This window comes from Pseudomonas sp. URMO17WK12:I12, from assembly GCF_000514395.1.
Classification (GTDB): domain Bacteria; phylum Pseudomonadota; class Gammaproteobacteria; order Pseudomonadales; family Pseudomonadaceae; genus Aquipseudomonas; species Aquipseudomonas mucoides.
Genome location: NZ_KI911392.1, coordinates 1 through 54,938 on the forward strand (window position 1 = coordinate 1; position 54,938 = coordinate 54,938).

Consider the following 54,938-nt stretch of genomic DNA (forward strand, 5'->3'; position numbering starts at 1 on the left):
CTTTCGTCTCAACCGAGGCGCGCATTCTACAGCAGCCTCTGTTGCTGTCAAGCGGTTATTTTCAGAAGTTTTCAAAGTTTCGCTTGGAAATCTTTAACAACTTCAACCACTTGCGCTTCCGATCACTCGGTAGCGGGAGGCGAATTCTACAGCGTTACACGCTGCTGTCAACACCTCTTTTTCAACTCCTTTCGCGCCTCGATGACCTGAAGCCGCCTGCTGCCGAAAACCGCGTAACTCTTTGTTTACCAAGGAGTTTTCCGTTTCGACTGCGCCGGAAGTGGGGCGAATTATAGACATCCAGAATCTGCCGTCAAGCAATGATTTGGCTTATCCATCAATAACTTGCCGAACGGTGCAAAACCACCCGATTCCTCTCTATATAGAAGGGGAAACTGCTCCCTTCTATATAGAGGAAGCCCTCAGAGCACCCCAGCCTCTTTGAAAGCAGCCACGGCATCAGCCCCGAGACCCAACACTCGCTGCAGAACCTCCTCCGTATGCTCCCCCAGCAATGGAGGAGCATTGCGGTATTCCACCGGGGTCTCGGACAGACGAATAGGGCTCGCCACCTGCGGCACCATCCCTGCCAACGCATGGGGCATTTCAATCGCCAACCCACGCGCCTTGACCTGAGGATCCGCAAACATCTGCGCCAGGTCATTGATCGGGCCGCAGGGCACCCCAGCCTGCTCGAGCTGTAAGACCCATTCAGCAGTGGTCTTAAAGACTGTCGCTTGGCGGATCAGCGGAATCAACACAGCCCTGTTCGCCACTCGCAGCTTATTAGTCGCAAAGCGTGGGTCATCCGCCCACTGCGGTTGCCCGGCCACTTCAGCAAACTTGCGGAACTGACCATCGTTCCCAACGGTAAGGATGAAGTCGCCGTCCGCCGTAGGAAAATCCTGATAAGGCACGATGTTCGGGTGCGCGTTACCCAAGCGCTTGGGCGCATTGCCCGTCGTCAGGTAGTTCATCGCCTGGTTAGCCAGACAGGCGACCTGAACATCCAGCAACGCCATGTCGATGTGCTGACCGCCGCCGTCGTGATCCCGATGCGCAAGTGCTGCCAGAATCGCCACCGTCGAATAGAGCCCGGTCAAAATGTCTGTCAGCGCCACACCGACCTTCACCGGGCCGGCGCCCTCATCCCCTTCCGGCCGCCCCGTGAGGCTCATCAGGCCGCCAAGCCCCTGGATCATGAAGTCATAACCGGCACGCTTGGCGTAAGGACCGGTCTGACCAAACCCGGTAATCGAGCAATAGATCAGATTCGGATTGATGGCTTTAAGCGACGCATAGTCCAGCCCATAAGCCGCCAACCCACCGACCTTGAAGTTCTCGATCAGGATGTCCGATTTGGCGGCCAAATCACGCACCAACTTCTGACCTTCCGGACGCGTGAAGTCGATGGTGACCGATTGCTTGTTACGATTGGCCGACAAGTAATAGGCGGCCTCGCTGGTGTTCTCGCCATAGGCGTCTTTTAGAAAAGGAGGCCCCCAAGCGCGCGTGTCATCGCCATTGCCCGGGCGCTCGACCTTGATCACCTCAGCGCCAAGGTCAGCCAGGATCTGCCCGGACCAAGGCCCAGCCAGTACCCGCGATAAATCCAGTACCCGCAGATGCGAAAGCGCGCCCATGGACGTTCTCCTATTAATAGAACGCCTGGATGCCGGTTTGCGCGCGACCGAGAATCAGTGCGTGGACGTCATGCGTACCTTCATAGGTATTCACCACTTCCAGGTTGACCAGATGGCGCGCGACACCGAACTCATCGGAGATGCCGTTGCCGCCCAGCATGTCGCGCGCCATACGAGCGATGTCCAGGGACTTGCCGCAGGAGTTGCGCTTCATCATCGAAGTGATCTCGACCGCCGCGGTGCCTTCGTCCTTCATACGCCCCAGACGCAGGCAGCCTTGCAGCGCCATGGTGATTTCGGTCTGCATGTCAGCGAGTTTCTTCTGGATCAACTGAGTGGCAGCCAATGGACGACCGAATTGCTGACGATCCAGGGTGTATTGGCGAGCGGTGTGCCAGCAGAACTCGGCAGCCCCCAGCGCGCCCCAGGAAATGCCATAGCGTGCGGAGTTGAGGCAGGTAAACGGCCCCTTCAAACCGCGGACGTCCGGGAAGATGTTCTCTTCAGGAACAAACACGTTGTCCATGACGATTTCGCCAGTGATGGACGCGCGCAAGCCAACCTTGCCGTGAATCGCTGGAGTGCTCAGGCCTTTCCAGCCCTTCTCCAGAACGAAACCACGGATGTCGCCAGCGTCATCCTTGGCCCAGACCACGAACACATCAGCGATCGGGCTGTTGGTGATCCACATCTTGCTGCCGGTCAGGCTGTATCCGCCTTCCACTTTGCGTGCACGAGTAATCATCGCGCCCGGGTCGGAGCCGTGGTTAGGCTCGGTCAGACCAAAGCAGCCAATCCATTCACCGGTAGCCAGTTTCGGCAGGTACTTCTGCTTCTGGGCTTCAGTGCCGAATTCATTGATCGGCACCATCACCAGCGAGGACTGCACGCTCATCATCGAGCGATAGCCGGAATCGACTCGCTCGACTTCACGAGCGATCAGACCGTAGCTGACATAATTGAGGCCGCTGCCGCCGTACTGCTCAGGGATGGTCGCGCCCAACAGGCCGACTTCGCCCATTTCACGGAAGATCGCCGGATCAGTCTTCTCATGACGGAAAGCTTCGAGAACGCGCGGTGCGAGCTTCTGCTGAGCGAATTGCTCGGCAGTGTCGCGAATCATGCGTTCTTCTTCAGTGAGCTGTTGATCCAGCAGCAGAGGATCGATCCAGTTGAAGCTAGCTTTACCGCCCATGAGTGTGTCCTCTCGAATCGGGTCAAATTGCGTGGACTGATCCTAGGCCGGGTTCGGCGTTACGGCAAACGAGGATTTTGCATACTGTTGTGCTAATTTCTCACTCCGTAACATCGCAAAATAGCCTTTATGCGATGGATTAGTGAGGTTGACGTACATGCGCAGGAAAATCCCCAGCACAACGGCCCTGATCAGTTTTGAAGCGGCTGCACGCCACGAAAGCTTCACCAAGGCTGCCCAGGAGCTTTCGCTGACCCAGGGTGCCATTTGCCGACAGATTGCCAGCCTGGAGGAATTCCTTGGCGTCGAACTGTTCCGACGCTCGCGGCGTGGTGTGAAGCTGACAGAAGCCGGACTTTCCTACAGCCGTCGCGTCGCCACGCAACTCGATGCGGTGGAGCGGGACACGTTGTCGGTGATGGGGCAACAGGGCGCCAACGTGATCGAACTGGCAGTGGTTCCGACCTTTGGCACCCAGTGGCTGCTGCCACGACTCAAGGACTTCCAGCAGAAGCATCCAGAAGTGACGGTTAACCTTACAAACCGTACCCGGCCCTTTCTGTTTGCCGACACTGACTTCGACGCAGCGATCTACTTCGGTGACGCCGACTGGTCCGGTACCGAATCCCACAGGTTGATGGGCGAAAATCCGATGCCAGTGTGCAGCCCTGCCCTATTGGGCAAGAAGACAAATCTGACATCCGCTGAGATCGCCGAACTCCCCCTTCTGCAGCAGACCACCCGCCCTTATGCATGGCGTCAGTGGTTCAACTCGCAGCACCTCAATATCCCACGGGACATGACAGGACCGCGCTACGAGCTATTCTCCATGCTTGCCCAAGCGGCCATGCATGACATGGGCATCGCGCTGATTCCACCGTTCCTGATTCAGCGTGAATTGGCCGAGAAGCGCCTGGTGATTGCCAACCCGCAGGCACTGTCGAGCATCAAGGCTTATTACCTGATGATTCCCGAGCGAAAGGTGGAATCGGCGTCCTTAAAGGCATTTCGCGACTGGCTGCTCAATCAGGCGCACAGCTACAACCTAGAGGGTTAAAGGGTTCAGCCAATTAGCTGACCCCGTAGTCAGCATAATAAAAGCCCTACAGATATAACTATATGTCGCATATACACAGACTGTGTGGACAAGCAGCACAAACGTCCCACAAGCGCCTGATGACGTGGCTTTGCGCCGCTATCGGCGGGCAATGACGCCTCATTCACAGTAAAGATATGTAATTTGTCAATTTTCAACAAAGTCCCTTACAAGTCACGGCCTGCAAGGGCTTGAGCCAGTTAGTTGCGACATTCGGTCACGGGGTGACTTGTAGTTAATTTTCCGTCACCCGTCATAATCCCTTGAAGGGCACAAAGTTCGCCTGCAAAATGCCGCGCCCCGCCCTGATTCGGCGGGATCGTGCTGATCGGCCGCCCCAGCCGCACCATCCGAAGTGCCTGGGTTTACTCAATAAGATCACGCAGGAGATTTGACGTGCACATTGGTGTTCCTCTCGAAACCCAGACGGGTGAAACACGGGTTGCTGCAACCCCGGAAACCATCAAGAAGCTGATCGGCCAGGGTCATAAAGTCACTGTGCAAAGCGGCGCCGGCATTAATGCCAGCGTTGTCGACAGTGCTTATGAAGCGGCAGGCGCAACGATTGGCAGCGCCAACGATGCGTTTGGTGCCGAGCTGATTCTCAAGGTGGTCGCTCCCAGCGACAGCGAACTGGCGCAGATTAAAAGCGGCACCGTTGTCGTGGGCATGCTCAATCCGTTCAGCAATGAAACCATCGCCAAGCTGGCCGACCGCGGCATCACCGCCTTCGCCCTGGAGGCCGCGCCACGCACCTCCCGTGCGCAGAGCCTGGATGTGCTGTCCTCGCAAGCGAACATCGCCGGCTATAAAGCCGTGTTGTTGGCCGCTCATCACTATCCGCGCTTCATGCCGATGCTGATGACCGCTGCGGGCACCGTGAAAGCGGCGCGCGTGCTGATTCTCGGCGCGGGCGTGGCCGGCTTGCAGGCGATTGCGACTGCCAAGCGTCTGGGCGCGGTGATCGAGGCCTCGGACGTACGTCCGGCGGTGAAGGAACAAATCGAATCCCTGGGTGCGAAGTTCGTCGACGTGCCGTACGAAACCGATGAAGAGCGCGAATGCGCCGTCGGTGTCGGCGGTTACGCGCGGCCAATGCCCGCCAGCTGGATGCAACGTCAGGCCCTGGCCGTGCATGAACGCGCCAAGCAGGCTGACATCGTCATCACCACCGCACTGATTCCCGGCCGCAAGGCCCCGACGCTGTTGAGCGCGGAAACCGTGGCGCAGATGAAGCCGGGCTCAGTGGTCATCGACCTCGCGGCGGCTCAGGGCGGCAACTGCCCACTGACCGTGGCGGATCAGGTCGTAGTCGAGAATGGCGTGACCATTTGCGGCCCGACCAATCTGGCCGGTGCAGTGGCGGCAGACGCTTCGGCGCTGTATGCACGCAACCTGCTGGACTTCCTGAAGCTGGTCTTCAACAAAGACGGTCAGTTCGAAGTGAACCTCGAAGACGATATCGTCGCCGCGTGCCTGATGTGCCGCGACGGCCAAGTCATCCGCAAAAACGCCTAAGCAGGGATTCAGACGATGGAAGAGCTTATCTCCCCCGGTATCTACAACCTGATCATCTTCGTGCTGGCGATTTATGTCGGTTATCACGTGGTCTGGAACGTTACACCTGCACTGCACACGCCATTGATGGCCGTGACCAACGCCATCTCGGCCATCGTTATCGTCGGCGCCATGCTGGCGGCGGCGCTGACCGTCACGCCCCTGGGCAAAACCATGGGGACCCTCGCGGTGGCCCTGGCGGCGGTGAACGTGTTTGGTGGCTTCCTGGTAACCCGCAGGATGCTTGAGATGTTCAAGAAAAAAGCCCCGAAAGTCGTAAAAGAAGAGGCGCCCAAGTAATGAGCATGAACCTTGTCACGACGCTCTACTTGATCGCGTCGATCTGCTTCATCCAGGCCCTTAAAGGCCTGTCGCACCCCACCACGTCCCGGCGCGGCAATGTGTACGGCATGCTCGGCATGGCGTTGGCGATCCTCACCACCGTTGGCCTCATCTACAAGCTGGGCGCCGAGCTGGCCACTGCCGGTATCGGTTACGTCATCGTCGGCCTGCTGGTCGGCGGCACCGCCGGCTCGATCATGGCCAAGCGCGTCGAGATGACCAAGATGCCGGAACTGGTCGCCTTCATGCATAGCATGATTGGTATGGCCGCCGTGTTCATCGCCATTGCTGCGGTTGTTGAGCCGCAGTCCCTGGGCATCGTCAAGCAACTGGGCGACGCGATTCCAGCGGGTAACCGTCTGGAGCTGTTCCTCGGCGCAGCCATCGGTGCAATCACCTTCTCCGGTTCGGTGATCGCTTTCGGCAAGCTGTCGGGCAAGTACAAGTTCCGCCTGTTCCAGGGCGCACCGGTACAGTTCGGCGGCCAGCACAAGCTGAACCTGCTGTTGGGCCTGGCAACGCTGGGCCTCGGCGTGACCTTCATGCTGACGGGCAATCTGAGTGCCTTCGCCTTGATGCTGGCCCTGGCCTTCGTGCTTGGCGTGCTGATCATCATCCCGATTGGCGGCGCGGACATGCCGGTCGTCGTGTCGATGCTCAACAGCTACTCCGGCTGGGCGGCGGCGGGTATCGGCTTCTCGCTGAACAACTCGATGCTGATCATCGCCGGTTCGCTGGTGGGCTCCAGCGGTGCGATCCTCTCGTACATCATGTGCAAGGCGATGAACCGTTCCTTCTTTAATGTGCTGCTTGGCGGCTTCGGCAACACAGCCGATGCGGGTCCGGCCGGCGCCAAGGAAGCCCGCCCGGTGAAATCCGGCTCGGCTGACGACGCGACGTTCCTGCTGACCAACGCCGACACCGTGATCATCGTTCCTGGCTACGGCCTGGCGGTGGCACGGGCGCAACACGCGCTGAAAGAACTGACCGAGAAGCTGACCCATCGCGGCGTGACCGTGAAGTACGCGATCCACCCGGTTGCCGGTCGGATGCCTGGCCACATGAACGTATTGCTGGCCGAGGCCGAAGTGCCTTACGACCAGGTGTTCGAGATGGAAGACATCAACTCCGAGTTCGGTCAGGCCGACGTGGTGCTGGTGCTGGGCGCCAACGACGTGGTCAACCCGGCCGCGAAGAACGATCCGAAATCGCCGATTGCCGGCATGCCGATCCTGGAAGCGTTCAAGGCCAAGACCATCATCGTCAACAAGCGCTCGATGGCCAGCGGCTATGCCGGTCTGGACAACGAACTGTTTTACCTGGACAAGACCATGATGGTTTTTGGCGACGCCAAGAAAGTCATCGAAGACATGGTCAAAGCCGTCGAGTAACCCTCATCGGCACACAGAACGCCCCGACTCGTCGGGGCGTTTTTGTTTGCGCAAATCGTCCAACAAAACTACGCTTTTGTTACCGATCCGGTAATGGTGTTTTGCTCAAAAGGCCCGAAATAGACGCCTCGTTTGCGACCTTGGTAGCGGGACAGGAGTCGGTGTAATTCACTAGACTGCGCATCCTGCTTCCCGTTGCCCGAGATAACAATCCATGTACCGTGATCGTATTCGCCTGCCTTCCTTGTTGGATAAAGTGATGAGCGCCGCCGACGCCGCTGCTCTGATTGAAGACGGCATGACCGTCGGCATGAGTGGCTTCACCCGCGCCGGCGAAGCCAAAGCCGTCCCCCAGGCATTGGCCGAGCGCGCCAAGGTCTCGCCGCTGAAAATCACCCTGATGACCGGCGCCAGCCTGGGCAACGACCTCGATAAACAGCTCACCGAAGCCGGCGTACTGTCGCGACGCATGCCGTTCCAGGTCGACAGCACCCTGCGCAAGGCTATTAATGCGGGCGAGGTGATGTTCATCGACCAGCACCTCTCGGAAACCGTGGAGCAACTGCGCAACCAGCAACTCAAGCTGCCGGACATCGCGGTGATTGAAGCGGTGGCAATCACCGAGCACGGCCATATCGTGCCGACCACGTCGGTTGGCAACTCAGCCAGCTTCGCGATTTTCGCCAAACACGTGATCGTCGAGATCAACATGGCGCACAACCCGAATCTCGAAGGCCTGCACGACATCTATATCCCGACTTATCGCCCGACCCGCACGCCGATTCCGCTGGTGAAAGTTGATGACCGTATTGGCAGCACCGCCATCCCGATCCCGCCGGAGAAAATCGTCGCGATCGTGATCACCAATCAGCCGGACTCGCCGTCCACCGTATTGCCACCCGACGCCGATACCCAAGCCATCGCGGACCACCTGATCAACTTCTTCAAGCAAGAGGTGGCCGCCGGGCGCATGACCACCAAGCTCGGCCCGCTGCAGGCCGGCATCGGCACCATTGCCAACTCGGTGATGTGCGGCCTGATTGATTCGCCGTTCGAAGACCTGACCATGTACTCCGAGGTGCTGCAGGATTCGACCTTCGACCTGATCGACGCCGGCAAACTGAGCTTCGCATCCGGCAGCTCGATTACCTTGTCGAGTCGTCGCAACGCTGACGTGTTTGGCAACCTCGAGCGCTACAAGGACAAACTGGTCCTGCGCCCACAGGAAATCTCCAACCACCCTGAAGTCGTGCGCCGACTGGGTATCATCGGCGTCAACACGGCGCTGGAGTTCGACCTGTACGGCAACGTCAACTCCACCCACGTCTGCGGCACACGGATGATGAACGGCATTGGCGGCTCGGGCGACTTCGCGCGCAATGCGCATTTGTCCGTCTTCGTCACCAAATCGATCGCCAAGGGCGGCGCGATCTCCAGTGTCGTGCCGATGGTCAGCCACGTTGACCACACGGAACATGACGTCGACATCCTCGTTACCGAGATCGGCCTCGCCGACTTGCGTGGACTGGCACCCCGGGAACGGGCGCGAGTCATCATCGACAACTGCGTGCACCCGGACTATCGCCAGGCCCTGGACGACTACTTCACCGCCGCTTGCGCGATTGGCGGGCATACGCCACATATCCTGCGTGATGCACTGAGCTGGCACATCAACCTGGAAGAAACCGGGCGCATGCTCAGGGCGTAATTGGTACAGATGGAGGCTGACGCAAACACAATTTCGTCAGCCTGCCGTTGCCAACGAAAAATCTGTTTAAAACTGTACTGCTGTACTGGTCATTTCCTACCGTAAATACCTACCTTTCAGACCAAACGAGCAAAAATGCACGATATCGGTGCGGACAGGTACAGTTGCCTCAATTTCGACCAGTACACCCACTATTAACAGTTAACTGGTCCCTCACAATACAGGTGAACTGTATCTACAGAGACTAGGCAAACGAGAGGATCATGGGCACCAGTTAAACCACTACCTAATCCCGCCACAAGCGGAAGGATGTCAATCATGGAACGTACACTCAGTTCCGACCTGTTCTTCGAAGACACTGCTGCAAAAACCCAGGCTTCCATGCCTCTGCGCGTTATCGCCAACCTGATGCTGTGGCAGCGCCGCATCTCCAGCCGCCACCAACTGGCTCGCCTGGATTCGCGTCTGCTGGCTGACGCCGGGATTAGCGAAGCACAACGCTACGAAGAGCTGAGCAAGCCGTTCTGGCGCTAACTTAGCGTCGCTGGCCCTGACCCATCGGGTCCACTGCCAGCATCCCAGATTGAAAAAACAAAGCCCGTCGTGGGAAACCACGACGGGCTTTGTCGTTTTGGGTCCGTGAAATCCGAAAAACAAAGAGAGCTCTATAAAACCAGTACAGTTAGTTAATAACTAACACTGTACAAGTACAATTTCAGCGCGGTGTGCCTGTTTCGCAAGAACAGAGGGGATCACCATGGAATCTCATTTCCAAGCACAAGGATCGCGCCATGAATAACTTACAAGATGTTTCCGCTCTTGCGCCGCAATCGAAACCTCGTTTCACCACACTTCAACATGCGTGGACAGCGCTCTCCCGTTGCCTGGAACGGGCCAGAACCCGGCGCTTGTTGGGGCGACTCGACGCGCAGCAATTGTCAGACCTGGGCATCAGCCACGCCGACCGCCTCAACGAACTGGATAAACCGTTCTGGCGCTAATGTTCTGCCAGTACAGACGGGGCTGTTTGAATGGATAAAAGCGCCTAATATTCGATCAGAACGTGGCGAGCGCTGTAGGACAGACGTCTGATCCCGCAGATACCTCGCCACCTCTCAATCGGTTTTACAAAGGAGTTACACCATGTCCCGTCTTCGCTTTCTCAGTGTCGCAGCCCTGCTTGCCGTGGCTGCCAATGCTCACGCCTCCAGCTTTATCGTGACCACTGACTCTGTCGTCAGAGCGTTAAAGGCCACATCCGATGCAACCACCGACGTCGTTTCATCTTCGTTCAAGGACAACAAGATTGTGCGTGAAGCTCGCGATGATGCCGCCAGCTTCGTCGCCAGCGAAGGCGCCATCCGTGGCGTAAAACTGGAAAGTGCACTCGATTACATTCGCCACCAGTCGCCACAGCTGAACGCATCCGATGCACAACTGGCACAAGCCATCCTGACCATCTAAGCGACACTCCTGACGCGGGACACGCCCAACGTGTCCCTATGTTTCGGCGCTGGCTCTAGCCCGGGTGTTGCGCTAGCCTTGGGACTCGCTTTCAGCTAACGAGTCTCATGCATTTTCATTCAAGGTTGCTGTTCACACCCCTATTGCTTGTGGCCTGCTGGTCGGGCTTGGCACACGCTTTCGATGCCTTCAATCTTTCTACACAAGGCACTGTCGCCAGTGGTTATGGCTCCAGTCTGGTGACCTCCGCGCCCTTCGACCGTAAACTGCTGCTCGCCGCGCACGATGATGCCGCGGCCTTCATCGCCAGTGACGGCCAATTGCGCGGAGCACAGCTGGAATCGGCCCTGATTTACCTGCGCCATTCCCGGCCAAAACTTCATGCAAGCGACCTTGAACTGGCACAAGCAATTCTCGTCCAATAGTTATCCTTGTTTCTCCGGAGTTGTTCCATGCGTAACCCGCTGATTGCCGCCACCCTTGGCCTGCTGTTGTTGGCTGACGTGGCCCAGGCCCATACCCTGGTTGCCACCAGTAACATGCTCATTCGTGCCACTCAGCGCACGCTTGATTTCACCTCGGACACCACCACCTCCATCCGTGACTCGAAGATCATTCGCGAAGCCCACGATGACGCCGCCAGTTTCGTCGCCAGCGATGGCGATATCCGCGGCGCGCACCTCGAAGCGGCCTTCAATACCCTACGCATTCGCGTGCCGGAAGCCCGGGATGCCAGTGACCAGGTACTCGCCGAAGCCATCCTCGCACTGTGAGGCCGTCAGCCGCCTGGCTGCTGGCCGGGGTCATGATGCTAATCGGCAGCACGGCCCACGCCAGCCTGCAATTACAGCTCAAGACTGAAGGCCTCAGCCCCGCACAACAGCAAGCCAGCCAGGCATTGCTCGATGAAGCCATGCAGGCGCTGCCGCCACGGTTCATCGAGCAACTGGACCGGCGTATCGATGTCGGCTGGACCGACGACATGCCGAGCAACGCCTACGGCCAGGCGACGCTGGTGTCCGAACTCGACTTGAATCGCAACCTGCTCGCCAGCCTCACCGACGGCAGCGCCGCGACCCGCAAAACCAATCGCCCCCACGGCACCGTCCGCCGCGAAATGCTCGCCACGGTGCTGCACGAACTGACTCACATCTATGACCGTTCGCGCCTTTGGCCAGATGCCGAGCGCAAACTGATTCAACACTGCACCCGACGGAGCAACAGCGCCGGACTGGTGGGAATTCCCGATCAGTGCCGTGGCCAGAATGATCGGCGCTTCACCCTCAGCGACGATCCGCGCCTGCTCGACCTCGCTGGCTGGCAACAATACGTCGGCCGTCGCGGTGAACGTGAACAGCACAACCGGCAGATAGCGCGCAGCCCGGACATTTACGAAACGGACAGCCCCAAAGAGTTCGTTGCGGTCAACATGGAGTATTTCCTCCTCGACCCGAGCTACGCCTGCCGTCGTCCGGCGCTGTACCGCTACTACCAGGAACACTTCGGCTGGGCGCCGGCGGCGAAAGACACCTGCGCCAAAACCTTCGCCTTCCTCAACGCCGGCAATGACTTTGCCAAAACACCCCTCGGGCAGGTTGATCCGGAACGGGTCTATGCCGTCGACTACTTGCTGGCCGAAGCCAATCAGAACTGGGTCAGTCGCTGGGGTCACAGCATGTTGCGGCTGGTGATCTGTGCGCCGGGACGACCACGAGGCCCCGACTGCCGTCTCGATCTGGACCAGCATCTGGTCTTGTCCTACCGCGCCTTCGTTGGTGATGTGCAGCTCTCGAGTTGGGACGGACTGGTCGGCAAATACCCGTCGCGCCTGTTTGTCCTGCCGCTCGCCCAGGTTATCGACGAGTACACCAAGACCGAACTGCGCAGCCTGGCTTCGGTGCCGCTGAACCTGTCGCGCAACGAGATCGAAGATGTGGTGGAACGTGCCGCCGAGATGCACTGGAGTTACGACGGCAACTACTTCTTCCTCTCCAACAATTGCGCGGTGGAAGAGCTGAAACTGCTGCGAGGCGGCACCAACAACCCAAAACTGGTCGGGCTCGATAACATCATGCCCAACGGCTTGCTGGCGGTGCTGAAGGGCCGAGGGCTGGCCGACACCAGCGTGCTGGACGATCCACGCGAAGCGCTACGACTGGGCTATCGCTTCGACTCCTTCCGTGACCGCTATCAAGCCATGTTTGACGTCCTGAAAAAGCGCTTGCCGATCAAGCAGGACAAAGTCGAGGACTGGCTGGCATTGAAAGCGGTCGAGCGCCGGCAATGGTTCGAGCAGGCGGACCTGCGCACCAGCGCGGCATTGCTGTTGCTGGAACAAGCTGCCTTCCGCCAACAATTGCTGCTGGCCCAGGACGAAGTGAAGCAACGCTACCTCGGCGCGCGAAATCTGGAAAACGGCGGCATGGACAAGGCCAATGCGACCTTGCAACAGCTCCTCGCCAATAGCGGCTACCTCAGTCGCCCGGCTGAACTGCTTGGCAGCGGCGGTTACGGGTTGCCCCAACCGAGTGAATGGCAACGCCTGGAATCGGAAAGCAGCCTGCGCCAAAAGCAATTACTGACGCTGACGGGCGATCTGGACAAGGAAGTGCGCGCACTGCTCGAACCGGATCGTGCAGCGGAAATGGCCGCCAATGAAGCCAACCTGAAGCAGGTTGGCGAACATCTACGCAAGCTGCACAAAGCAGCCGGCGGGTTGGAACTGCCGTAAGAAAAAAGGGCTTCGTGGAAAATCCGCGAAGCCCTTTTTTTGCACGTTAGATCAAAGCACCCCTTCCAGAACTTCGTACACAATCCCGGTGCCAACGGCGATCAGCACAATGTCGCTCCCTGCCCGGCGCCATTCGTACCCCGGGTAATACGGCAGGCGACCCAGCGCTCGATTGTCCAGACGCTCACCGTAATAGCCGTGAGGCAATGGCCGGCCGCGCTCCAGATGAATGCCTGGAGGTGGCGGCGCACCGCGCACGAAATACTCGTGGTGTTCGTGGATCGTCTGACGCACCGGACCGAAGTCGCGCGGCGGTGGGCCACCGCGATGGTTGTCCTGATGATCGCGGTGATCATCACCATGATTGTCGCCATGGTTATCGTACTGACCCTGTTGCGGGCCGCCGTGGTCGTGATTGTCGCGCTGATCGGCGTTCGCGTGCAGCAACGGGGTCGCGCTCAGCATCAGCACACCCAGGCTGGCAATCAGACGTTTCGGCATTTTCATCGGGTCTTTCCTCACGGCACCTACAGCAAAAAGGGCTTCAGAACGTAGTCCTGAAGCCCTCGGTCTTGCTGTTTAGTCTGTGCCGCGTGGCGCTAATTCCTCTGTATCAGGAACTTTACCTTCAGCTGACGCGAGCCTTACGCACGCCTTCTGCCAGCGCCGCGCAAAGGCTCAACACGCCATCAATCGCCTGATCAGGCGTTGAAGCATTGGCGATGTGATCGATTAATGCCGAGCCCACCACAACACCGTCCGCCAGACGCGCAATGGACGCGGCTTGCTCTGGAGTCCGAATGCCGAAACCGATGCTGATCGGCAAATCAGTGTGGCGACGCAGACGGGCAACCGCCTCTTCAACGTGTTCCAGCGTCGCCGCGCCCGCGCCGGTCACACCCGCCACCGACACGTAGTAAACAAAGCCGGAGCTGCCGTTCAGAACGGTCGGCAGGCGCACGTCATCGGTGGTCGGCGTGGTCAGACGAATGAAGTCCAGGCCCGCAGCCTGAGCCGGGTCGCACAACTCGCCGTTATGTTCCGGCGGCAAGTCGACCACGATCAGACCATCAACGCCGGCCTCTTTGGCGTCGGCAATGAAACGCGGCACGCCATACATGTGGATCGGGTTGAAGTAACCCATCAACACCAGCGGCGTCTCGGTGTTGCCTTCACGGAACTCGCGAACCATTTGCAGGGTTTTCGCCAGGTTCTGCTTGGCGCCCAAGGCGCGGATGTTGGCCAGCTGAATCGCCGGGCCATCGGCCATCGGATCGGTGAAGGGCATGCCCAACTCGATCACATCGGCGCCCGCCGCGGGTAAGCCTTTAAGGATCGCCAGGGAAGTGTCATAGCTCGGGTCGCCGGCGGTGACGAAGGTCACGAGGGCGGCGCGGTTCTGTTCCTTGAGTTCGGCAAAGCGCGTTTGCAGGCGGCTCATCAGTGTTTCTCCTGCGTCGATTGTTCCATATGGTGCATCACGGTTTGCATGTCTTTGTCGCCACGGCCGGACAGGTTGACCACCATCAGGTGATCTTTCGGCAGGGTCGGTGCGCGTTTGAACACTTCGGCCAAGGCGTGGGCGCTTTCCAGTGCAGGAATGATCCCTTCCAGGCGGCAGCATTTGTGGAACGCATCGAGGGCTTCGTCGTCGGTCACCGAGGTGTACTGAACGCGGCCGATGTCATGCAACCACGCATGTTCCGGGCCGATACCCGGGTAGTCGAGGCCGGCGGAAATCGAGTGGGCGTCGATGATCTGGCCATCGTCGTCCTGCAACAGGAAAGTACGGTTGCCGTGCAGCACGCCCGGTACGCCGCCATTCAGGCTGGCCGCATGCTTGCCGGTTTCGATGCCGTAACCGGCGGCTTCAACACCAATGATCTCGACGCTCTTGTCGTCAAGGAACGGGTGAAACAGGCCCATGGCGTTGGAACCGCCGCCGATGCACGCCACCAGGCTGTCCGGCAGACGGCCTTCCTGGGCTTGCAGCTGTTCACGGGTTTCCTTGCCGATCACGGCCTGGAAGTCGCGAACCATCGCCGGATAAGGGTGCGGACCGGCCACGGTGCCGATCAGGTAGAAGGTGTTGTCGACGTTGGTCACCCAGTCACGCAGGGCTTCGTTCATCGCGTCTTTCAACGTACCGGTGCCGGATACTACCGGGATCACTTCGGCGCCCAACAGCTTCATGCGAAACACGTTGGCTTGCTGACGTTCGATGTCAGTGGTGCCCATGTAGATCACGCAATCCAGGCCAAAACGCGCGGCCACGGTGGCAGTGGCCACGCCGTGCATGCCTGCACCAGTTTCAGCGATGATGCGTTTCTTGCCCATGCGCCGCGCCAGCAGGATCTGGCCGATGCAGTTGTTGATCTTGTGCGCGCCAGTGTGGTTCAGCTCTTCGCGCTTGAGGTAAATCTTCGCGCCGCCGCAGAACTCGGTCAGGCGTTCGGCATAGTAAAGAGGGCTTGGACGTCCGACATAATCACGCTGGAAGTAGGCCAATTCTTCTTTGAATGCCGGATCTTCCTTGGCCGCTTCGTATTCGCGGGCCAGGTCAAGGACCAACGGCATCAGGGTTTCGGCGACGTAGCGGCCACCGAACGCGCCAAACAGGCCGTTGGCGTCGGGGCCGGTGCGCAGATTAGTCTGGGTCATGGGTCGCTCCAGTGAATGCGTGAGATGACAATGGACTTAACTCTACCCCTGACGCCCCGACCTGAAAACCGATAAGATCGCCGCAACCTGTCAGGAAAACTCACAGATCACATGAGCCACGACCTTCCCCCGCTGAACGCCCTTCGCGCCTTTGAAGCCACTGCTCGTCTGAACAGCGTCAGTCAGGCCGCCGAACAGCTGCACGTCACCCATGGCGCGGTCAGCCGCCAGCTCAAGGTGCTCGAAGAACACCTCGGGGTCAGCCTGTTCGTCAAGGACGGTCGCGGCCTTAAACTCACAGATGCCGGCATTCGATTGCGCGACGCCAGCGGCGAAGCGTTCGAGCGGTTACGCACGGTGTGTGCGGAGCTGACGCGAAGCACCGCCGATGCGCCCTTCGTGCTCGGCTGCTCGGGAAGTTTGCTCGCACGCTGGTTTATTCCACGCCTGGGACGGCTGAATGCAGACCTGCCAGATCTGCGCCTGCACCTGTCCGCCGGCGAAGGCGATCTCGATCCACGTCGGCCGGGGCTTGATGCATTGCTGGTGTTTGCGGAGCCGCCATGGCCCGCGGACATGCAGGTCTATGAATTGACCAGTGAGCGGATCGGCCCGGTCATGAGCCCGCGATTCGCCGGCTACGAAAGGTTGCAAGGCGCGCCGGCCACAGCGCTACTGAACGAACCGTTGCTTCACACCACCTCACGACCCCAAGCGTGGCCGAGTTGGGCGCAGCAAAGCGGCCTCGACGCCAAGGCGTTGAAGTACGGTCAGGGATTTGAGCATTTGTATTACTTGCTGGAAGCCGCTGTGGCCGGACTTGGAGTGGCGATTGCGCCGGAGCCACTGGTGGCCGAGGACGTGAAGGCCGGTCGCCTGGTTGCGCCATGGGGCTTCAGTGAAACCCCGGCGCAACTGGCATTGTGGCTACCCAAGCGCGCCGCGGACGGGCGGGCTCGGCAACTGGCGCAGTGGCTCAAGAACGAACTGCACCGAGCGGATTAATTCCCGCGTTTGCACAGCAGGTAGGCCGCTAGAAGACCCAACGCACCCACGGCAACACCGGCCGTCGTCCAAGGGTGTTCCTGGGCGTAGTCCCGAGTGGCGATCCCGGTTTCACGGGTTTTGACTTTGACGTCTTCGTACGCATCGCTGAGCAGATGACGGGAATGTTTCAGCGCGCTTTCGGCGTTGGCTTTCAGGGTTTTGAGGGTTCTACGCGACTCGTCCGACGCATCGTCCTTCAGGCTTTCCAACGATTTCAGCAGACTCTCGATTTCGGCTTCCATGCTTTGCAATGAGGCTTTACGTAATGAAGTGTTGGCCATGGTGGCTCTCCTGCATTGATTGAGTGGCGTGTGTTGGTTGGGACTTCAGGGGTTGGAGAAAGTGCAGTAAATCTGCACGTCCCTTTCAGATTGGCCGACGCCAGTAAGACGAAAAATCACTGCTAGGCTGTAATTCACACCCTGAGGAGAACGCCATGACTGACCATCACACCTACAAAAAAGTCGAACTGGTCGGCTCGTCCACCAGCAGCATTGAAGACGCCATCAATAACGCACTGGCCGAAGCCAGCAAAAGCCTCAAGTACATGGAATGGTTTGAAGTGACCGAAACCCGCGGGCACATCAAAGACGGCAAGGCGGCGCACTTTCAGGTGACGCTCAAAGTCGGGTTCCGGATTGCCAGCAGCTGAGTTTGAGCTAGTCTTCTGAACTTGCGCGCTGGCCGAGTGCCATAGGGAATGGCAAAGCGCTACATGTGTGTATCCGGCGAATCGCTGGATGCCCCTATTGATCCGACCAGGGAATGCGACCGATGAAGAAATTTATGTTGGCAGTTGGTTTGTTGAGCCTTGCGGGTACTGCGTTTGCGGGCGGCAAATCGTGCGAAGAGCTGAAAGCCGAAATCGCTGCGAAGCTGGATGCCAAGGGCGTTGCCGGTTACTCGCTGGAAATCGTCGATAAAGGTGCCGCTGCCGGCGGGAAAATTGTCGGCAAATGCGAAGCGGGCACCAAGGTCATCGTCTACAAGAAGTAACCTGATTGCGCTTTAAATGAAAAAGCCGACGCACTGCGTCGGCTTTTTTATGGGCGCTTTAATCTCAGCCCTTCATGACCTGTGCCAGCAGTTCATAGGAGTGGACACGGTCGGCGTGCTCATACAGATCGCAGGTAAAAATCAGCTCGTCGGCTTGGGTCTGCTCAACCAGCACATCCAGCTTGGCGCGGATTTTCTGCGGGCTGCCCACCATGGCCAATCCGAGGAAATCACTGACCGCTTCGCGCTCATGCGGCAACCACAACCCGTCCATGGTTTTCACCGGCGGACGTTGCACCAGACTCTGTCCACGCATCAACGCGAGAATCCGCTGATAAACCGACGTCGCCAGGTAATCGGCCTGCTCATCGGTATCCGCCGCCACCAGTGGCACGCCGAGCATCACGTAGGGTTTATCCAATACCGCTGAAGGCTTGAAGTGATTGCGGTAGACGCGAATCGCCTCATGCATGAAACGCGGTGCGAAATGGGAGGCGAAGGCGTAGGGCAACCCGCGCTCGCCGGCCAGTTGTGCACTGAACAGACTGGAGCCCAGCAGCCAGACCGGGACATTGGTGCCGGTGCCGGGCATGGCGATGATCCGCTGGTCCGGGGTGCGCGGGCCGAGGTAACGCATCAGTTCGGCCACGTCTTCCGGGAAATCGTCGGCGCTGCCGGAACGTTCGCGGCGCAGCGCGCGGGCAGTCATTTGATCGGAACCGGGCGCGCGGCCCAGGCCCAGGTCAATACGCCCTGGATACAGACTTTCCAGAGTGCCGAACTGCTCGGCGATCACCAACGGCGCGTGGTTAGGCAGCATTACGCCACCCGAACCGACCCGAATGGTCGACGTGCCACCCGCCAGATAACCCAGCAACACCGACGTCGCCGAGCTGGCGATGCCGTCCATGTTGTGGTGTTCGGCGACCCAGAAGCGGTTGTAGCCGAATTTTTCGACGTGTTGCGCCAGGTCCAGGGAGTTGCGCAGCGACTGGGCCGCGCTGCCGTTTTCACGCACGGGCACCAGATCAAGGGTCGAGAACTTGATGTCGGACAGTCGTTTCATAAACCTGCTACTCCAATTGAGGTCGCAGGTTTTTTCTCGTAAACGAAAACCTGCCGAATCCATAAGCGTGTTTCATCAATAAGGGCATATACCCGAGTTTCAATAGCCAAGGCAAAAAAACCTACGTAAACGGTAGGAATTAACCCGATCGGGTGAACTTTGCACCGCCGACTATCCTCAGAACCCTTAGCAACCGAAAACCACGAAGGCGCGACGCTCGTGCCGGGAACTTGAGGAGGCAGATATGGCTATTACGAAGAAAGCATCGGCTCATTGGGAAGGTGACCTGAAAACCGGCATCGGCTCGATCTCCACTGAAACCGGCGTGCTCAGAGAAGCGCCTTACGGCTTCAAGGCGCGCTTCGAAGGCGGCAAGGGCACCAATCCGGAAGAGTTGATCGGTGCCGCACACGCGGGCTGTTTCTCGATGGCGTTTTCAATGATTCTGGGCGATGCCGGTCTCAAGGCTGACAGCATCGACACCAACGCCGAAGTCACCCTGGATCAGGTGGACGGCGGTTTTGCGATCACCGCCGTGAAGTTGATCCTCAAGGCGAAAATCCCTGGGGCGACTCAGGCGCAATTTGAGGAACTGAGCAATAAAGCCAAAGAAGGCTGCCCGGTTTCCAAAGTGTTGAATGCGAAAATCAGTCTGGATGCGACGCTGCTCAGCTGAGCCGCAGTCTCGGATAAAAGATCGCAGCCTCAAGCAGGTTGCGGTCTTTTTTTGCGCTCGGACAAAACCTGACCCGCGAAAATGTGGTCGAATAAATGACAGCAGTGAAAGCGCATTACCCTGCGCACTGCTTCAAAGGAGCTTCAACCATGAAACGTTTTGCCTTGACGGTTATCTGTTGCGCACTGGCTACATCGGCCTTTGCAGCGCCGAAATCGTGTGAAGAACTCAAGAACGAGATCGAAATCAAGATTCAGGCAAACGCCGTGCCCTCCTACACGCTGGAAATTGTCTCGAAGGAAGAAGCCGAGAAGCACGACATTGCGATGATTGTCGGCACGTGTGACAACGGTACCAAAGCCATCATCTATCAAAAAAATGACCGCTGATTCGCCTCACATGAGGCAATAGGACTCACTGTCTTCAGCGACGATCTCGCGCTTGGCGTTGTACAACCGGGCACCAGGCGTAAACACGATCGACTGGCCGACCAGCACATAACGCTGACCGGCTTCGAAATGATCGTACTTGATGGTCAGGTAGCACAGCCGTTCCGTTGGACCGTCCATGACCCCCAACCCGCCACCACCGGGGATTTCAAAGTCGAATCGAACGAGCAAGACGTGGCTGCCGGGCGTAACCTGGAAAAAACGCCCGTCGTTCAACCGCTGTTTATCCAGTCGCTCGGCCATCAACAACTTGTCGTTCGGGAATGGCGTAGAAAAGTCGACCCAGGCCATCTGCGGATTAACCGCCGGCAATGGGCTCTGACAGCCAGCAACCACACTGGCGGCGAGCAACAGCATCAACCTGCGCATGATGAATGTCCCACTGATTCGGACATTCAGCATAACGCTGATCAGGTGTGTTGGCAGCCTGCCGGTGTGCCTTGGCCAATCACTTTTCGCTGTTGGTTATAGAGTTTTGCCCACGGCCGAAAACCGATGTTCCCCGCTTGCAGCTGATAGCGTTCACCAGCGTTGAAGTCGCTGAATTTCACATTCAGCTGGCAGTCACGCCACAACGGCTCGGCGTCAGGACCGATGTTGGTCGGCTGAACCGCGAACTGGTAGCGCACCGTCAGCTCATGACTACCGGGCTGCACCTGGAAATAGCGCTTGTCGTCGGAGGCTTTGTCATCGACTTCCACTGCTTGCAGTGCCGTGTCTTGCTGTTTTGATTCCAGGTCAATCCACGCTTGCGCCGGATCGTGGTGAGGGAATCCGAATCCAGCACAGCCCGTCAGCAACAACAGGCCCCCCGTCAGCATCAACTTGTGCATAGCGCAGCTCCAGTCAGGCGGGATAGTCTTGCGGGCAGACTTTCCAGGGATGATTTTATTTTGATCAGGCCGTTTCCAAGCCTTGGGTTACTTGATCGCGTTTTGCGCGTTTTGTTTCCGGGTGTGTTGCTTTTGTTGCTCAACGGTTGTGCCAGCGTCAGCTATTACGGCCAATTGGCCAGTGGCCAGCTGCAATTGCTGCGGGCCCGTGAGCCGGTTGCCGAGGTGATTGCCGATCCATCCCGCGATCAGAAACTTCGTGCGCACCTGGCCCAATCGCAAAAAGCCCGGACATTCGCCAGTGAGCATCTGCACCTGCCGGACAATCAAAGCTATCGCCTGTACGCCGATATAGGCCGTCCGTTCGTGGTCTGGAATGTCTTCGTCACCCCGGAATTTTCCCTGAAGCCGCAAAACCATTGCTTCCCGATCGCCGGCTGCGTCGCCTATCGCGGCTACTACAGCCAGAGCGCCGCCCGAGGCGAGGCCGCCGTGCAGCGCCTGCAAGGTATGGACGTTTCGATTGGGGGTGTCGAGGCGTACTCGACGCTTGGCTGGTTCAACGATCCGATCATCAGCTCAATGATGGGCTGGGGCGACGAGCGGCTGGCGACCCTGATTTTCCATGAGCTGGCGCATCAACGTGTTTATGTGAAGGATGACACCGAGTTCAACGAGTCTTTCGCCAGCTTTGTCGAGCAGGAAGGCACGCGCCAATGGCGCGCATCCCGAGGCCTGCCACCGGACAACGGCGCCCAGGTGCGGCGCCGGGATCAATTCACCCGATTGGTGCTGGAGACTCGCACGCGCCTTGAAACGCTTTACGCCCTGCCCTTGCCTGTGGATCAGATGCGCCAACGCAAGGCCGCTGAGTTCGAGCGACTGCGCAGCGAATACCGGCAGTTACGTGACAGCCAATGGGCGGGGGACAGACGCTATGACGCCTGGGTTAATGCGCCGATGAACAATGCCCGGCTGGTGCCGTTTGGGTTGTATGACCAATGGGTGCCGGGGTTTACGGCGTTGTTTCGGCACGAGGGTGGAGATTGGGTGAGGTTCTATGCGGCGGTCGAGAAGCTAGGGGTGCTGCCGGTTGGGGAGCGGAAGGCGGCGTTGAAGGCGTTGGCAGAATCTGGAGCTTTTGCTGGCTGAGCGGCCTCATCGCGAGCTTGCTCGCGATGGCGATCCAACTAGCGCTGCAAAAACGCCCGATGCATCTCATCCAGCGTTTCAAAGTGATAAGTCGGTGCTTCTGCACTCAACTCTTCGTGGCTACCAAACCCGTACCCCACAGCCGCCGAGTCCAGCCCATTACTGCGCGCACCGATCAGGTCATGCTTACGATCGCCAATCATCAGGGTATTGGCAGGATCCAGCCCCTCTTCAGCCATCAAATGCGCAATTAACTCGACCTTATTCGTCCGCGTGCCATCCAGCTCACTGCCGTAGATCACCTTGAAGTGCTTCGCGAAATCAAAGTGCCGGGCGATTTCCCGGGCAAAGACCCATGGCTTGGACGTCGCGATGTATAACTGACGCCCTTGCCCACCCAAGGTTTCCAGCAGCGGGGTGACGCCGTCGAACACGCGGTTCTCGTAGAGGCCGGTGACCTTGAAACGTTCGCGATAAAAACTCACCGCCTCCCAGGCCTTGGGCTCATCGAAGTCGTAAAACTGCATGAACGCCTGCAACAACGGCGGGCCGATGAAGTGTTCCAGCTTGGTCAGGTCAGGCTCATCGATGCCCAGTTTGCTCAGGGCAAACTGGATCGAACGTGTGATGCCCTCGCGCGGGTCGGTCAGGGTGCCATCGAGGTCGAATAAAACGGTTGGGTAATGCATGAATAATCCTGGGCAATAGCGGGGCGGAGTCAGAGCTGGTCGTAACCTTCAGCCAGATGCAAATCCTTGAGCTTCGCGTAATTCGCCGCGCTGTAGGTAAAAAAGGCTTTTTCCTTGTCGGTCAGCGGGCGGATCTGTTTCACCGGGCTGCCCACATACAGGAAGCCGCTATCCAGACGTTTGCCCGGTGGCACCAGGCTGCCAGCGCCGATGATCACGTCATCCTCGACCACTGCACCGTCCATGACGATGCTGCCCATGCCGATCAGCACCCGGCTGCCCACGCTGCACCCGTGCAGCATGACTTTATGCGCGATGGTCACATCGTCGCCGATCAGCAACGGAAAACCATCGGGATTGAACGGGCCGGCATGGGTGATGTGCAGCACGCAGCCGTCCTGAACACTGGTACGCGCGCCGATGCGGATGCGGTGCATGTCGCCGCGGATCACTGTCAGCGGCCAGACAGAGCTGTCTTCGCCGATTTCAACGTCGCCGATTACCACCGCCGATCCGTCGACAAAAGCGCCTTTGCCCAGCAGCGGCGTGTGGTTCTGGTACTTGCGAAGGTTCACGATAGGGTTTCTCTCTGTTGCTGATAGCTGCGGTGAGCGTCGATTGTAATTAAGATGGCCGCATGTTTCTTCCAGCCAAGGTGCCAACCGTGAGCGTGAACAACCCTCTTTTGCAGTCCTACGACCTGCCGCCGTTCTCGGCGATCCGTGCCGAACACGTGCAACCGGCCATTGAACAGATCCTGGCTGACAACCGCGCCGCCATTATCGAGATCCTCAAGACCCAGGGCAAACAACCGACCTGGGCCGGCCTGGTGCTGGCGATGGACGAGCTCAATGATCGCCTGGGCGCCGCCTGGAGCCCGGTCAGCCATTTGAATGCCGTGTGCAACAGCGCCGAATTGCGTGAAGCCTACGAATCCTGCCTCCCGGCCTTGAGCGCCTACTCCACCGAGCTGGGCCAGAACCGCGAACTGTTCGAAGCCTTTGAAGCCCTGGCCAACAGCCCGGAAGCCGCCGGTTTCGATGTGGCGCAGAAAACTATCCTGGAACACTCCCTGCGCGACTTCCGTCTGTCGGGTATAGATCTGCCGGAAGCCGAGCAGAAACGCTACGCCGAAGTGCAGAGCAAGCTCTCGGAACTGGGCAGCCGTTTCTCCAACCAACTGCTCGACGCCACTCAGGCATGGACCAAACACGTCACCGATGAAGCCACCCTCGCCGGCCTGACCGATTCGTCCAAGGCGCAAATGGCCGCCGCCGCACAGGCCAAGGGCCTGGAAGGCTTTCTGATCACCCTGGAATTCCCGAGCTACTACGCGGTGATGACCTACGCCCAAGACCGTGCCCTGCGCGAAGAAGTCTACGCCGCCTACTGCACCCGTGCGTCGGACCAGGGCCCGAATGCCGGTCAGAACGACAACGGCCCGGTCATGGAAGAAATCCTCGACCTGCGTCAGGAACTGGCCAGACTGCTCGGCTTCGCCAGCTTCTCCGAACTGAGCCTGGCCACCAAAATGGCTGAGTCCAGCGATCAGGTGCTCAGCTTCCTGCGCGACCTGGCCAAGCGCAGCAAGCCATTCGCCGCGCAGGACCTGGAACAACTCAAAGCCTACGCCGCCGAACAAGGCTGCCCGGACCTGCAAAGCTGGGACAGCGGTTTCTACGGCGAAAAACTTCGCGAGCAGCGTTACAGCGTTGCCCAGGAAGCGCTTCGCGCCTACTTCCCGATCGACAAAGTGTTGGGCGGCCTGTTTGCCATCGTGCAGCGTCTGTACGGCATCGAGATTGCCGAACAGAAAGGCTTCGACACCTGGCACCCGGACGTTCGCCTGTTCGAAATCAAGGAAAACGGCCAGCACGTCGGCCGCTTCTTCTTCGACCTCTATGCCCGCGCCAACAAGCGCGGCGGTGCATGGATGGACGGCGCCCGTGACCGTCGCCGCACCGCTGAAGGCGTGCTGCAAAACCCGGTGGCCAACCTGGTGTGCAACTTCACCCCGGCCGACAGCGGCAAGCCTGCGCTGCTGACCCACGATGAAGTCACCACCCTGTTCCACGAATTCGGTCACGGCCTGCATCACCTGCTGACCCGCGTCGAACACGCCGGCGTTTCCGGCATCAACGGCGTGGCCTGGGATGCGGTCGAGCTGCCGAGCCAGTTCATGGAAAACTGGTGCTGGGAGCCGGAAGGCCTGGCGCTGATCTCCGGTCACTACGAAACCGGCGAGCCCCTGCCTCAAGACCTGCTGCAGAAAATGCTCGCGGCGAAAAACTTCCAGTCCGGCCTGATGATGGTGCGTCAGCTGGAGTTCTCGCTGTTCGACTTCGAACTGCACGCCACCCATGGCGATGGTCGCAGCGTGGCGCAGGTGCTCGAAGGGGTGCGTGACGAGGTGTCGGTCATGCGTCCACCGGCCTACAACCGTTTCCCGAATAGCTTTGCGCACATCTTCGCCGGTGGTTACGCGGCGGGTTACTACAGTTACAAATGGGCGGAAGTACTGTCGGCGGATGCGTTCTCGAAGTTCGAAGAAGAAGGCGTACTCAATGCCGAGACCGGTCGAGCGTTCCGCGAAGCCATCCTGGCCCGCGGTGGTTCCCAGGAGCCGATGGTGCTGTTCGTCGACTTCCGTGGCCGTGCGCCTTCGATTGACGCACTCTTGCGCCACAGCGGCCTGAGTGAGGACGCGGCAGCATGAGTGAGGGACCTGTGATTACCAAAAAACGCTTTATCGCCGGGGCGGTCTGCCCGGCATGCAGCGAGCCGGACAAACTGATGATGTGGAACGAAGACGAGGTCCCGCACCGCGAGTGCGTGGCCTGCGGTTATTCCGACACGTTGAATGAACAAGGTCTGTCCGTACCCAAGGAATTGGGCACGCGGGTCAATACGTCGGCGCTGAAAGTGCCGGACGCCAAGGTTCAGGCCGTGCAGTTTTTCCCGAACCCCAAGCTGAAGAAAAAGCCGGACGAGCAACACTGAGTCAGCACCACCTTCCCCTCGTTCAAGGGCGGAAGGTGGTATTTATCTACCGCACCTGCACCGCGCTTCCTGCTTAGGCTGAATCCTTCAGTCGCCATTCAAGTAGGACGCCATGCCTGATACCAACCCCTTTTTGCAATACTGGGACCTCCCGCCGTGGTCAGCCATCCGAGCTGAACATCTAGTGCCGGCCATCGAAACAATCATTGCTGACAACCGCCGGATCATTGCTGAAATAACGGCCAGCCAATCCGCTCTCCCGACTTGGGATGATCTGGTGCTGGCCATTGATGACCTCGATGCGCGCCTGGATGAAGCCATGGGTATCATCGAAACGCTCATGTCGGTCAAACACGACGACAACACATGGGGCGCTGCGAGTCTGCGGTGTGGCGAAGCCCTGGCGCATTACAAAACAGAGAAGATGGGTCATCGCGCGCTTTGGCGAGCCTACCGGGATCTCGCGCAAAGTCCTGCCGCCCAGAATTACGATGACGCGCGCAAAGCCGTCCTGAGCAAAATTCTGCGCGAGTTTCACTTGTCAGGGATCGAGTTGTCCGTCGAACAACACCAGAAGCTGAAGCAACTGAACGTCGAAATCGGCCTGCTCGAACGTTTGTTCTTGAGCAATTTGCAAAGCGCCAGTGCGGCCTGGTGCAAGCAGATCGACGACGTCACGCAGCTCAAAGGCTTAACCCAGGCCACTCAGGATCGCCTTGCGCTCAATGCCCGGCATGCAGGGCAGTCCGGCTGGCTGATCCACCTGGACCAGGACACCTATCATCGAATCATGACGTATGCCGAAAATCGTGCACTTCGCGAAGAGTATTTTGTCGCCTACTCCACTCGAGCTTCCGATCAAGGTCCTGACGCCGCCGGGCAATTCGATAATGAACCAGTGCTTGAGCGCCTATTGTCCCTTCGTCACCAGAAAGCCCGGTTGCTCGGGTATGAAAACTTTGCGCATCTGAACCTCGCAACAGAGATGGCGGAGTCCACGACGCAAGTCAGCGCGTTCCTGCGTCGACAGGTGACACAGGTGATACCTGCGCTTGCGCAGGACACACAGGCGCTCAAAGCATTTGCGCTGGAGCGCGGCATCAGTGAAGTCCGCGCCTGGGACCACGAATTTCTGGCCGAACAGTTCCGCCAGCAAAATATCGGTGGTGACTTGAAAAACCTGCGTGCTTATTTTCCGCTGGACGGCACATTGCGGCGGCTCTGCCTGTTCTGTGAACGCATGTTTGCCATCCAGATCGTCGAGCAGACAACGTTCAGTCATTGGCATGACAGCGTGCGCCTCTTCGAAGTCAGCGAGCATGGGCAGGTGATCGGGTACATCTACCTTGATCCTTTCCACCGAGAGGAGGCTGCGGACTATCCCTGGACCGCCACCCGCCGCAATCGACGGATAAACGCCGAGGGTCGACTGACGCGGCCAATCGCTGTGCTCCATGGAAACTTCACACCTGGCGTCAACAAGCAGCCCTGCCTGCTCGCGCACCAGGATCTGAGGGTACTTTTCCATGAGTTCGGTCATTGCTTGCAACACGTTCTGACCCGTTCGCCTCACCACAGCCTTTCCGGCATTTCCCAACTGGGGCGTGATAGCGCGGAGTTTACCGGTCAATTGTTCGAGCTTTGGTGCCTGTCAGGCGAATTTCTGCTGTGGCTGGCGGCTCATTATCAAACCGGTGAGCGCTTGAGCGAGGAGCGAATCAACAAAGCGCTGGCCGCTGTTCAAACACAGACCAGCCGGCAAACAGCCAGCCTGTTGATGGGCGCCTTGCTCGACTTCGAATTGCACCACTGCCGGGGTGATGGCCGTAGCATTCAGCAAGTGTTCGAGGATGTTCAACGCGAGATTACCGACCTGCAACTGCCGTCGTACAGCCGGTTCGCCAATGGGTTCGATTACATGGTGACCGGTTACGCAGCCTCGGTTTACGCCTACCAGTGGTCGGGCGTCCTGGCGACCGAGGCGTTCAAACGGTTTCAACTGGATTGGGTCTTTAACCCGCAAACAGGCAAGGCTTTTCGTGAAGTATTTTTTTCACCGGGCGACTCACGCTCGCTGCTGACCGCCCTGAAAGAGTTCCTTGGAGGGTCAGTCACCGACGACGTTTTTGCGGTGTTGCCAGAGGCCATTGCCCGCTAAACACACGGTTACTCAATATGGGCCGACTTGAACCAACTCTTCATCGAACACATGGCGAACGGGCTGGTGCTGCAATCGCCATTGGCCAAAGCGGTGCGAAGCTTGTCGACATCGGCCTGCATCATATAACGCACGCCATCCTTGAAATGAGTACTGTCGCCAAAGCCGCCCTCAGTCATCTCGTTCAGGGCGTCTTCCTTGCTCCAGCCCTGGATCACGACCCGGTACATGGCCGCCATCAACCCCGTACGATCGGAACCGTGCTTGCAATGCATCAACACAGGACCGTGGGACTCGGCCGCCTGAATGGCACGAAGGGCCTTGAGTACATCTGCATCATCCACGTGATTGGTGCGGTAGGGCAACTGGACCTGGGTGATCCCTGGTGTCGACAGCCAGCTTTTATCCGACTCGGGCAGGAAATTGATGACGGTTCCTACCTTCAGCTTTTCCAGCAAAGGAACGGCTCCACGGTCAGGCAATGCGCTGCGATAGAGCGTCGGGGACATTCGAAAGAGGTTGTATCGCACCTCGACCGATTGAGCCCACTCAGCCGGGCGGGGTGAAGCGCTGTCATCCGCATGGGCCAGGGTCAGGTTGAAAAGTGCAGCCATTGAAAGCAAAAACGTCGCAGGCAAGAGGCGCAGTCGGGACATGCTCGGACAACCCTGTTGAATAAGTACTGCATAGCTTCTGCTGTGAGCAGTCAAAGGCCTGTGAGCCATCCGTCAAAGAATCGTGAATTGAACAGCGGCCCCCGTTTCTTCTTGTTGCCTATAAATTCCACTTATAAAAAAACGACACGGATAAGTTCCGTGTCGTTTTAGAAGTCATCCCTGGACCCGTGGCTTTTCAACAGTCATTGATTGCACTGGTCAAACTGCAATCAAGGATTAATAATCTTTGCATACGCCTTCGCCAACGCAATCAAAACAACTTTGTCTTGCGCGTCGATTGCACCATCCCCGTTGACATCAGCTGTGTTGGTCATGGTGAAGGTGACGCCTCCATCATTCGACACGGCCTCGCGGGTGCTGGAGTCCAACAGAGAATAGGTGAGCGCCTGGTTTTCAGGGTCATAACCTTCTTCCTTTAACGCAAACTGCATGGAAACCCTAACTTCTCTTGGACTAACGATAGAAGGCGCCTGTAGTTGTAAAAACACACCGCGCTGATTGTAGCCAGACATTTATTAAATCCTTTTAATAGTGAGCACACGACAACTTCGTGTGAAACGAAGAATACTGACAACAGAGAATAAAGTGCCACGCACTTTATGTTTCTCATAATGACGAGGCGCGAAAGTTGTCAGGTGCCGAACGGCACTGGTCGATGGCGCCAAGGCCGTATACTGTATGCACATACAGCTAAAGGATTTTGTCGATGGCTACCCCTTTGCCACCTCGCGGTCGCGGCACCGCCACCAACCCGCACAACCGCTTCGCGCCGAATCGTTCGGTGGTCGAGGATGACGGCTGGTATCAGGAAGCGCCGGTCACCCAAGGCACCGAGGTGCGCATCGAAACGGCGAAAACCATCATTACCCGCAATAACTCGCCGGACTTGCCCTTCGATCGCTCGATCAATCCCTATCGCGGTTGCGAACATGGCTGCATCTATTGCTATGCGCGTCCAAGTCACGCCTATTGGGACATGTCGCCGGGGCTGGATTTCGAAACCAAACTGATCGCCAAGACCAACGCCGCAGAGGTGCTGGAAGAACAGCTGAGCAAACGCGGCTATCAATGTGCGCCGATCAACCTGGGTTCCAACACCGATCCATATCAGCCCATCGAGCGCGAGCACAAAATCACCCGTAATACCCTCGAAGTGCTGCTGCGTTACCGTCATCCAGTGACGATCATCACCAAAGGCTCGCTGATTCTTCGTGACCTGGACCTGCTGGCCGAACTCGCCAGCCAGCGACTGGTCGCGGTGATGATCAGCCTCACCACGCTGGACGATGAACTCAAACGCATCCTCGAACCGCGCGCCGCCGCACCCAAGGCCCGGTTACGGGCGATCCGCGTGATGCGTGAAGCGGGTATTCCGGTAGGTGTGTTGTGCTCGCCGATGATTCCGATGATCAACGACAGCGAACTCGAGAGCCTGCTGACCGAGGCCCATGCTGCCGGTGCGCAGAGTGCGGCCTATATGATGTTGCGCCTGCCACTGGAAGTTGCGCCGCTGTTTGAAGAATGGCTGGCGGCCCACTATCCGCAGCGTGCCGCCCATGTGTTGAGCCTGATCCGCCAGAGCCGTGGCGGGGAACTCTATGACAGCCGATTTGGCTCCCGGATGCGCGGTGAAGGACCATTCGCCGACCTGCTCGCGCAACGGTTTGCCAAAACCATCAAACGCCTGGGGCTCAATCGCCGGGAAGGTTTCGATCTGGATTGTGAAGCCTTCTGTCCGCCGGGTCGCCAGATGTCATTGATTTGAGGACAATTGACCTATGGTTGAGTAGTGGGAAACGAACAGCCCACTCAGGCCGGTCACATTTTTTGTGACCTGGAACACACGTTCTAGAGCGTTTGATTCAGTTTGAGTTAAGTTTCGACCGCTACCTTGTTCATCGAGTGACTGACGGGTCGGATTTTGCGACCTGAATGTTTTTTAAACAGCCACTGGCTTCACACCGGACAAATCGGGACACTTCCCTGGCTCCGCCTATGAGGATGAATTCATGAGTGACAAGGATAAACAGCCGTTGGCTGCGTCGGCTTCAGCCCAACCCGAGGCGGAAACCGCCGATGCAGCGCTGCAGCACATCGTTGACGGCTTTTTGCATTTCCATCACGAGGTCTTTCCACAGCAGGAAGAGCTCTTCAAAAAACTCGCCACGGCCCAAAGCCCCCGGGCGATGTTCATCGCCTGCGCCGACTCGCGCATCGTTCCTGAACTGATCACACAAAGCGCCCCCGGCGATCTGTTCGTGACCCGTAACGTCGGCAACGTTGTGCCACCTTACGGGCAAATGAACGGCGGTGTTTCCACCGCCATCGAGTACGCGGTTCTCGCCCTCGGTGTGCAACACATCATCATTTGCGGGCACTCCGACTGCGGCGCGATGCGCGCGGTACTCAATCCGCAGAGCCTGGAAAAGATGCCGACGGTCAAAGCCTGGTTGCGTCATGCCGAAGTGGCAAAAACCATGGTCCAGGAAAATTGTCATTGCGCTGATGAAAACGAAAGCATGCACATCCTCACCGAAGAGAATGTGATCGCTCAGCTACAGCATTTACGCACGCATCCATCGGTGGCCTCGCGCATGGCCAACGGTCAGCTGTTTATCCATGGTTGGGTCTACAGCATCGAAACTAGCGAAATCAAAGCTTACGACGCGGACCAGGGGTGTTTCCTGCCGCTCGATGGCAGCCATCCGATTCCGGTGGCAACGCCCAAAGCGCGTTTCTAACACCTCCTAAATCCCCGTGTGGTTGAGTCGAGGCTGCTGATTTAGCAGCCCGGCTTCGCCATGCCTGAAAAATGTCGGGAGCTTCACTATGCGTGCTGCGCAACTGAAAGCTGTTTTGCCTCGGGAGCTGCTGGCCTCGGTGGTTGTGTTTCTGGTCGCCCTGCCCCTATGCATGGGCATCGCCATCGCTTCAGGATTACCGCCCGCCAAGGGCTTGATCACCGGGATCATCGGCGGCCTGGTCGTGGGCTGGCTGGCCGGCTCTCCGCTGCAAGTCAGCGGCCCGGCGGCGGGCTTGGCGGTTCTGGTGTTTGAACTGGTTCGCCAGCACGGCGTCGCCATGCTCGGCCCCATTCTGCTTTTGGCGGGGTTCCTGCAATTGGTGGCCGGGCGCCTGAGGCTCGGCTGCTGGTTTCGGGTCACGGCGCCAGCGGTGGTATACGGCATGCTCGCCGGGATTGGCGTGCTGATTGTGCTGTCGCAGGTGCACGTCATGCTCGACGGGGTGCCCAAGCCTTCCGGGCTGGATAACCTGGCGGCCTTTCCAGCCGCGGTGATGCAAGCCCTGCCGTCGCTCGGCTGGCAAGCCGGGTTGCTCGGGCTGTCGACGATGGCGGTGATGTGGTTGTGGGAAAAATTCCGGCCTCATTCGTTGCGCTTCGTTCCGGGTGCGCTGCTGGGCGTAGGGCTGGCGACGGTCGCCAGCCTGATGCTCGCGCTGCAGGTCAAACGCGTGGAAGTCCCCGCCAACCTGGCCGAGGCCATCGATTGGCTGAAACCCGCCGACTTGCTCAATCTGGCGGACCCGACGTTGTTGGTCGCCGCGTTCGCCGTGGCGTTTATCGCCAGCGCCGAAACCCTGCTGTCGGCCGCTGCGGTAGACCGCATGCACAGCGGTCAACGATCCGATTTCGACCGGGAATTGTCGGCGCAAGGCGTGGGTAACATGCTCTGCGGTTTATTGGGTGCATTGCCGATGACGGGCGTGATCGTGCGCAGTTCGGCCAACGTGCAGGCCGGTGCTACCACGCGACTGTCGGCGATCTTCCACGGTTTGTGGCTGCTGGCGTTCGTGTTGTTGCTGTCGAGCGTGCTGCAGAGCATTCCGGTAGCGAGCCTGGCGGGTGTGCTGGTTTACACCGGCTTCAAACTGGTCGATCTCAAGGCCTTTCGAGGCTTGGGCCGTTATGGTCGGATGCCGATGTTCACCTACGCGGCGACTGCGCTGGCAATCATCTTTACTGACTTGCTCACGGGTGTGTTGATTGGCTTCGGCCTGACGCTGGCGAAACTGGCGTGGAAGGCTTCACGGTTGAAAATCAGCCTGATCGACCTGCCGGCGGATGGAGAAATGGAGTTGCGGCTGACTGGCGCCGCGACCTTTCTCAAGGTGCCAGCCTTGACCCAGGTGCTGGGCACCATTCCCGCCGGTGCGACGGTGCATGTGCCGCTCAATAACCTGAGCTACATCGATCACTCGTGCCTGGAGTTGCTGGAGGAATGGGGGCGGGCGAATGCAGCCAAGGGTTCGACGCTGCTGATTGAAGCGCGAGGGTTGAAGCGCAGGTTGGAGGGGCGGTTGCGCACTACATCCGGCGTAGGTGCTGCCGGATAAATAACCCTGTGGGAGCAAGCTTGCTCGCGATGGGGCCAGATCATCCAACATGAATGTTGGCTGACCCAACGCAATCGCGAGCAAGCTCGCTCCCACAGGTTTTGTGTTGAATCAAACCGCCGGCTGATCCAGCTCCAGGCCTACGCCCAAGCGGCGCGACATGCACGGCCAGCGTTTCCACGCGGCACCGGTATCCGGGCTGCTGAGTTTCTCGCGGTACGCTTCCACCGATTCCAAGGCAAAGCTCTGGTCGTCGAGCATCTCGTCCAGGGCGTGATGCACCACTTCGTCCAGTTGGTTGGCAAACGCCTCACCGATCAATTGGTGGGCAATCAGGTTGGCGACAGTCATGTCCAAGGGGATCAATGGCTGGCCCAGATACTTGATGTACAGGTCGTTGACCTCTTCGACAAAACGGTGTGCCAGATAGGCTTCATCCAGCAGGCTGTCGAGCCCGACGTGACCGTTCATGATGTCCGGCGGCTGAAGGAAGTACTGTTCGGCAATGTTCAGCACCGGCTTGATCTGTGACTCGATACCGGCTTCCCTGGCCACTTCATTGGCTGCTTCCAGCAGATCAGGTACTTCGTCGATGTAAGCGGCGACAAAACGTGTCAGTACGCCATTGGCGTCCGCCTCAGGCAATTGGATGGCAGGATGCAGATGAGGCAGTTTGCTTTCCAGCTGACGCGTCAGCAGGCCGGTCTCGGCTTCATGTGTTTGGGCTTTTTGGATCTGCTCGCGCAATGCGGCGGTGTTCATGAAAACTCCAGGAAACAAAGGCAATGAAATAGGGAAGACATAACTTAGCTGCCTTATGAAAAATGCTAAGACGCATTTGTCATAATTGTTTCATCCTTGAGACGCCTCCGTTATATCGATTTGCCACCACTCGTCTGCATCCTTCTCCATTCGTGACCTTGAACGCAAGTCCCAGCTGTTTCAGATCATTTACGCCATCACATTGCGAGGTCGCAGTCGCTGTCTATACTCGGGTTGGAAATGGAGTTAGCTGATGACGCCCGACTGCACACGCAGCAAGGCCCGGCGATTCAAGTTCGTAGTCTGAAAAAGCCGCTCCCTTGCCGCAGGTGAAAGCCGGCGGGATAACAAGAACGATAAGGGGAACCCGCAATGATGCGACATCCACACGTCTGGATGGGCCTCCTGTTGTGGTCGATTTTCAGTCAGGCGCAAGCCGCCTGGACTGTGAATATGGCGCCGGGAGCGACTGAAATCAGTCACGCAGTATTTGACCTGCACATGACCATTTTCTGGATCTGTGTAGTGATCGGCATCATCGTCTTCGGCGCCATGTTCTGGTCGATGATGGTCCACCGCCGCTCGACCGGGCAGGTGGCCGCAAAATTTCATGAAAGCACCACCGTCGAAATTCTATGGACCATCGTGCCCTTCCTGATCCTGGTGGCCATGGCGGTTCCTGCGACGGCCACCCTGATCAAGATGTATGACGCCAGTGAGCCGGATATCGACATCCAGATCACCGGCTATCAGTGGAAGTGGCATTACAAGTACCTGGGCCAGGACGTTGAGTTTTTCAGCAACCTGACCACCCCCGCCGACCAGATCCACAACAAGGAAACCAAGGGCGAGCACTACTTGCTCGAGGTCGACAAGCCGCTGGTGTTGCCGATCGGCGCGAAGGTGCGCTTCCTGGTGACCTCCGCCGACGTCATCCACTCCTGGTGGGTCCCGGCCTTCGCGGTCAAGCGCGATGCGATCCCGGGGTTCGTCAACGAAGCCTGGACCCGTATCGACAAGCCCGGCATCTACCGCGGCCAATGCGCCGAGTTGTGCGGCAAGGACCACGGCTTCATGCCGATTGTGGTCGAGGTCAAGGAAAAGGCCGATTACGAAAAATGGCTCGCTGACCGCAAGGCTGAAGCCCTGCAACTCAAAGAGCTGACCAGCAAGGAATGGACCCTCGACGAGCTCAAGGAGCGCGGCGACAAGATCTATCACACCACCTGCGTCGCCTGTCACCAGGCCGAAGGTCAGGGCCTGCCGCCGATGTTCCCGGCGCTCAAGGGCTCGAAAATCGCCACCGGACCGAAAGAGGGCCACCTGAGCCTGGTGTTCCACGGTAAACCCGGCACCGCCATGGCGGCGTTCGGCAAGCAGCTCTCGGAAGTCGATATCGCGGCGGTCGTGACCTACGAACGTAACGCCTGGGGCAACAACAAAGGCGACATGGTCACTCCTAAAGAAGTGTTGGAGCTGAAACAGGCGGAAAGCAAATGACCCGGTCTATTGCGCGTGTAAGGAACTGGTCGGGGCAGCGCGCCCCGGCCTGCCCAGCCCATCTGTTTGCAGGAGACAGGCCATGAGCGCTGTTATCGATGACCACGGTCACGCCGACCACGCCCACGGCCCCGCCAAAGGTCTGATGCGTTGGGTGCTGACCACCAATCACAAAGACATTGGCACGTTGTACCTGTGGTTTGCGTTCACCATGTTCCTGCTGGGCGGCTCGTTCGCGATGGTGATTCGCGCCGAACTGTTCCAGCCGGGACTGCAAATCGTCGAGCCGGCGTTCTTCAACCAGATGACCACCATGCACGGCCTGGTGATGGTCTTCGGTGCGGTGATGCCGGCCTTCGTCGGCCTCGCCAACTGGATGATCCCGTTGATGATCGGCGCGCCGGACATGGCCCTGCCACGGATGAACAACTTCAGCTTCTGGCTGCTGCCCGCGGCGTTCATCCTGTTGGTGTCGACCCTGTTTACCCCCGGTGGCGGTCCGAACTTCGGCTGGACGTTCTACGCCCCGCTGTCCACGACCTACGCACCGGAAAGCGTGACGTTCTTCATCTTCGCCATCCACTTGATGGGGATCAGTTCGATCATGGGCGCGATCAACGTGATCGCGACCATCCTCAACCTGCGCGCCCCCGGCATGACGCTGATGAAAATGCCGCTGTTCGTCTGGACCTGGCTGATCACCGCGTTCCTGCTGATTGCGGTGATGCCGGTACTGGCCGGGTGCGTGACGATGATGCTGATGGACATCCACTTCGGCACCAGTTTCTTCAGTGCCGCCGGTGGCGGTGATCCGGTGTTGTTCCAGCACGTGTTCTGGTTCTTCGGCCACCCCGAGGTGTACATCATGATCCTGCCGGCCTTCGGTGCCGTCAGTTCGATCATCCCGACCTTCTCGCGCAAACCGCTGTTCGGCTACACCTCGATGGTCTATGCGACGGCGAGCATCGCGTTCCTGTCGTTCATCGTCTGGGCGCACCACATGTTTGTGGTCGGCATTCCGCTGGTGGGCGAGTTGTTCTTCATGTACGCCACGCTGCTGATCGCGGTGCCGACCGGGGTGAAGGTGTTCAACTGGGCCAGCACCATGTGGCAAGGCTCGCTGACCTTCGAGACGCCGATGCTGTTTGCGGTGGCGTTCGTGATCCTGTTCTCCATTGGTGGGTTCTCCGGGTTGATGCTGGCCATCGCCCCGGCGGACTTCCAGTACCAGGACACCTACTTCGTGGTCGCGCATTTCCACTACGTACTGGTGCCCGGGGCGATCTTCGGGATTTTCGCCTCGGCCTATTACTGGATGCCGAAGTGGACCGGCCACATGTACGACGAAACCCTCGGCAAGCTGCATTTCTGGCTCTCGTTCATCGGCATGAACATGGCGTTCTTCCCGATGCACTTCGTGGGGCTGGCGGGCATGCCGCGGCGGATTCCTGATTACAACCTGCAATTTGCCGACTTCAACATGGTCTCCTCGATTGGCGCGTTCATGTTCGGTGCGACGCAGATCTTCTTCCTGTTCATCGTGATCAAGACCATTCGCGGCGGCCCGCCAGCACCGGCCAAACCGTGGGATGGCGCGGAAGGCCTGGAGTGGAGTATTCCGTCACCGGCGCCGTATCACACCTTCACCACGCCGCCGGAAGTGAAATGAACACCCTGCCCCTTGTAGGCGTGAGCCTGCGCGCGATTCAGGCGACGCGGTGTGCCAGATACGCCGCTATCGCGAGCCAGCTCGCTCCCACAGGGTTCGGTGTTGAGGGCTTACACCATGGCTGACTCGATTTCGATGAAAAAACTGGTCACCCGCCTGTTGCTGGTGGTGGTGGCGATGTTTGTCTTCGGGTTTGCCCTGGTGCCGATCTACGACGTGATGTGCAAGGCGTTCGGCATTAACGGCAAGACGGCCGGGCAGTACGAGGGCGAGCAAACGGTCGACACTTCGCGCCAAGTGCGCGTGCAGTTCCTGTCGACCAACACCGCTGACATGCCCTGGGATTTCTATCCAAAGAGTGAAGAGCTGACGGCCCATCCGGGGGCGGTGAACGAGATGATTTTCATCGCGCACAACCCGACCGACAAGCCGATGAGCGCCCAGGCCGTGCCGAGCATCGCGCCCAGCACCGCGGCGGCGTACTTCCACAAGACCGAATGTTTTTGTTTTACCCAGCAAGTGCTGCAGCCCGGTCAACGGATCGAGATGCCGGTACGTTTCATCGTTGACCGTGACATGCCCAAGGATGTGAAGCACCTGACGCTGTCTTACACGCTGTTCGATATCACCGCACGCCATCCACCCGTGGCGGTTGCCGCCAGTACCGGTGGCTAGGCGCTAATGCGTGCCCGATAAGGAGAACAATAAATGGCAACTCATGAACACTATTACGTACCGGCCCAGAGCAAATGGCCGATCATCGCCACGCTCGGCATGCTCACCACCGTGTTCGGCCTGGCCACCTGGTTCAACGATCTGAAAGCCGCACGGCCGGAATCCCACGGCCCGCTGATCTTTTTCGTCGGCGGCCTGTTGCTGGCGTACATGCTGTTCGGCTGGTTCGGCACGGTGATCAAGGAGAGTCGCGGCGGCTTGTACAGCGCGCAGATGGACCGTTCCTTCCGCTGGGGCATGAGCTGGTTCATCTTCTCGGAAGTGATGTTCTTCATCGCTTTCTTCGGTGCGCTGTTCTATGTACGGCACATCTCAGGCCCCGCACTCGGGGGCGAAGGCCCGAAAGGCATCGCCCACATGCTCTGGCCGAACTTCCAGTTCACCTGGCCGCTGCTGCACACCCCGGACCCGAAACTCTTTCCTCCGCCCAAGGAAGTCATCAGCCCGTGGGGCCTGCCGCTGCTCAATACTATCTTGCTGGTGAGCTCCAGCGTGACCGTGACCATCGCCCACCACGCCTTGAAAAAGGGTCATCGGGGCGCACTGAAAATCTGGCTGGCGATCACCGTGTTGCTGGGCTGTGGTTTCCTCGGGTTCCAGGCTGAAGAGTACATGCATGCCTACCACGAACTGGGCCTGACCCTGGGTTCGGGCATCTACGGTGCGACGTTCTTCATGCTCACCGGTTTCCACGGCGCCCACGTGACCATCGGCACCATCATCCTGTTCGTGATGCTGATGCGGATCATGCGCGGACACTTCGATAACGAGCACCAGTTCGGTTTCGAGGCGGCGAGCTGGTATTGGCACTTCGTGGACGTGGTGTGGATCGGGTTGTTCGTTTTCGTCTACGTGCTCTGAGCCATTACCAAGGCGCCGTAGAGACCAACTGGCCGCTATAGAAACCCCAGGCGATCAAGCCGACGGTGGTGGCGGCCAGGGCAACACGGACACTCAAGGCAATGACGAGGCGGTTTGAGCTGCTGTCGTCCTTGACCAGAAAAAACAGGCCGCTGAACAGGCTGACAACCGTGGCAATCAGCATCAGGACGATGGCTGCTTTGAGCATGGTGAGACTCCGGGGGAAAGGCGATGCACTTGAGTATAGCTATCGCGACTCACGACTTTTTGGCCACGCCATGAAGCGCTTCCGGCCGGGCATCGTGCCGACACTGGTGGTCGCCCTGTTGCTGCCGCTGCTGGTGTCGCTCGGGTTCTGGCAACTGAGCCGGGGCGCGGAGAAAAGCGCGCTGCTGCAAAGCTATGCCGAGCGCCGTGCCGCCGAACCGATGGCCAGCACCGAACTGCAACTCACCGAAGACCTGGCCTTCCGCCGCGTTCATCTGCATGGCCTGTTCGACGCCGCGCACAGCCTGTTGCTGGACAACCGCCAGCGCGACGGCAAGGTCGGCGTGGAGCTGCTGCAACCGTTTCAGGACCAGGCGACCGGGCTCTGGTTGCTGGTCAATCGCGGCTGGTTGCCTTGGCCGGACCGGCGCACACCGCCGCAGTTCACCACGCCCAAAGAGGCCTTGAGTCTCGATGCCTGGGTCTACGTTTCCCCCGGCGCGACCTTTCAGCTGCACGCCGATCCGAGCGCCACCACCTGGCCTGAATTAGTCACCGCCGTCGAGCCGCCGAAGCTCTGGACGGCGCTGGGCCGTGAAGGGTTTGCCTACGAATTACGCGCAGAAACGGGTCCCGCGACGTACCAGGCCGATTGGCCAGTCGTCGCCATGGGCCCGGAAAAACACATCGCTTACGCCGTGCAGTGGTTTGCCATGTCGCTTGCCCTGTTCGGCCTCTATCTCTACCTCGGTTGGCACAACGCAAAGGAGAAACACCATGGGAGCGGCCATGAATCCACCCAGCATGTCTGAAGCGAAAACGCCGGCGAGTCGACGCAAGGGTCGCTTGCAGTTGCTGTTGATTCTGCTCGGGGTCATCGGTCCGATGATCCTTGCCACCGGCATGTACAAACTGCAGTTCTGGGTGCCAGACGGGCGCAGCTATCACGGCGAATTGATCGGCAACGGTCAGACCCGCGCCGACCTCGGTGTGCAGGCCCAGGAGGATCGCTGGCAAATGCTGGTGACTGCGCCGAAGGATTGCTCGGTGGATTGCCAGCAACTGGTGTACCTGGCGCGGCAGATTCAGATCGGCCTTGGCCGCGATGCGTCCCGCGCCAGCCATGCACTGGCCGCCGCACAGCCGCTGACGGCGGATTACGACGCCAAGCTGACCCGCGAATACCCGCAATTGCAACGCTACCCCATGGACCTCACCACCTTCAGCAAGGCGACCGGAGACAAAACCGCACCGCAGCTGTGGATCATCGACCCCCACGGCAACCTGGTGCTGCGCTATGACCCGACGGTGAAGGGTAAGGACCTGCTCAACGACCTGCGTCATCTGCTGAAACTGTCGAACATCGGATAAGGGCATCGTCATGGCCAAACCTGGATTTCGCCTCGCGTTGTTTGCCACCTTGCTGGCACTGATTGTGGTGTTGCTCGGCGCCTACACCCGCCTGACCCACGCAGGCCTCGGCTGCCCGGACTGGCCGGGTTGCTACGGCTTTATCAGCGTGCCGAAAAGCGAAGCCCAACTGGCCCATGCCGAACTGCATTTTCCCGATACACCGGTGGTGGCCCACAAGGGCTGGAACGAGATGATCCACCGTTACTTCGCCGGCACCCTGGGGATGCTGATCGCGGTGTTGGCCGGTCGCGCCTGGGTGCATCGTCGTCATCCGGGGCAACCGGTGAAGTTGCCGCTGTTTCTGCTGGCCGTGGTGTTCGCCCAAGCCGCGTTCGGCATGTGGACGGTGACGCTCAAGCTCTGGCCGCAGGTGGTGACCGGGCATTTGCTCGGCGGCTTTGCCACGCTGAGTCTGCTGTTTCTACTGACGTTGAGGTTGTCCGGCGTACTGCCGGCGCTGACAGTGCCACGACGTTTGCAGTACTGGGCAACGGCCGGGTTACTGCTGGTGATCCTGCAAATCGCCCTCGGCGGCTGGGTCAGTTCCAACTATGCCGCCGTGGCCTGCATCGATTTCCCGACCTGCCATGGGCAGTGGATTCCACCGGCCGATTTCGCCAATGGCTTCCATCTGACTCAGCACATCGGCCCGAATTATCTCGGCGGGCAACTGGACAGCGACGCGCGCACGGCGATTCATCTGACGCACCGCATCGGCGCGCTATTGGTCACACTCGTGCTGCTCGGGCTCGCCTGGCAGCTGAAAGTCGTCGGCATGACACGCCTCGCGGGGCTGGTGCTGGTCGCCCTCGCCACACAAATCACCCTCGGTATCAGCAACGTGCTGTTCCATCTGCCGCTGCCCGTGGCCGTCGCCCACAACGCTGGCGGCGCGGCCCTGTTGCTGACGATGGTGCTGGTCAATTATCACGCGCGAACCCGTCTGGTTCGGGTCAAGCAGCAATCCCCCGCGCGCTGGCGGTTCAGCCCGCGTAAACACTCGGCCGGGCCCATAACAATAAAAGGAGAGATGCCATGGCGACTCTGATCGGCGAACGTCACAGTCAGGCAATCTGGCGCGACTATCTGGAGCTGACCAAGCCGAAAGTGGTGGTGCTGATGCTCATCACCTCGCTGGTCGGCATGTTCCTCGCGACCCGCGCCGGAGTGCCGTGGACGGTGCTGGTGTTCGGCAACCTGGGGATCGCCCTGTGCGCCGGCGGTGCGGCGGCGGTCAACCATGTGGTGGACCGGCGCATCGACGCGGTGATGGCCCGCACGCACAAACGTCCGTTGGCCGAAGGCCGGGTGTCTCCGGCGGCGGCGCTGACGTTTGCCTTGGTATTGGCCGTGCTGGGCCAAGCCGTGCTGCTCACGTTCACCAATGCGCTGACGGCGTGGCTGACCCTGGCTTCGCTGTTGGGCTATGCGGTGGTCTACACCGGTTTTCTGAAGCGCGCGACACCGCAGAACATCGTCATCGGCGGCCTGGCAGGGGCGGCCCCGCCACTGCTGGGCTGGACCGCTGCGACCGGTCACGTCAGCGCCGAACCCCTGCTGCTGGTGCTGATCATCTTCGCCTGGACCCCGCCACACTTCTGGGCCCTGGCGATCCATCGCAAAGAGGAATACGCCAAGGCCGACATTCCGATGCTGCCGGTGACCCACGGTGAGCACTACACCAAGGTTCACATCCTGCTTTACACCTTCGCGTTGCTGGCCGTCAGCCTGATGCCCTACGTGATCCACATGAGCGGCATGCTCTACCTGATTTGCGCGCTGGGGCTGGGCGCAAGGTTTCTGCAATGGGCCGTGGTGCTGTACCGTGGCACTCGGCCGCACGCGGCGATCAACACGTTCAAGTACTCTATTTATTACTTGTTCCTGCTGTTTATCGCGCTGCTCGTAGACCACTACTTACTGTTGAACCTATGACTCGAACCCAGAAAACCGTCTTCATTCTCGTCGCCCTGATCGCACTGGTCCTGGGCCTGACCATCAACAAAGTGCTGTCCGGCAAAAGCCAGGGCGACCCGACGGCGCTGATCGATGCCGGCATTATCTTGCTGCCGCAAAGCCGCAACCTGCCGGATGTGAAGATGACCGATCAGGACGGTAACCCGGTGACGGTCAATCAGCTGAAAGACAAGTGGAGCCTGCTGTTCTTCGGCTACACCTTCTGTCCGGACATCTGCCCGACCACCCTCGCCCAGTTGCGTCAGATCAAGAGCGAGTTGCCACCGGAAGCAGCGGCCAAGCTGCAGGTCATTCTGGTCAGCGTCGACCCGAACCGTGATACCCCGGCTCAGCTCAAGCAGTACCTGGGCTACTTCGACCCGCAGTTCAAAGGCCTGACCGCCTCGTCGGTGGATGACATTCAGAAGCTGGCCAATGCGGTGAGCATTCCGTTTATTCCGGCCGACACCAGCAAGCCCAATTACACGGTGGATCACAGCGGCAATCTGGCGGTGATCGGGCCGGACGGCACGCAGCGCGGGTTTATTCGGGCACCGTTGAACAATGTGAAATTGGTGGCGCAGTTGCCGGTAATGCTAAACCGTAAGTGACACTGAAAAACCTGTGGGAGCGGGCTTGCCCGCGATGGCGGTGCATCAGCCAACCTTGATGTTGAATGACAAGGACTCATCGCGGGCAAGCCCGCTCCCACAGGGGACGGTGTTTCGGACATAAAAAATGGGGCGCATTCAATGCGCCCCATTTTTGTTAAAGCTTCAGATCAGAACGCTGGCAATACCGCGCCTTTGTACTTCTCAAGAATGAAGGCTTTGACTTCCGGGCTGTGCAGCGCAGCAACCAGTTTCTTCATTGCCTCGCTGTCCTTGTCGTCCGGACGAGCCACCAGGATGTTCACGTACGGCGAGTCGCTGCCTTCGATGACCAGCGCGTCCTTGGACGGATCGAGCTTGGCTTCCAGCGCGTAGTTGGTGTTGATCAGCGCCAGGTCGACCTGGGTCAGCACGCGCGGGATGGTCGCGGCTTCCAGTTCACGGAATTTCAAGTCCTTGGAGTTCTCGGTGATGTCCTTCACGGTCGACAGGATGTTGTTCGAATCCTTCAACTTGATCAGGCCAGCCTTCGCCAGCAGCAACAGCGCACGGCCGCCGTTGGTGGCGTCGTTCGGGATCACCACGTTGGCGCCGCCCGGCAATTCGGTCAGTGCCTTGTACTTGCTGGAGTAAGCGCCCAGCGGTTCCAGGTGCACACCGGCAACGGCGACCAGGTTGGTGCCCTTGGCCTTGTTGAACTCATCGAGGTATGGCTGGTGCTGGAAGAAGTTGGCGTCCAGACGTTTTTCCGCCACCTGCACGTTCGGCTGAATGTAGTCGGTGAAGACTTTGACCTTCAGGTCCACGCCTTCTTTGGCCAGGGCCGGTTTCACGAACTCAAGGATTTCTGCGTGCGGAACCGGGGTCGCCGCGACCGTCAGGGTGTCGGCGTGGGCGGAAAAGGCTGCAACGGCAGCGAACGCGACGAGTAGTTTCTTCATTCAGCTAACTCCATATGAGGCACCCGTTTGGCGCCTGCCAGCGAATGGCCGGCTCATGACTTATTTACGAGAACTGTTTATTTTCTGGAAAAATGCACAACCAATTTGTCGCCAACGGTTTGCAGCACCTGGACCAGCACTAGCAGCAACACCACCGTCACCACCATGACGTCGGTCTGGAAACGCTGGTAGCCGAAGCGGATCGCCAGGTCACCCAGACCACCTGCGCCGACCACACCGGCCATGGCCGTGTAGGACACCAGTGTAATCGCCGTCACCGTAATCGCCGCGAAGATGCCCGGACGGGCTTCTGGCAGCAAGGCATTGGTGATGATCTGACGTGTCGTCGCGCCCATCGCCTGAGTCGCTTCGATGATGCCGCGATCCACTTCACGCAACGCGGTTTCCACCAGGCGGGCGAAGAACGGCGTAGCGCCTACCACCAACGGCGGAATCGCACCAGCGACACCCAGCGACGTACCGGTGATCAGCACGGTGAACGGAATCATCACGATCAACAGAATGATGAAGGGCAGCGAACGCAGAATGTTCACCACCAGCGACAGCATCGCGTAGACGCCTTTGGCTTCCAGCAACTGACGCGGGCTGCACAGGAACAGCAGCACACCCAGCGGCAAGCCGAGCAACACGGTGAACAACAACGAACCACCGAGCATCAGCAAGGTATCGCCGGTGGCCAGCCAGATTTCGAACCAGTCGATATTGGCAAAGAAAGCAGTCAGGGCTTCCATTAGCGCAGCACCTCCATGTGGACGTCAGCCGCGGTGAAACGGGCAAATGCCGCGTCCATGTCGCCACCGGTGACGGCCAGGGTGAGTTGCCCGTAAGGGACGTCTTTGATGCGGTCGATACGACCGGCCAGGATGCTGTAGTCCACACCGGTTTCCCGGGCGACGGTACCCAGCAACGGCGCGTAGGTCGCTTCGCCCTGGAAGGTCAGACGCACGATGCGGCCCGGCACGTGAGCAAAGTCATCGCGCTGTTCGCTTTCGTCGATCTGCTCGTCTTCCTGCACGAAGCGCTTGGTGGTTGGGTGCTTGGGATGCAGGAACACCTCGGCCACCGAACCTTGCTCGACGATTACACCGGCGTCCATGACTGCGACCTGGTCGCAAACGCGGCGGATCACGTCCATCTCGTGGGTGATCAGGACGATGGTCAGCTTCAGCTCGCGGTTGATCTCGGCCAGCAATTGCAGGACCGACGCCGTGGTCTGCGGGTCGAGGGCGCTGGTGGCTTCGTCGCACAACAGGATTTTCGGCTTGGTCGCCAGGGCGCGGGCAATGCCGACGCGCTGCTTCTGGCCACCGGACAACTGCGCCGGGTACTTTTTGGCGTGCTCGGACAACCCGACCCGCGCCAGCAACTCGGCCACGCGCAGATCGATCTCGCTGCGCGACAGCTCGCCGGCCAGGGTCAGCGGCAACGCGACGTTGTCAGCCACAGTCTTGGACGCCAGCAGGTTGAAGTGCTGGAAGATCATCCCGACTTGCTGACGGAAGCGCCGCAGGCTATTGGCGTCCAGCGCGGTGACTTCTTCGCCGTCGACGAAGATCTTGCCGCCACTGGAATTCTCCAGGCGATTGATCAGACGCAGCAGGGTACTTTTTCCCGCGCCGGAATGGCCGATCAGGCCGAAGACCTGACCGTTCTCAATCGTCAGACTGGTCGGATGCAGGGCGGGAATATCCTTACCGGCGACGCGGTAGGTTTTATGGACGTTTTGAAACTCGATCACGTAGCGAACCTTGTGGGGCGCGTTAGAAAAGGATCAGCGGTTAGCCGGGCGCGCATTTTAGCCTGTCCGTATAGAGGTTATTAGCATTTATTCCGCATTCAACCTTCGATTTGGCAATAACGCGATCAAAGGTCATAAAAAAGGAACGGCTAAAAACCGCATCAGTCACTAATAAGGCAACTCGAAAACGCCCCCGGTGCCGTGCCTGGGGAATGCACAAGAATCCTGGCTACGGCGGGAATCGCAACGAGGAGTTTAGCCTGATGAGTAACAAGAAGCCTGCCCCCGGCAAAAGCGCTCTGGCCGGTACCGATACCCTGGACCGCGGCAACACCAATACCAAGCTCGACAGCCTGGAGAAATTTCGCTCCGACGCCACCGAACAGGCCCTGCGCACCAATCAGGGCGTAAAGGTTTCGGACAATCAGAACACCCTGAAAGTCGGCGCCCGCGGGCCTTCGCTGCTGGAAGACTTCATCATGCGTGAGAAAATCACGCACTTTGACCATGAGCGCATTCCGGAACGCATCGTCCATGCCCGCGGCACCGGCGCGCACGGCTACTTCCAGACGTACGAAAACCACTCCGTGCTGACCAAGGCCGGTTTCCTGCAGGATCCGGGCAAGAAGACGCCCGTGTTCACGCGCTTTTCCACGGTACAAGGCCCACGCGGGTCAGGCGATACCGTGCGGGACGTACGAGGTTTCGCCGTGAAGTTCTTCACCGACGAAGGCAACTTCGATCTGGTGGGCAACAACATGCCGGTGTTCTTCATTCAAGACGCCATCAAATTTCCGGACTTTGTGCATGCGGTCAAACCGGAGCCACATAACGAGATTCCTACCGGCGGCTCGGCTCACGACACCTTCTGGGACTTCGTCTCTTTGGTACCGGAATCGGCGCACATGGTGATCTGGGCCATGTCCGACCGGGCCATCCCGAAAAGCTTGCGCAGCATGCAAGGCTTCGGTGTGCATACGTTTCGGCTGATCAACGCCGAAGGCAAATCGCGCTTCGTCAAATTCCACTGGCGCCCTACTGCCGGCACGTGTTCGCTGGTGTGGGATGAGGCGCAAAAGCTGGCCGGCAAAGACACCGACTTCCACCGTCGCGATCTCTGGGAAGCCATCGAGATGGGCGACTACCCGGAGTGGGAACTGGGCGTGCAGGTCATCGAAGAGGAAAACGAACACAGTTTCGACTTCGACATCCTCGACCCTACCAAGCTGATTCCCGAGGAAACCGTCCCCATCACCCCGCTGGGCAAAATGGTGCTTAACCGTAACCCGGACAACTTCTTCGCCGAAACCGAGCAGGTTGCGTTCTGCCCGGGCCATATCGTGCCGGGGATCGACTTCTCCAACGATCCGTTGCTGCAAGGTCGGCTGTTTTCCTATACCGATACGCAGATCAGCCGACTCGGCGGGCCGAACTTTCATGAAATCCCGATCAACCGGCCGGTAGCACCGTTCCATAACGGTCAGCGCGATGCGATGCATCGCACCACCATCGACAAGGGGCGGGCATCCTACGAGCCGAATTCCATTGACGGCGGCTGGCCGAAAGAAACACCGCCCGCCGCGCAGGACGGCGGTTTCGAGAGTTATCCGGAGCGCATTGATGCCAACAAGATCCGGCAGCGCAGCGAATCGTTCAGCGACCACTTCTCCCAGGCACGACTGTTCTTCCACAGCATGAGCAAGCACGAGCAGGAACACATCATCTCGGCGTACAGCTTCGAACTCGGCAAAGTTGAGCGTGAGGCCATTCGCGCGCGTGAGGTGAACGAGATCCTGGCCAATATCGATCTGGAACTGGCCAAACGCGTGGCCGCCAACCTGGGCTTGCCAGCGCCGAAAGCCGGGACGGTAGAGGTGCCAAAAATATCCCTGGAGCGCTCACCAGCCCTGAGTCAGGCGAATTTGCTGCCGGGCAATATAAAAACCCGCAAAGTGGCGATTCTTGCGGCCAACGGTGTCGATGGTGCAGCGATTGATGTGATGAAGAAGGCGCTGCAGGCCGAAGGTGCGCACGCCAAATTGCTGGGGCCTACCTCCGCACCGGTAAAAACCGCCGATGGCAAAATGTTGCCGGTGGATGCGTCGATGGAAGGTTTGCCTTCGGTGGCGTTTGATGCGGTGTTTGTGCCCGGTGGTGCGGCGTCGATCAAGGCGTTGAGCGGTGATGGTGTGGCGTTGCATTACCTGCTGGAGGCGTACAAGCACTTGAAGGCGATTGCGCTGCATGGCGAAGCGAAGCAATTGCTGGATGTGTTGAAACTGCAGGTTGATGCGGGGTTGATCGTTGGGGCGGATGCGAAGTTGATCAAGCCGTTTTTTGCAGCGATCGGCCAGCATCGGGTTTGGGATCGGGAACCTAAGGCCAAGGCGATTCCGGCTTGAGGATTTGTATCAGTAGTTAGGACGCTATCGCGAGCAGGCTCACTCCTACAGGGTTTTGTGACCCATGTAGGAGTGAGCCTGCTCGCGATGTTTTTAGGGTTTACGCGGACTCAGGACCATCTGCGCCGGAATGTTGCGCAGGATCTGCTTTTCCAGCTTCAGATCGAAATCCGGATCGAGCTTCTTCACCCGCTTGGTCAGCAACGTGGCCAGCCAAGGGTAATCGTCGGTGCGTGGCGCCTGAATGCTCACGTCGCACTGATAATTCACTACATCAGCGGCGATGGCATCCAGTTGACGGCGAAGTTTCGCCATATCGTTGAGATTCAACGCGACCGTGGTGCTTTCAGCGGTGGGATCAATCACCTTCGCCTGGGGTTTGGCTTCGGCGGCTTTCAGATCGGCTTCCGCTTTATCCAGCTCGGCTTTGCGGGCCGTGACGATGGCGTTATTGACCCCACCGGTCAGCGCCGGCGCTTTGGGCATCAGGACCCGGGCGCGGCTCAGCGCGGTGGCGGCGGCGTTCACATCACCTTTCTGCAGCACGATCTGGCTACGGCGCAGGTAGGCCTCGGCCAGTTGCCGTTGGTACTGCTCAAGGGATTGATCGTTAGGGGACTGGGCCTGCAAGGCAGCCAGTTGATCCTCGGCGGTGGCCAGCTCATTGCTGGCGAGGCTTTGTTCCAGCTGTGCGATGGCCGTAGCTCGAGCGTCCGTGGCCTCGGTGGCCGCCGGCGGCGTGCTTTGGCAGGCGCCCAGCAGCAAGGAAAATGCGACAAGGAGCAGATAACGTGAGGCGAACGGCTTCATTCCTGCGACTCTCTATTTGCGCAAAAAACGAGCAAGTCTACACCCCTCGACGGGGCAGGACAAAACTCAGCAGAAACAGTGCGGCCGCCGTCACAACAATCGAGGGGCCCGCCGGTGTGTCCTTGAACCACGACAGTGCCAGCCCGCCACAGACCGCGAGCATGCCCAGCAGGCTCGCGCCCAGTGCCATCTGCTCCGGTGACCGGGCGTGACGTTGTGCCGCAGCCGCAGGGATGATCAACAGCGAGGTAATCAGCAAAACGCCGACGATTTTCATCGCCACCGCGATCACCACGGCGATCAGCAGCATCAGCGCCAGGCGCAACGACGCCACCGGCAACCCTTCGACCTTGGCCAACTCTTCATGGACGGTGATGGCCAGCAACGGCCGCCACAACGTCACTAACAGCGCCAGTACCGCCGCGCTGCCGCCGAGGATCCAGGCCAGATCGGTCGGACTGATCGCCAGCAAGTCGCCGAACAGATACGCCATCAGGTCGATCCGCACTTCGTGCATGAAGCTTAGTACCACCAGGCCCAGAGAGAGCGTGCTCGGTGCGAGAATTCCCAAAAGGGTGTCAGACGCCAGCGGCTGGCGTTGTTGCAAGGTCACCAGCAGCACCGCCAACAGCAAGCAGCCCACGGTCACCGCCACGGTCGGGCTAACGTCCAACAAGAACCCCAGTGCTACGCCGAGCAACGCCGCGTGAGACAAGGTGTCGCCGAAATAAGCCATGCGTCGCCAGACCACGAACGATCCCAGCGGGCCCGCCACCAGCGCCAAAGCCAAACCTGCAAGCAGGGCGTAGAGCAGAAAATCAGCCATGCTTGCAGCTATCTCCGTGAACGTGGGGTTGAGCCGCCGTGACGACCGAGCCATGCAAGTCATGGGCGTGATCGTGGTGGTGGTGATAAATCGCCAGGCTTTGGGCGTTCTTGCCGAACAGCTCGACGAAGGCCGGATCGCCGCTGACTTGCTCAGGATGGCCGGAGCAGCAAACGTGGCGATTGAGACAAACCACCTGGTCGGTGGTGCTCATCACCAGGTGCAGATCGTGGGAAACCATCAGCACGCCGCAGCCGTGACGGTCGCGCAGTCGTGTAATCAGGCTATAGAGCTCGGCCTGGCCGGCGACGTCGACGCCTTGCACCGGCTCGTCGAGCACCAACAGTTCCGGCTCGCGCAGCAGTGCCCGTGCCAGCAGCACCCGCTGCATTTCACCACCGGAAACGCTTTGCACCGGGCTGTCGATCACCTGCTCGGCGCCGACTTCCTTGAGCGCAGACAACGCCATGGCACGGTCCACGCCCGGCACCAGCCGCAAGAAGCGCAGCACCGAGAGCGGCAGCGTCGGGTCGACGTGAAGTTTTTGCGGCATGTAACCCACACGCAGCTTCGGCTTGCGCCAAACCGTGCCGCTGTCCGGTTTCAACAGGCCGAGCACCGCTCGCACCAGTGTGGTCTTGCCGGCGCCATTCGGGCCGATCAGGGTGACGATCTGCCCCGGCTCGACGCTCAATTCGATGTTATCCAGCACGGATTGCCCGGCAAACGTGACGGCAACCTGCTCGAGGCGGATCAGCGCGTTGCTCATCAAGCCCCCTGGCAGCCCGAGCAGAGACCGACCACTTCAACGGTCTGGCCTTCGACGATAAATCCAACCTCCTTGGCGCTGCCAACGATGGCGTCGCTGATGGATTTCTGTTCGAGCTCAATGGCGGCGTGGCATTCGCGGCAAATCAGGAACTGCCCTTGATGGGCATGGCCTGGATGATTGCAGCCGACGAAGGCGTTCAGGGAGGAGATGCGGTGCACGAGGCCGTTTTCCAGGAGAAAATCCAGCGCGCGGTACACGGTGGGCGGCGCGGCACGACGGCCATCCTGCTCACTGAGCACCGCGAGAATGTCGTAGGCACCCAGCGGTTTGTGGCTTTGCCACACCAGTTCCAGCACCCGCCGGCGCAACGCAGTCAGGCGCAGACCCTGACGTGCGCACAGGACATCGGCCTCAGACAGAGCGCTATGCACGCAATGAGAGTGGTCGTGGGGACGGCTGGCAATCGGTGTTTTAGGCATGAGCGGCGACGAGTTTTGTGAGAGACGTTATTATGTTACCCGTTCTCGCCTCTTCGAGTGGTCATCGTGTCCCGACTTTTTTCTATCTTTGTCGCATTTGTCGCCAGTTTTCTGCTGATCGGTTCGGCACACGCCGAGGTCAAAGTCCTCACCAGCATCAAGCCCCTGCAGTTGATTGCCGCTGCGGTGCAGGACGGCGTGGCGATTCCGGAAGTGTTGCTGCCGCCGGGCGCTTCGCCCCATAACTATGCCTTGCGCCCTTCCGACGTACGGAAGGTGCAATCGGTCGATCTGTTGTACTGGATCGGGCCGGACATGGAAGGTTTCCTGCCGCGCGTGCTGAATGGTCGGACGCTGCCGAGCGTTGCGGTGCAGGATTTGCCGGGGCTGACATTGCGTCGCTTCGCCGAAGACAGTCACTCCCACGCGGAAGAAGCCGATGAGCATGACCACGATCACCGTCCTGGCAGCCTGGACGCGCATTTGTGGTTGTCACCGGTCAATGCCCGGGTGATCGCCGCCAAGATGGCCGCCGACCTCAGTGCGGCGGATCCAGCCAACGCGGCGCGTTATCAGAGCAACCTCAAGGCGTTCGACGAGCGGTTGGATGCCTTGGACCTGCGCCTGAAGGCACGGCTCGCCGGGATCGCGGGCAAGCCGTATTTCGTGTTCCATGAAGCGTTCGACTATTTTGAAGACGCTTATGGCTTGAAGCACACAGGCGTATTCAGCGTTGCGGCCGAAGTCCAGCCGGGTGCCCAACACGTCGCAACGATGCGCACGCGGTTGCAGGAAGTTGGCAAGACCTGCGTATTCAGCGAACCGCCGTTGCGTCCGCGCCTGGCAGAGACGCTGGTCGCGGGTTTGCCGGTGAAACTGGCGGAACTGGATGCGTTGGGTGGGTACACGCCAGCGACTGCTCAGGGGTATGAGCAGGTGCTGGAGAAGCTGGGGAATGATTTGGCGGGGTGTCTGGAGTCGTTGTAACCAATTACAGAACCTGTGTGGCGAGGGGGCTTGCCCCCTGGTCACAATTTAAAGGGCAAACGGCAGCGGTGTGCTGACCTTCTGCCGCTGTGCCAACCGCAGCTGAAATTCCATCGGGTCGTGAATTAACACGTCCTGCCCGGCGAACGATTCCGCCGCGATCAACCGCGATAACCAGAACCGCACGCACGCCACGCGCAGCATCGTCGGCCACAGCTCGGCTTCAGCCGCCGTGAACGGACGCAACGCCGCATAAGCCCCCAGCAATGCCCGCGCCCGCGGCCCATCGATCAAACCGTCATCGTCCGAACACCAGTCGTTCAAGGCAATCGCCACGTCGTAGAGCATCGGCCCCGAGCAGGCGTTGTAGAAGTCGATCAACCCGGTCAGGTGGGTGCCTTCGAACATCGCATTATCGCGGAACAGGTCGGCATGGATATTGGCCCGCGGCAGCGCCAGGATTTTTGCCTTCTGCTCGGCGATTTCATCCAGCGCCCGTTTCAGCAGATCGCTTTGTTCGGCGTTCAGGTGCGAAAGAAACTGCGTGCCCTCCTCCAGCATCCAGTCCAGACCACGATCGGTTTTGCGCTTGATCATGTTGGCCTGGGTCGCCAGATGCAGGTGTGCAAGCAACTCTCCGACCTGCGCGCAGTGCTGCGCATTGGCCTGCTTGATGTGCTTGCCGGCCAATCGCGGTTGCAACAGGGCAGGCTTGCCGGCCAGTTCGCGCAGGGCCACGCCGTCGGTGGTGCGCAGCGCGTAAGGCACCGGCAAATCGGCCTCGTGCAGAACGTCGAGCAGTTCAATGAAGAACGGCATTTCATCGACCGGGCCGCGCTCGACCAGGGTCAGGACGAATTCGCCCTGCTCCAGGCTGATGAAAAAATTGGTGTTTTCGCTACCGGCAGCAATCCCCTGGAAATCGAGCAGGCGGCCGAGGCCATAAGGGGCGAGAAAAGCTTCCAGCTCGGGCCGAGCCAGGGGGGTGAACACAGACATGTTTAAACTGCCAGTACGGGCGCCGCTTGTGAGCCGACGCCGATTGAAATTAAGAAACTACTTCCAGGTGAAAATTTCCCACGCCGGAATCAGCATATCCGGCTGATCCGAGCGGATGTAGTTTGCCTCTGTACCATCGGCGCGTACGAGGAAATACGGCTTGCCGCCTTTGGGCGTGACTTTGATGGCATACAGAAAACCATTTTGACGGTACTCCTGAATGACCTTGTCCCCTTCCGTGCGGATCGTCACTTGCGGTTCCTGTTTCGAAACATCGTCCGCCGCCATGGCGGCCAATGGAACAGTTGCAAACAAGCCAGCCAGCAACAGGCGATTTAGTGTGCGCATGATAACCTTGTCCCTTTGTCGTCAACGGTCCCGCTATTCTAGCGCCGGACCCGCCGAAAAGGTTGATCCTGCTCATGAGCCAAGCCCCCCTCGTCCTGGTGGACGGTTCTTCTTACCTGTACCGCGCCTTTCACGCCCTGCCGCCGCTGACCACTTCCAAAGGTTTGCCGACCGGTGCGGTCAAAGGTGTGCTGAATATGCTCAAGAGTCTGCGCAAGCAGTACCCGGACAGTCCGTTTGCCGTGGTGTTCGACGCCAAAGGCGGGACGTTCCGCGACGAGATGTTCGCCGAGTACAAGGCCAACCGCCCAAGCATGCCCGACGACATGCGCGTGCAAATCGAGCCGCTGCACCAGAGCGTGATCGCTTTGGGCTTCCCGCTGCTGTGCGTCGAAGGCGTCGAGGCCGATGACGTGATCGGCACCCTGGCCCGCAGCAGCGCGGCGGCGGATCGCCCGGTAATCATCTCCACCGGCGACAAGGACATGGCGCAACTGGTCGACGGCCACATTACCTTGGTCAATACCATGACCGGTAGCAGCATGGACGTGGAGGGCGTGAAGGAGAAATTCGGGGTCGCTCCCGAGCAGATCATCGATTATCTGGCCCTCATGGGCGACTCTTCCGACAACATCCCGGGCGTTCCGGGTATTGGCCCGAAGACCGCTTCGGGCCTGCTGGTGGGCGTGAATGGCGGCCTGACCGAGTTGTATGCACAGCTCGACATCGTCCCGACCCTGCCGATTCGCGGCGCGAAAACCCTGCCAGCCAAGCTTGAAGAGCACAGGGAGATGGCTTTCCTCTCCTATCAACTGGCGACCATCAAGATCGACGTGCCGCTGGACATCGGCCTCGATGACCTGCAAATGGGCAAACCGGACCACGACAAGCTCGCCGAGTTGTACACCCTGCTGGAGTTCAAGAGCTGGTTCGAAGACAACCAGCGCGACGCCAAGCGTTCCGGGCAGGAAGTCACCGCGCCGGTAGCTGAAGAAGTCGCCGCCGCGACCGAACTCAACTACACGACGATCCTCACCCAGGCTGATTTCGACCTGTGGCTGAAGAAACTCAACGACGCCAAACTGATCGCCTTCGACACCGAAACCACCGGCATTGATGCGCAGCAGGCGCAATTGGTCGGCCTGTCTTTCGCTGTACAAGCCAACGAAGCGGCCTACATCCCGCTGACCCATTCCTACATGGGCGTGCCGGATCAGCTGGACCGTGACACCGTCCTTCGTGCGCTGAAGCCGATTCTGGAAGACCCGAACAAGCTCAAGGTTGGCCAGCACGCCAAGTTCGACATGAATATCCTGGCCAACTGCGCCATCGGCGGTTACCAGAGCTGCGGCATCACCGTGCAGGGCATCGCTTTCGACACCATGCTCGAATCCTACGTGCTGGATTCCACGGCAACCCGTCACGACATGGACAGCCTGGCGCTCAAGTACCTGAATCACACCACCACCAGCTTCCAGGACATCGCCGGCAAGGGCGCCAAGCAGCTGACTTTTGACCAGATCTCTCTGGAACTGGCCGGGCCTTACGCCGCCGAAGACGCCGACGTGACCCTGCGCCTGCACCAAACCCTGCAGGAAAAACTCAATGCCATCCCGAGCCTGAGCAAAGTCCTGAGCGAAATCGAAATGCCGCTGGTGCCGGTGCTGGCGCGGATCGAACGCCAGGGTGCGCTGGTCGACGCCAACCTGCTGGGCATTCAGAGCGTGGAACTGGGCGAGAAGATGGTCGCGCTCGAGCGTGAGGCGTTCGCCATCGCTGGCGAAGAATTCAACCTCGGCTCACCCAAGCAATTGGGCGTGATCCTGTACGAAAAACTCGGACTGCCGGTGCTCAGCAAAACGGCCAAGGGCCAGGCCTCCACCGCCGAAGCCGTGCTGGCGGAATTGGCCGAACAGGATTTCCCGCTGCCTAAAGTGCTGATGCAGTACCGCTCGATGAGCAAGCTGAAAAGCACCTACACCGATCGGCTGCCGGAACAGATCAATCCGCGCAC

At 59.2% G+C, this 54,938-nt stretch carries 59 protein-coding genes (1 of these 59 running past the window's edge); 35 read left to right on the plus strand and 24 right to left on the minus strand.

Annotated elements, in window-relative coordinates; genetic code table 11:
* Positions 1 to 422 precede the first annotated feature (422 nt).
* A complete protein-coding gene (locus tag D882_RS0126930) occupies positions 423 to 1,643 on the minus strand; it encodes a CaiB/BaiF CoA-transferase family protein (protein ID WP_027926096.1) in 1,221 nt (406 codons plus the stop codon).
* Between the two features lie 13 nt (positions 1,644 to 1,656).
* Positions 1,657 to 2,838 (minus strand): acyl-CoA dehydrogenase, encoded by a 1,182-nt coding sequence (locus D882_RS0126935; protein WP_027926097.1) that lies wholly within the window; start codon positions 2,836 to 2,838, stop codon positions 1,657 to 1,659.
* A 157-nt stretch (positions 2,839 to 2,995) separates the two neighbouring features.
* On the opposite strand from D882_RS0126935, the gene D882_RS0126940 reads away from it, so the two are divergent.
* The 11 genes from D882_RS0126940 to D882_RS0126990 all read left to right on the plus strand — a co-directional run bounded on the left by D882_RS0126940 (position 2,996) and on the right by D882_RS0126990 (position 13,127).
* Entirely contained in the window at positions 2,996 to 3,895 is a 900-nt protein-coding gene (locus D882_RS0126940) for a LysR family transcriptional regulator (RefSeq protein ID WP_027926098.1), read from the plus strand.
* A gap of 435 nt (positions 3,896 to 4,330) precedes the next feature.
* Positions 4,331 to 5,452, plus strand: a complete 1,122-nt coding sequence (locus D882_RS0126945; RefSeq protein ID WP_027926099.1) for a Re/Si-specific NAD(P)(+) transhydrogenase subunit alpha — start codon at positions 4,331 to 4,333, stop codon at positions 5,450 to 5,452.
* Positions 5,453 to 5,467: 15 nt separating this feature from the next.
* Positions 5,468 to 5,791, plus strand: coding sequence for an NAD(P) transhydrogenase subunit alpha (locus tag D882_RS0126950; protein WP_007947884.1), 324 nt, complete (start codon positions 5,468 to 5,470; stop codon positions 5,789 to 5,791).
* Positions 5,791 to 7,224, plus strand: coding sequence for an NAD(P)(+) transhydrogenase (Re/Si-specific) subunit beta (locus tag D882_RS0126955; protein WP_027926100.1), 1,434 nt, complete (start codon positions 5,791 to 5,793; stop codon positions 7,222 to 7,224). Before D882_RS0126950 ends, D882_RS0126955 begins: the two co-directional genes overlap by 1 nt.
* A 214-nt stretch (positions 7,225 to 7,438) precedes the next feature.
* Positions 7,439 to 8,932, plus strand: a complete 1,494-nt coding sequence (locus tag D882_RS0126960; protein WP_027926101.1) for an acetyl-CoA hydrolase/transferase family protein — start codon at positions 7,439 to 7,441, stop codon at positions 8,930 to 8,932.
* 318 nt (positions 8,933 to 9,250) lie between these two features.
* Positions 9,251 to 9,466, plus strand: coding sequence for a DUF1127 domain-containing protein (locus D882_RS0126965; protein WP_007947887.1), 216 nt, complete (start codon positions 9,251 to 9,253; stop codon positions 9,464 to 9,466).
* A 257-nt stretch (positions 9,467 to 9,723) separates the two neighbouring features.
* A complete protein-coding gene (locus tag D882_RS0126970; RefSeq protein WP_027926102.1) occupies positions 9,724 to 9,933 on the plus strand; it encodes a DUF1127 domain-containing protein in 210 nt (69 codons plus the stop codon).
* Positions 9,934 to 10,075: 142 nt separating this feature from the next.
* On the plus strand, positions 10,076 to 10,396 hold the full coding sequence (locus D882_RS0126975) for a DUF2388 domain-containing protein (protein ID WP_027926103.1): 321 nt from the start codon (positions 10,076 to 10,078) through the stop codon (positions 10,394 to 10,396).
* Positions 10,397 to 10,503: 107 nt separating this feature from the next.
* Positions 10,504 to 10,821: a DUF2388 domain-containing protein gene (locus D882_RS0126980; RefSeq protein ID WP_027926104.1), complete on the plus strand. Its 318-nt coding sequence runs from the start codon at positions 10,504 to 10,506 to the stop codon at positions 10,819 to 10,821.
* A gap of 27 nt (positions 10,822 to 10,848) precedes the next feature.
* Complete coding sequence (locus D882_RS0126985; protein ID WP_027926105.1) at positions 10,849 to 11,169, plus strand: DUF2388 domain-containing protein; 321 nt, start codon at positions 10,849 to 10,851, stop codon at positions 11,167 to 11,169.
* Positions 11,166 to 13,127, plus strand: coding sequence for a DUF4105 domain-containing protein (locus tag D882_RS0126990; RefSeq protein ID WP_027926106.1), 1,962 nt, complete (start codon positions 11,166 to 11,168; stop codon positions 13,125 to 13,127). The genes D882_RS0126985 and D882_RS0126990 overlap by 4 nt, the downstream gene beginning before the upstream one ends.
* Positions 13,128 to 13,178: 51 nt before the next feature.
* On the opposite strand, the gene D882_RS0126995 is transcribed toward D882_RS0126990, so the two are convergent.
* From D882_RS0126995 to trpB, 3 genes are all read right to left on the minus strand, one after another.
* Entirely contained in the window at positions 13,179 to 13,634 is a 456-nt protein-coding gene (locus D882_RS0126995) for an anti-virulence regulator CigR family protein (protein ID WP_027926107.1), read from the minus strand.
* Between the two features lie 121 nt (positions 13,635 to 13,755).
* The gene (trpA, locus tag D882_RS0127000) at positions 13,756 to 14,568 is read right to left on the minus strand and encodes a tryptophan synthase subunit alpha (protein WP_027926108.1); all 813 of its coding nucleotides are present in this window, start codon (positions 14,566 to 14,568) and stop codon (positions 13,756 to 13,758) included.
* Entirely contained in the window at positions 14,568 to 15,788 is a 1,221-nt protein-coding gene (gene trpB, locus D882_RS0127005) for a tryptophan synthase subunit beta (protein ID WP_027926109.1), read from the minus strand. The genes trpA and trpB overlap by 1 nt, the downstream gene beginning before the upstream one ends.
* A gap of 111 nt (positions 15,789 to 15,899) precedes the next feature.
* On the opposite strand from trpB, the gene D882_RS0127010 reads away from it, so the two are divergent.
* The gene (locus tag D882_RS0127010) at positions 15,900 to 16,793 is read left to right on the plus strand and encodes a LysR family transcriptional regulator (RefSeq protein ID WP_027926110.1); all 894 of its coding nucleotides are present in this window, start codon (positions 15,900 to 15,902) and stop codon (positions 16,791 to 16,793) included.
* Here the strand turns inward: D882_RS0127010 and D882_RS0127015 are convergent.
* Positions 16,790 to 17,116, minus strand: coding sequence for a YqjD family protein (locus D882_RS0127015; protein ID WP_027926111.1), 327 nt, complete (start codon positions 17,114 to 17,116; stop codon positions 16,790 to 16,792). The genes D882_RS0127010 and D882_RS0127015 overlap by 4 nt on opposite strands.
* Before the next feature lie 155 nt (positions 17,117 to 17,271).
* Between D882_RS0127015 and D882_RS0127020 the strand changes: the two genes are divergently transcribed.
* Both D882_RS0127020 and D882_RS0127025 read left to right on the plus strand, forming a co-directional pair.
* A complete protein-coding gene (locus D882_RS0127020) occupies positions 17,272 to 17,487 on the plus strand; it encodes a dodecin (RefSeq protein WP_008027736.1) in 216 nt (71 codons plus the stop codon).
* Positions 17,488 to 17,609: 122 nt separating this feature from the next.
* Positions 17,610 to 17,831, plus strand: a complete 222-nt coding sequence (locus D882_RS0127025) for a DUF1161 domain-containing protein (RefSeq protein ID WP_027926112.1) — start codon at positions 17,610 to 17,612, stop codon at positions 17,829 to 17,831.
* Positions 17,832 to 17,895: 64 nt separating this feature from the next.
* On the opposite strand, the gene D882_RS0127030 is transcribed toward D882_RS0127025, so the two are convergent.
* On the minus strand, positions 17,896 to 18,897 hold the full coding sequence (locus tag D882_RS0127030; protein WP_027926113.1) for an LLM class flavin-dependent oxidoreductase: 1,002 nt from the start codon (positions 18,895 to 18,897) through the stop codon (positions 17,896 to 17,898).
* 244 nt (positions 18,898 to 19,141) lie between these two features.
* On the opposite strand from D882_RS0127030, the gene D882_RS0127035 reads away from it, so the two are divergent.
* Both D882_RS0127035 and D882_RS0127040 read left to right on the plus strand, forming a co-directional pair.
* The gene (locus tag D882_RS0127035) at positions 19,142 to 19,573 is read left to right on the plus strand and encodes an OsmC family protein (RefSeq protein ID WP_027926114.1); all 432 of its coding nucleotides are present in this window, start codon (positions 19,142 to 19,144) and stop codon (positions 19,571 to 19,573) included.
* Positions 19,574 to 19,722: 149 nt separating this feature from the next.
* Positions 19,723 to 19,962: a DUF1161 domain-containing protein gene (locus tag D882_RS0127040; protein ID WP_027926115.1), complete on the plus strand. Its 240-nt coding sequence runs from the start codon at positions 19,723 to 19,725 to the stop codon at positions 19,960 to 19,962.
* 6 nt (positions 19,963 to 19,968) lie between these two features.
* Here the strand turns inward: D882_RS0127040 and D882_RS0127045 are convergent, their stop codons facing one another.
* Both D882_RS0127045 and D882_RS0127050 read right to left on the minus strand, forming a co-directional pair.
* A complete protein-coding gene (locus D882_RS0127045) occupies positions 19,969 to 20,391 on the minus strand; it encodes a hypothetical protein (RefSeq protein WP_027926116.1) in 423 nt (140 codons plus the stop codon).
* Between the two features lie 41 nt (positions 20,392 to 20,432).
* The gene (locus D882_RS0127050) at positions 20,433 to 20,855 is read right to left on the minus strand and encodes a hypothetical protein (RefSeq protein ID WP_027926117.1); all 423 of its coding nucleotides are present in this window, start codon (positions 20,853 to 20,855) and stop codon (positions 20,433 to 20,435) included.
* Positions 20,856 to 20,915: 60 nt separating this feature from the next.
* On the opposite strand from D882_RS0127050, the gene D882_RS0127055 reads away from it, so the two are divergent.
* On the plus strand, positions 20,916 to 22,007 hold the full coding sequence (locus D882_RS0127055) for an aminopeptidase (RefSeq protein WP_027926118.1): 1,092 nt from the start codon (positions 20,916 to 20,918) through the stop codon (positions 22,005 to 22,007).
* Positions 22,008 to 22,045: 38 nt separating this feature from the next.
* Here D882_RS0127055 and D882_RS0127060 read toward each other — a convergent pair whose 3' ends face one another.
* Both D882_RS0127060 and D882_RS0127065 read right to left on the minus strand, forming a co-directional pair.
* Positions 22,046 to 22,696 (minus strand): HAD family hydrolase, encoded by a 651-nt coding sequence (locus D882_RS0127060; RefSeq protein ID WP_027926119.1) that lies wholly within the window; start codon positions 22,694 to 22,696, stop codon positions 22,046 to 22,048.
* 29 nt (positions 22,697 to 22,725) lie between these two features.
* A complete protein-coding gene (locus D882_RS0127065) occupies positions 22,726 to 23,271 on the minus strand; it encodes a gamma carbonic anhydrase family protein (protein ID WP_027926120.1) in 546 nt (181 codons plus the stop codon).
* A gap of 62 nt (positions 23,272 to 23,333) precedes the next feature.
* On the opposite strand from D882_RS0127065, the gene prlC reads away from it, so the two are divergent.
* The 3 genes from prlC (at position 23,334) to D882_RS0127080 (ending at position 27,854) form a co-directional block, all read left to right on the plus strand.
* Positions 23,334 to 25,412, plus strand: coding sequence for an oligopeptidase A (prlC, locus tag D882_RS0127070; RefSeq protein WP_172825922.1), 2,079 nt, complete (start codon positions 23,334 to 23,336; stop codon positions 25,410 to 25,412).
* Positions 25,409 to 25,696, plus strand: coding sequence for a YheV family putative zinc ribbon protein (locus D882_RS0127075; protein WP_008152496.1), 288 nt, complete (start codon positions 25,409 to 25,411; stop codon positions 25,694 to 25,696). The genes prlC and D882_RS0127075 overlap by 4 nt, the downstream gene beginning before the upstream one ends.
* 112 nt (positions 25,697 to 25,808) lie before the next feature.
* Entirely contained in the window at positions 25,809 to 27,854 is a 2,046-nt protein-coding gene (locus D882_RS0127080; protein ID WP_027926122.1) for a M3 family metallopeptidase, read from the plus strand.
* Between the two features lie 8 nt (positions 27,855 to 27,862).
* On the opposite strand, the gene D882_RS0127085 is transcribed toward D882_RS0127080, so the two are convergent.
* Positions 27,863 to 28,510: a dual specificity protein phosphatase family protein gene (locus D882_RS0127085; RefSeq protein WP_027926123.1), complete on the minus strand. Its 648-nt coding sequence runs from the start codon at positions 28,508 to 28,510 to the stop codon at positions 27,863 to 27,865.
* 230 nt (positions 28,511 to 28,740) lie between these two features.
* Complete coding sequence (locus D882_RS0127090; RefSeq protein ID WP_027926124.1) at positions 28,741 to 29,043, minus strand: hypothetical protein; 303 nt, start codon at positions 29,041 to 29,043, stop codon at positions 28,741 to 28,743.
* A 194-nt stretch (positions 29,044 to 29,237) separates the two neighbouring features.
* On the opposite strand from D882_RS0127090, the gene D882_RS0127095 reads away from it, so the two are divergent.
* From D882_RS0127095 to D882_RS0127105, 3 genes are all read left to right on the plus strand, one after another.
* On the plus strand, positions 29,238 to 30,296 hold the full coding sequence (locus tag D882_RS0127095) for a PA0069 family radical SAM protein (RefSeq protein ID WP_027926125.1): 1,059 nt from the start codon (positions 29,238 to 29,240) through the stop codon (positions 30,294 to 30,296).
* 244 nt (positions 30,297 to 30,540) lie between these two features.
* Positions 30,541 to 31,272 carry a carbonic anhydrase gene (locus tag D882_RS0127100; RefSeq protein ID WP_027926126.1) on the plus strand — a complete coding sequence of 244 codons (732 nt, stop codon included), beginning with the start codon at positions 30,541 to 30,543 and terminating at the stop codon, positions 31,270 to 31,272.
* Between the two features lie 88 nt (positions 31,273 to 31,360).
* The gene (locus D882_RS0127105) at positions 31,361 to 32,887 is read left to right on the plus strand and encodes a SulP family inorganic anion transporter (protein ID WP_027926127.1); all 1,527 of its coding nucleotides are present in this window, start codon (positions 31,361 to 31,363) and stop codon (positions 32,885 to 32,887) included.
* 111 nt (positions 32,888 to 32,998) lie between these two features.
* Here the strand turns inward: D882_RS0127105 and D882_RS0127110 are convergent, their stop codons facing one another.
* Positions 32,999 to 33,649 carry a hypothetical protein gene (locus tag D882_RS0127110; RefSeq protein ID WP_027926128.1) on the minus strand — a complete coding sequence of 217 codons (651 nt, stop codon included), beginning with the start codon at positions 33,647 to 33,649 and terminating at the stop codon, positions 32,999 to 33,001.
* A gap of 372 nt (positions 33,650 to 34,021) precedes the next feature.
* Between D882_RS0127110 and coxB the strand changes: the two genes are divergently transcribed.
* The 4 genes from coxB to D882_RS0127135 all read left to right on the plus strand — a co-directional run bounded on the left by coxB (position 34,022) and on the right by D882_RS0127135 (position 38,414).
* The gene (gene coxB / locus D882_RS0127115) at positions 34,022 to 35,149 is read left to right on the plus strand and encodes a cytochrome c oxidase subunit II (protein WP_027926129.1); all 1,128 of its coding nucleotides are present in this window, start codon (positions 34,022 to 34,024) and stop codon (positions 35,147 to 35,149) included.
* A gap of 82 nt (positions 35,150 to 35,231) precedes the next feature.
* Positions 35,232 to 36,818, plus strand: a complete 1,587-nt coding sequence (gene ctaD / locus D882_RS0127120) for a cytochrome c oxidase subunit I (protein ID WP_027926130.1) — start codon at positions 35,232 to 35,234, stop codon at positions 36,816 to 36,818.
* A 117-nt stretch (positions 36,819 to 36,935) separates the two neighbouring features.
* The gene (locus D882_RS0127130; RefSeq protein ID WP_027926131.1) at positions 36,936 to 37,493 is read left to right on the plus strand and encodes a cytochrome c oxidase assembly protein; all 558 of its coding nucleotides are present in this window, start codon (positions 36,936 to 36,938) and stop codon (positions 37,491 to 37,493) included.
* 33 nt (positions 37,494 to 37,526) lie between these two features.
* Entirely contained in the window at positions 37,527 to 38,414 is an 888-nt protein-coding gene (locus D882_RS0127135; RefSeq protein ID WP_027926132.1) for a cytochrome c oxidase subunit 3, read from the plus strand.
* A 4-nt stretch (positions 38,415 to 38,418) separates the two neighbouring features.
* On the opposite strand, the gene D882_RS0127140 is transcribed toward D882_RS0127135, so the two are convergent.
* Positions 38,419 to 38,622, minus strand: a complete 204-nt coding sequence (locus tag D882_RS0127140; protein ID WP_027926133.1) for a twin transmembrane helix small protein — start codon at positions 38,620 to 38,622, stop codon at positions 38,419 to 38,421.
* Between the two features lie 70 nt (positions 38,623 to 38,692).
* Between D882_RS0127140 and D882_RS0127145 the strand changes: the two genes are divergently transcribed.
* The 5 genes from D882_RS0127145 to D882_RS0127165 are packed head-to-tail and all read left to right on the plus strand — an operon-like array spanning position 38,693 to position 42,601.
* Positions 38,693 to 39,433: an SURF1 family protein gene (locus tag D882_RS0127145; protein ID WP_027926134.1), complete on the plus strand. Its 741-nt coding sequence runs from the start codon at positions 38,693 to 38,695 to the stop codon at positions 39,431 to 39,433.
* A complete protein-coding gene (locus D882_RS0127150; protein ID WP_027926135.1) occupies positions 39,399 to 39,992 on the plus strand; it encodes a hypothetical protein in 594 nt (197 codons plus the stop codon). Before D882_RS0127145 ends, D882_RS0127150 begins: the two co-directional genes overlap by 35 nt.
* A gap of 10 nt (positions 39,993 to 40,002) precedes the next feature.
* Positions 40,003 to 41,082, plus strand: a complete 1,080-nt coding sequence (locus D882_RS0127155) for a heme A synthase (RefSeq protein ID WP_027926136.1) — start codon at positions 40,003 to 40,005, stop codon at positions 41,080 to 41,082.
* Complete coding sequence (gene cyoE / locus D882_RS0127160; RefSeq protein ID WP_027926137.1) at positions 41,070 to 41,969, plus strand: heme o synthase; 900 nt, start codon at positions 41,070 to 41,072, stop codon at positions 41,967 to 41,969. Before D882_RS0127155 ends, cyoE begins: the two co-directional genes overlap by 13 nt.
* Positions 41,966 to 42,601: an SCO family protein gene (locus D882_RS0127165; RefSeq protein ID WP_027926138.1), complete on the plus strand. Its 636-nt coding sequence runs from the start codon at positions 41,966 to 41,968 to the stop codon at positions 42,599 to 42,601. The genes cyoE and D882_RS0127165 overlap by 4 nt, the downstream gene beginning before the upstream one ends.
* Positions 42,602 to 42,771: 170 nt before the next feature.
* Here D882_RS0127165 and D882_RS0127170 read toward each other — a convergent pair whose 3' ends face one another.
* From D882_RS0127170 to D882_RS0127180, 3 genes are all read right to left on the minus strand, one after another.
* The gene (locus D882_RS0127170; protein WP_027926139.1) at positions 42,772 to 43,542 is read right to left on the minus strand and encodes a MetQ/NlpA family ABC transporter substrate-binding protein; all 771 of its coding nucleotides are present in this window, start codon (positions 43,540 to 43,542) and stop codon (positions 42,772 to 42,774) included.
* A gap of 77 nt (positions 43,543 to 43,619) precedes the next feature.
* Positions 43,620 to 44,294 carry a methionine ABC transporter permease gene (locus tag D882_RS0127175; protein WP_027926140.1) on the minus strand — a complete coding sequence of 225 codons (675 nt, stop codon included), beginning with the start codon at positions 44,292 to 44,294 and terminating at the stop codon, positions 43,620 to 43,622.
* Positions 44,294 to 45,301, minus strand: coding sequence for a methionine ABC transporter ATP-binding protein (locus tag D882_RS0127180; RefSeq protein WP_027926141.1), 1,008 nt, complete (start codon positions 45,299 to 45,301; stop codon positions 44,294 to 44,296). Before D882_RS0127180 ends, D882_RS0127175 begins: the two co-directional genes overlap by 1 nt.
* Before the next feature lie 212 nt (positions 45,302 to 45,513).
* Between D882_RS0127180 and katE the strand changes: the two genes are divergently transcribed.
* Positions 45,514 to 47,703, plus strand: coding sequence for a catalase HPII (gene katE / locus D882_RS0127185; protein WP_081744022.1), 2,190 nt, complete (start codon positions 45,514 to 45,516; stop codon positions 47,701 to 47,703).
* A 93-nt stretch (positions 47,704 to 47,796) separates the two neighbouring features.
* On the opposite strand, the gene D882_RS0127190 is transcribed toward katE, so the two are convergent.
* The 4 genes from D882_RS0127190 to zur are packed head-to-tail and all read right to left on the minus strand — an operon-like array spanning position 47,797 to position 50,590.
* A complete protein-coding gene (locus D882_RS0127190; protein WP_027926143.1) occupies positions 47,797 to 48,513 on the minus strand; it encodes a PA5502 family lipoprotein in 717 nt (238 codons plus the stop codon).
* A gap of 37 nt (positions 48,514 to 48,550) precedes the next feature.
* Positions 48,551 to 49,339, minus strand: coding sequence for a zinc ABC transporter permease subunit ZnuB (gene znuB / locus D882_RS0127195; protein ID WP_027926144.1), 789 nt, complete (start codon positions 49,337 to 49,339; stop codon positions 48,551 to 48,553).
* Positions 49,332 to 50,108 (minus strand): zinc ABC transporter ATP-binding protein ZnuC, encoded by a 777-nt coding sequence (gene znuC / locus D882_RS0127200; RefSeq protein ID WP_027926145.1) that lies wholly within the window; start codon positions 50,106 to 50,108, stop codon positions 49,332 to 49,334. The genes znuB and znuC overlap by 8 nt, the downstream gene beginning before the upstream one ends.
* On the minus strand, positions 50,108 to 50,590 hold the full coding sequence (gene zur / locus D882_RS0127205) for a zinc uptake transcriptional repressor Zur (RefSeq protein WP_027926146.1): 483 nt from the start codon (positions 50,588 to 50,590) through the stop codon (positions 50,108 to 50,110). Before zur ends, znuC begins: the two co-directional genes overlap by 1 nt.
* Before the next feature lie 66 nt (positions 50,591 to 50,656).
* On the opposite strand from zur, the gene D882_RS0127210 reads away from it, so the two are divergent.
* Positions 50,657 to 51,577, plus strand: a complete 921-nt coding sequence (locus D882_RS0127210; RefSeq protein WP_027926147.1) for a zinc ABC transporter substrate-binding protein ZnuA — start codon at positions 50,657 to 50,659, stop codon at positions 51,575 to 51,577.
* Positions 51,578 to 51,625: 48 nt separating this feature from the next.
* On the opposite strand, the gene D882_RS0127215 is transcribed toward D882_RS0127210, so the two are convergent.
* Both D882_RS0127215 and D882_RS0127220 read right to left on the minus strand, forming a co-directional pair.
* Entirely contained in the window at positions 51,626 to 52,576 is a 951-nt protein-coding gene (locus tag D882_RS0127215) for a homoserine kinase (RefSeq protein ID WP_027926148.1), read from the minus strand.
* 57 nt (positions 52,577 to 52,633) lie between these two features.
* The gene (locus D882_RS0127220; RefSeq protein ID WP_027926149.1) at positions 52,634 to 52,924 is read right to left on the minus strand and encodes a DUF2782 domain-containing protein; all 291 of its coding nucleotides are present in this window, start codon (positions 52,922 to 52,924) and stop codon (positions 52,634 to 52,636) included.
* A 74-nt stretch (positions 52,925 to 52,998) separates the two neighbouring features.
* On the opposite strand from D882_RS0127220, the gene polA reads away from it, so the two are divergent.
* On the plus strand, positions 52,999 to 54,938 hold the 5' portion of the coding sequence (gene polA / locus D882_RS0127225) for a DNA polymerase I (RefSeq protein ID WP_027926150.1). The gene runs 832 nt beyond the window's last position; only the first 1,940 of its 2,772 coding nucleotides appear in the window; the start codon lies at positions 52,999 to 53,001; its stop codon lies off the right edge, out of view.

Bases quoted from the DNA above. Each gene is read 5' to 3' on its own strand.
- D882_RS0126930 (WP_027926096.1), bottom strand. From the start codon at position 1,643: ATGGGCGCGCTTTCGCATCTGCGGGTACTGGATTTATCGCGGGTACTG.
- D882_RS0126935 (WP_027926097.1), bottom strand. From the start codon at position 2,838: ATGGGCGGTAAAGCTAGCTTCAACTGGATCGATCCTCTGCTGCTGGAT.
- D882_RS0126940 (WP_027926098.1), top strand. From the start codon at position 2,996: ATGCGCAGGAAAATCCCCAGCACAACGGCCCTGATCAGTTTTGAAGCG.
- D882_RS0126950 (WP_007947884.1), top strand. From the start codon at position 5,468: ATGGAAGAGCTTATCTCCCCCGGTATCTACAACCTGATCATCTTCGTG.
- D882_RS0126955 (WP_027926100.1), top strand. From the start codon at position 5,791: ATGAGCATGAACCTTGTCACGACGCTCTACTTGATCGCGTCGATCTGC.
- D882_RS0126960 (WP_027926101.1), top strand. From the start codon at position 7,439: ATGTACCGTGATCGTATTCGCCTGCCTTCCTTGTTGGATAAAGTGATG.
- D882_RS0126965 (WP_007947887.1), top strand. From the start codon at position 9,251: ATGGAACGTACACTCAGTTCCGACCTGTTCTTCGAAGACACTGCTGCA.
- D882_RS0126970 (WP_027926102.1), top strand. From the start codon at position 9,724: ATGAATAACTTACAAGATGTTTCCGCTCTTGCGCCGCAATCGAAACCT.
- D882_RS0126975 (WP_027926103.1), top strand. From the start codon at position 10,076: ATGTCCCGTCTTCGCTTTCTCAGTGTCGCAGCCCTGCTTGCCGTGGCT.
- D882_RS0126980 (WP_027926104.1), top strand. From the start codon at position 10,504: ATGCATTTTCATTCAAGGTTGCTGTTCACACCCCTATTGCTTGTGGCC.
- D882_RS0126985 (WP_027926105.1), top strand. From the start codon at position 10,849: ATGCGTAACCCGCTGATTGCCGCCACCCTTGGCCTGCTGTTGTTGGCT.
- D882_RS0126995 (WP_027926107.1), bottom strand. From the start codon at position 13,634: ATGAAAATGCCGAAACGTCTGATTGCCAGCCTGGGTGTGCTGATGCTG.
- trpA (WP_027926108.1), bottom strand. From the start codon at position 14,568: ATGAGCCGCCTGCAAACGCGCTTTGCCGAACTCAAGGAACAGAACCGC.
- trpB (WP_027926109.1), bottom strand. From the start codon at position 15,788: ATGACCCAGACTAATCTGCGCACCGGCCCCGACGCCAACGGCCTGTTT.
- D882_RS0127010 (WP_027926110.1), top strand. From the start codon at position 15,900: ATGAGCCACGACCTTCCCCCGCTGAACGCCCTTCGCGCCTTTGAAGCC.
- D882_RS0127015 (WP_027926111.1), bottom strand. From the start codon at position 17,116: ATGGCCAACACTTCATTACGTAAAGCCTCATTGCAAAGCATGGAAGCC.
- D882_RS0127020 (WP_008027736.1), top strand. From the start codon at position 17,272: ATGACTGACCATCACACCTACAAAAAAGTCGAACTGGTCGGCTCGTCC.
- D882_RS0127025 (WP_027926112.1), top strand. From the start codon at position 17,610: ATGAAGAAATTTATGTTGGCAGTTGGTTTGTTGAGCCTTGCGGGTACT.
- D882_RS0127030 (WP_027926113.1), bottom strand. From the start codon at position 18,897: ATGAAACGACTGTCCGACATCAAGTTCTCGACCCTTGATCTGGTGCCC.
- D882_RS0127035 (WP_027926114.1), top strand. From the start codon at position 19,142: ATGGCTATTACGAAGAAAGCATCGGCTCATTGGGAAGGTGACCTGAAA.
- D882_RS0127040 (WP_027926115.1), top strand. From the start codon at position 19,723: ATGAAACGTTTTGCCTTGACGGTTATCTGTTGCGCACTGGCTACATCG.
- D882_RS0127045 (WP_027926116.1), bottom strand. From the start codon at position 20,391: ATGCGCAGGTTGATGCTGTTGCTCGCCGCCAGTGTGGTTGCTGGCTGT.
- D882_RS0127050 (WP_027926117.1), bottom strand. From the start codon at position 20,855: ATGCACAAGTTGATGCTGACGGGGGGCCTGTTGTTGCTGACGGGCTGT.
- D882_RS0127060 (WP_027926119.1), bottom strand. From the start codon at position 22,696: ATGCATTACCCAACCGTTTTATTCGACCTCGATGGCACCCTGACCGAC.
- prlC (WP_172825922.1), top strand. From the start codon at position 23,334: ATGTTTCTTCCAGCCAAGGTGCCAACCGTGAGCGTGAACAACCCTCTT.
- D882_RS0127075 (WP_008152496.1), top strand. From the start codon at position 25,409: ATGAGTGAGGGACCTGTGATTACCAAAAAACGCTTTATCGCCGGGGCG.
- D882_RS0127080 (WP_027926122.1), top strand. From the start codon at position 25,809: ATGCCTGATACCAACCCCTTTTTGCAATACTGGGACCTCCCGCCGTGG.
- D882_RS0127085 (WP_027926123.1), bottom strand. From the start codon at position 28,510: ATGTCCCGACTGCGCCTCTTGCCTGCGACGTTTTTGCTTTCAATGGCT.
- D882_RS0127090 (WP_027926124.1), bottom strand. From the start codon at position 29,043: ATGTCTGGCTACAATCAGCGCGGTGTGTTTTTACAACTACAGGCGCCT.
- D882_RS0127095 (WP_027926125.1), top strand. From the start codon at position 29,238: ATGGCTACCCCTTTGCCACCTCGCGGTCGCGGCACCGCCACCAACCCG.
- D882_RS0127100 (WP_027926126.1), top strand. From the start codon at position 30,541: ATGAGTGACAAGGATAAACAGCCGTTGGCTGCGTCGGCTTCAGCCCAA.
- D882_RS0127105 (WP_027926127.1), top strand. From the start codon at position 31,361: ATGCGTGCTGCGCAACTGAAAGCTGTTTTGCCTCGGGAGCTGCTGGCC.
- D882_RS0127110 (WP_027926128.1), bottom strand. From the start codon at position 33,649: ATGAACACCGCCGCATTGCGCGAGCAGATCCAAAAAGCCCAAACACAT.
- coxB (WP_027926129.1), top strand. From the start codon at position 34,022: ATGATGCGACATCCACACGTCTGGATGGGCCTCCTGTTGTGGTCGATT.
- ctaD (WP_027926130.1), top strand. From the start codon at position 35,232: ATGAGCGCTGTTATCGATGACCACGGTCACGCCGACCACGCCCACGGC.
- D882_RS0127130 (WP_027926131.1), top strand. From the start codon at position 36,936: ATGGCTGACTCGATTTCGATGAAAAAACTGGTCACCCGCCTGTTGCTG.
- D882_RS0127135 (WP_027926132.1), top strand. From the start codon at position 37,527: ATGGCAACTCATGAACACTATTACGTACCGGCCCAGAGCAAATGGCCG.
- D882_RS0127140 (WP_027926133.1), bottom strand. From the start codon at position 38,622: ATGCTCAAAGCAGCCATCGTCCTGATGCTGATTGCCACGGTTGTCAGC.
- D882_RS0127145 (WP_027926134.1), top strand. From the start codon at position 38,693: ATGAAGCGCTTCCGGCCGGGCATCGTGCCGACACTGGTGGTCGCCCTG.
- D882_RS0127150 (WP_027926135.1), top strand. From the start codon at position 39,399: ATGGGAGCGGCCATGAATCCACCCAGCATGTCTGAAGCGAAAACGCCG.
- D882_RS0127155 (WP_027926136.1), top strand. From the start codon at position 40,003: ATGGCCAAACCTGGATTTCGCCTCGCGTTGTTTGCCACCTTGCTGGCA.
- cyoE (WP_027926137.1), top strand. From the start codon at position 41,070: ATGGCGACTCTGATCGGCGAACGTCACAGTCAGGCAATCTGGCGCGAC.
- D882_RS0127165 (WP_027926138.1), top strand. From the start codon at position 41,966: ATGACTCGAACCCAGAAAACCGTCTTCATTCTCGTCGCCCTGATCGCA.
- D882_RS0127170 (WP_027926139.1), bottom strand. From the start codon at position 43,542: ATGAAGAAACTACTCGTCGCGTTCGCTGCCGTTGCAGCCTTTTCCGCC.
- D882_RS0127175 (WP_027926140.1), bottom strand. From the start codon at position 44,294: ATGGAAGCCCTGACTGCTTTCTTTGCCAATATCGACTGGTTCGAAATC.
- katE (WP_081744022.1), top strand. From the start codon at position 45,514: ATGCACAAGAATCCTGGCTACGGCGGGAATCGCAACGAGGAGTTTAGC.
- D882_RS0127190 (WP_027926143.1), bottom strand. From the start codon at position 48,513: ATGAAGCCGTTCGCCTCACGTTATCTGCTCCTTGTCGCATTTTCCTTG.
- znuB (WP_027926144.1), bottom strand. From the start codon at position 49,339: ATGGCTGATTTTCTGCTCTACGCCCTGCTTGCAGGTTTGGCTTTGGCG.
- znuC (WP_027926145.1), bottom strand. From the start codon at position 50,108: ATGAGCAACGCGCTGATCCGCCTCGAGCAGGTTGCCGTCACGTTTGCC.
- zur (WP_027926146.1), bottom strand. From the start codon at position 50,590: ATGCCTAAAACACCGATTGCCAGCCGTCCCCACGACCACTCTCATTGC.
- D882_RS0127215 (WP_027926148.1), bottom strand. From the start codon at position 52,576: ATGTCTGTGTTCACCCCCCTGGCTCGGCCCGAGCTGGAAGCTTTTCTC.
- D882_RS0127220 (WP_027926149.1), bottom strand. From the start codon at position 52,924: ATGCGCACACTAAATCGCCTGTTGCTGGCTGGCTTGTTTGCAACTGTT.